The sequence below is a fragment of the Gottfriedia acidiceleris genome, assembly GCF_004138285.1.
In the GTDB taxonomy this organism is placed as follows: Bacteria; Bacillota; Bacilli; order Bacillales; family Bacillaceae_G; genus Gottfriedia; species Gottfriedia acidiceleris_A.
In genome coordinates, this window is the sequence record NZ_SCFN01000001.1 from 230,687 (window position 1) to 288,357 (window position 57,671).

At 33.9% G+C, this 57,671-nt stretch carries 50 protein-coding genes (2 of these 50 running past the window's edge); 33 read left to right on the forward strand and 17 right to left on the reverse strand.

The genetic code is table 11. The features are described from left to right. Window positions 1-1,268, forward strand: partial view of a DNA internalization-related competence protein ComEC/Rec2 gene (locus EP747_RS01125; protein WP_129688141.1) — the 3' portion only. Its footprint begins 1,072 nt before the window's first position; the window shows 1,268 of its 2,340 coding nt (coding positions 1,073-2,340); its start codon lies beyond the left edge, outside the window; its stop codon occupies window positions 1,266-1,268. 39 nt (window positions 1,269-1,307) lie between these two features. On the opposite strand, the gene EP747_RS01130 is transcribed toward EP747_RS01125, so the two are convergent. After that, window positions 1,308-1,442: a YqzM family protein gene (locus tag EP747_RS01130; RefSeq protein WP_088013707.1), complete on the reverse strand. Its 135-nt coding sequence runs from the start codon at window positions 1,440-1,442 to the stop codon at window positions 1,308-1,310. 209 nt (window positions 1,443-1,651) lie between these two features. Here EP747_RS01130 and holA point away from each other — a divergent pair, with 209 nt between their 5' ends. Next, window positions 1,652-2,656, forward strand: a complete 1,005-nt coding sequence (holA, locus tag EP747_RS01135; protein WP_165346764.1) for a DNA polymerase III subunit delta — start codon at window positions 1,652-1,654, stop codon at window positions 2,654-2,656. A 220-nt stretch (window positions 2,657-2,876) separates the two neighbouring features. On the opposite strand, the gene rpsT is transcribed toward holA, so the two are convergent. Next, window positions 2,877-3,143: a 30S ribosomal protein S20 gene (rpsT, locus tag EP747_RS01140; RefSeq protein WP_069035099.1), complete on the reverse strand. Its 267-nt coding sequence runs from the start codon at window positions 3,141-3,143 to the stop codon at window positions 2,877-2,879. Between the two features lie 219 nt (window positions 3,144-3,362). Between rpsT and gpr the strand changes: the two genes are divergently transcribed. The 11 genes from gpr to mtaB all read left to right on the forward strand — a co-directional run bounded on the left by gpr (window position 3,363) and on the right by mtaB (window position 16,730). Then, the gene (gene gpr, locus EP747_RS01145; protein WP_129688143.1) at window positions 3,363-4,463 is read left to right on the forward strand and encodes a GPR endopeptidase; all 1,101 of its coding nucleotides are present in this window, start codon (window positions 3,363-3,365) and stop codon (window positions 4,461-4,463) included. 24 nt (window positions 4,464-4,487) lie between these two features. Next, entirely contained in the window at window positions 4,488-4,838 is a 351-nt protein-coding gene (locus EP747_RS01150) for a hypothetical protein (protein ID WP_129688144.1), read from the forward strand. 109 nt (window positions 4,839-4,947) lie between these two features. Continuing rightward, entirely contained in the window at window positions 4,948-6,768 is a 1,821-nt protein-coding gene (lepA, locus tag EP747_RS01155) for a translation elongation factor 4 (protein ID WP_129688145.1), read from the forward strand. Between the two features lie 283 nt (window positions 6,769-7,051). After that, complete coding sequence (gene hemW / locus EP747_RS01160; protein ID WP_129688146.1) at window positions 7,052-8,188, forward strand: radical SAM family heme chaperone HemW; 1,137 nt, start codon at window positions 7,052-7,054, stop codon at window positions 8,186-8,188. 200 nt (window positions 8,189-8,388) lie between these two features. Next, complete coding sequence (gene hrcA, locus EP747_RS01165; protein WP_129688147.1) at window positions 8,389-9,417, forward strand: heat-inducible transcriptional repressor HrcA; 1,029 nt, start codon at window positions 8,389-8,391, stop codon at window positions 9,415-9,417. A 57-nt stretch (window positions 9,418-9,474) separates the two neighbouring features. Next, window positions 9,475-10,047 carry a nucleotide exchange factor GrpE gene (grpE, locus tag EP747_RS01170; RefSeq protein WP_056472839.1) on the forward strand — a complete coding sequence of 191 codons (573 nt, stop codon included), beginning with the start codon at window positions 9,475-9,477 and terminating at the stop codon, window positions 10,045-10,047. A gap of 94 nt (window positions 10,048-10,141) precedes the next feature. Then, the gene (gene dnaK / locus EP747_RS01175) at window positions 10,142-11,965 is read left to right on the forward strand and encodes a molecular chaperone DnaK (protein WP_129688148.1); all 1,824 of its coding nucleotides are present in this window, start codon (window positions 10,142-10,144) and stop codon (window positions 11,963-11,965) included. A gap of 442 nt (window positions 11,966-12,407) precedes the next feature. Further along, window positions 12,408-13,541, forward strand: coding sequence for a molecular chaperone DnaJ (gene dnaJ, locus EP747_RS01180; protein ID WP_129688149.1), 1,134 nt, complete (start codon window positions 12,408-12,410; stop codon window positions 13,539-13,541). Between the two features lie 145 nt (window positions 13,542-13,686). Continuing rightward, window positions 13,687-14,637, forward strand: a complete 951-nt coding sequence (gene prmA, locus EP747_RS01185; RefSeq protein WP_129688150.1) for a 50S ribosomal protein L11 methyltransferase — start codon at window positions 13,687-13,689, stop codon at window positions 14,635-14,637. 1 nt (window position 14,638) lies between these two features. Then, entirely contained in the window at window positions 14,639-15,391 is a 753-nt protein-coding gene (locus EP747_RS01190) for a 16S rRNA (uracil(1498)-N(3))-methyltransferase (protein WP_129688151.1), read from the forward strand. 4 nt (window positions 15,392-15,395) lie between these two features. Further along, window positions 15,396-16,730 carry a tRNA (N(6)-L-threonylcarbamoyladenosine(37)-C(2))-methylthiotransferase MtaB gene (gene mtaB, locus EP747_RS01195; RefSeq protein ID WP_129688152.1) on the forward strand — a complete coding sequence of 445 codons (1,335 nt, stop codon included), beginning with the start codon at window positions 15,396-15,398 and terminating at the stop codon, window positions 16,728-16,730. A gap of 73 nt (window positions 16,731-16,803) precedes the next feature. On the opposite strand, the gene EP747_RS01200 is transcribed toward mtaB, so the two are convergent. Further along, entirely contained in the window at window positions 16,804-18,282 is a 1,479-nt protein-coding gene (locus EP747_RS01200; protein WP_129688153.1) for a S8 family serine peptidase, read from the reverse strand. A 232-nt stretch (window positions 18,283-18,514) separates the two neighbouring features. Between EP747_RS01200 and EP747_RS01205 the strand changes: the two genes are divergently transcribed. Beyond that, complete coding sequence (locus tag EP747_RS01205; RefSeq protein WP_129688154.1) at window positions 18,515-18,715, forward strand: hypothetical protein; 201 nt, start codon at window positions 18,515-18,517, stop codon at window positions 18,713-18,715. 148 nt (window positions 18,716-18,863) lie between these two features. Here the strand turns inward: EP747_RS01205 and EP747_RS01210 are convergent, their stop codons facing one another. The 8 genes from EP747_RS01210 to nikC form a co-directional block, all read right to left on the reverse strand. After that, entirely contained in the window at window positions 18,864-19,544 is a 681-nt protein-coding gene (locus tag EP747_RS01210) for an epimerase (protein ID WP_129688155.1), read from the reverse strand. Window positions 19,545-19,735: 191 nt separating this feature from the next. Continuing rightward, complete coding sequence (locus EP747_RS01215; protein WP_129688156.1) at window positions 19,736-21,055, reverse strand: transporter; 1,320 nt, start codon at window positions 21,053-21,055, stop codon at window positions 19,736-19,738. Window positions 21,056-21,058: 3 nt separating this feature from the next. Further along, complete coding sequence (locus tag EP747_RS01220; RefSeq protein ID WP_129688157.1) at window positions 21,059-21,757, reverse strand: response regulator transcription factor; 699 nt, start codon at window positions 21,755-21,757, stop codon at window positions 21,059-21,061. Window positions 21,758-21,772: 15 nt separating this feature from the next. Next, a complete protein-coding gene (locus EP747_RS01225) occupies window positions 21,773-22,522 on the reverse strand; it encodes a sensor histidine kinase (protein ID WP_129688158.1) in 750 nt (249 codons plus the stop codon). Between the two features lie 332 nt (window positions 22,523-22,854). Continuing rightward, window positions 22,855-23,841, reverse strand: a complete 987-nt coding sequence (locus tag EP747_RS01230; RefSeq protein WP_129688159.1) for an ABC transporter ATP-binding protein — start codon at window positions 23,839-23,841, stop codon at window positions 22,855-22,857. After that, window positions 23,841-24,866, reverse strand: coding sequence for an ABC transporter ATP-binding protein (locus EP747_RS01235; protein ID WP_129688160.1), 1,026 nt, complete (start codon window positions 24,864-24,866; stop codon window positions 23,841-23,843). The genes EP747_RS01230 and EP747_RS01235 overlap by 1 nt, the downstream gene beginning before the upstream one ends. 12 nt (window positions 24,867-24,878) lie before the next feature. Continuing rightward, window positions 24,879-25,799, reverse strand: coding sequence for an ABC transporter permease (locus EP747_RS01240; protein ID WP_129688161.1), 921 nt, complete (start codon window positions 25,797-25,799; stop codon window positions 24,879-24,881). 12 nt (window positions 25,800-25,811) lie between these two features. Next, window positions 25,812-26,714, reverse strand: a complete 903-nt coding sequence (nikC, locus tag EP747_RS01245; RefSeq protein ID WP_129688162.1) for a nickel transporter permease — start codon at window positions 26,712-26,714, stop codon at window positions 25,812-25,814. A 213-nt stretch (window positions 26,715-26,927) separates the two neighbouring features. Here nikC and EP747_RS01250 point away from each other — a divergent pair, with 213 nt between their 5' ends. From EP747_RS01250 to EP747_RS01290, 9 genes are all read left to right on the forward strand, one after another. Next, a complete protein-coding gene (locus EP747_RS01250) occupies window positions 26,928-28,484 on the forward strand; it encodes a glutathione ABC transporter substrate-binding protein (RefSeq protein WP_129688163.1) in 1,557 nt (518 codons plus the stop codon). Between the two features lie 76 nt (window positions 28,485-28,560). Further along, window positions 28,561-30,039: an amidohydrolase family protein gene (locus tag EP747_RS01255; RefSeq protein ID WP_129688164.1), complete on the forward strand. Its 1,479-nt coding sequence runs from the start codon at window positions 28,561-28,563 to the stop codon at window positions 30,037-30,039. A 31-nt stretch (window positions 30,040-30,070) separates the two neighbouring features. After that, on the forward strand, window positions 30,071-31,567 hold the full coding sequence (locus tag EP747_RS01260) for an amidohydrolase family protein (protein WP_129688165.1): 1,497 nt from the start codon (window positions 30,071-30,073) through the stop codon (window positions 31,565-31,567). Window positions 31,568-31,683: 116 nt separating this feature from the next. After that, on the forward strand, window positions 31,684-33,249 hold the full coding sequence (locus EP747_RS01265) for a glutathione ABC transporter substrate-binding protein (RefSeq protein WP_129688166.1): 1,566 nt from the start codon (window positions 31,684-31,686) through the stop codon (window positions 33,247-33,249). 609 nt (window positions 33,250-33,858) lie between these two features. Beyond that, window positions 33,859-35,130, forward strand: coding sequence for an amidohydrolase family protein (locus EP747_RS01270; protein WP_419179230.1), 1,272 nt, complete (start codon window positions 33,859-33,861; stop codon window positions 35,128-35,130). A gap of 23 nt (window positions 35,131-35,153) precedes the next feature. After that, window positions 35,154-36,395 (forward strand): amidohydrolase, encoded by a 1,242-nt coding sequence (locus EP747_RS01275; protein WP_129688168.1) that lies wholly within the window; start codon window positions 35,154-35,156, stop codon window positions 36,393-36,395. A gap of 33 nt (window positions 36,396-36,428) precedes the next feature. Continuing rightward, the gene (locus EP747_RS01280) at window positions 36,429-37,673 is read left to right on the forward strand and encodes an amidohydrolase (RefSeq protein ID WP_129688169.1); all 1,245 of its coding nucleotides are present in this window, start codon (window positions 36,429-36,431) and stop codon (window positions 37,671-37,673) included. A gap of 392 nt (window positions 37,674-38,065) precedes the next feature. After that, window positions 38,066-38,971, forward strand: a complete 906-nt coding sequence (locus EP747_RS01285) for a DMT family transporter (protein ID WP_129688170.1) — start codon at window positions 38,066-38,068, stop codon at window positions 38,969-38,971. 19 nt (window positions 38,972-38,990) lie between these two features. Beyond that, a complete protein-coding gene (locus EP747_RS01290; protein ID WP_129688171.1) occupies window positions 38,991-40,286 on the forward strand; it encodes a uracil/xanthine transporter in 1,296 nt (431 codons plus the stop codon). Window positions 40,287-40,497: 211 nt separating this feature from the next. On the opposite strand, the gene EP747_RS01295 is transcribed toward EP747_RS01290, so the two are convergent. Beyond that, complete coding sequence (locus tag EP747_RS01295; RefSeq protein ID WP_129688172.1) at window positions 40,498-41,508, reverse strand: LacI family DNA-binding transcriptional regulator; 1,011 nt, start codon at window positions 41,506-41,508, stop codon at window positions 40,498-40,500. Between the two features lie 461 nt (window positions 41,509-41,969). On the opposite strand from EP747_RS01295, the gene EP747_RS01300 reads away from it, so the two are divergent. The 3 genes from EP747_RS01300 (at window position 41,970) to EP747_RS01310 (ending at window position 46,492) form a co-directional block, all read left to right on the forward strand. Continuing rightward, a complete protein-coding gene (locus tag EP747_RS01300) occupies window positions 41,970-43,391 on the forward strand; it encodes an aldehyde dehydrogenase family protein (protein ID WP_129688173.1) in 1,422 nt (473 codons plus the stop codon). A gap of 233 nt (window positions 43,392-43,624) precedes the next feature. After that, window positions 43,625-44,941, forward strand: a complete 1,317-nt coding sequence (gene gabT, locus EP747_RS01305; protein ID WP_129688174.1) for a 4-aminobutyrate--2-oxoglutarate transaminase — start codon at window positions 43,625-43,627, stop codon at window positions 44,939-44,941. 156 nt (window positions 44,942-45,097) lie between these two features. Next, a complete protein-coding gene (locus tag EP747_RS01310; RefSeq protein ID WP_129688175.1) occupies window positions 45,098-46,492 on the forward strand; it encodes an amino acid permease in 1,395 nt (464 codons plus the stop codon). 95 nt (window positions 46,493-46,587) lie between these two features. Here the strand turns inward: EP747_RS01310 and EP747_RS01315 are convergent, their stop codons facing one another. Next, window positions 46,588-47,667: a GIY-YIG nuclease family protein gene (locus tag EP747_RS01315; protein ID WP_165346854.1), complete on the reverse strand. Its 1,080-nt coding sequence runs from the start codon at window positions 47,665-47,667 to the stop codon at window positions 46,588-46,590. A 193-nt stretch (window positions 47,668-47,860) separates the two neighbouring features. Between EP747_RS01315 and EP747_RS01320 the strand changes: the two genes are divergently transcribed. Both EP747_RS01320 and EP747_RS01325 read left to right on the forward strand, forming a co-directional pair. Continuing rightward, window positions 47,861-48,199, forward strand: coding sequence for a hypothetical protein (locus tag EP747_RS01320; RefSeq protein WP_129688177.1), 339 nt, complete (start codon window positions 47,861-47,863; stop codon window positions 48,197-48,199). Window positions 48,200-48,541: 342 nt separating this feature from the next. Further along, the gene (locus EP747_RS01325; RefSeq protein ID WP_129688178.1) at window positions 48,542-49,276 is read left to right on the forward strand and encodes an AAA family ATPase; all 735 of its coding nucleotides are present in this window, start codon (window positions 48,542-48,544) and stop codon (window positions 49,274-49,276) included. 42 nt (window positions 49,277-49,318) lie between these two features. Here EP747_RS01325 and EP747_RS01330 read toward each other — a convergent pair whose 3' ends face one another. Then, window positions 49,319-49,666 carry a DUF952 domain-containing protein gene (locus EP747_RS01330; protein WP_129688179.1) on the reverse strand — a complete coding sequence of 116 codons (348 nt, stop codon included), beginning with the start codon at window positions 49,664-49,666 and terminating at the stop codon, window positions 49,319-49,321. Between the two features lie 27 nt (window positions 49,667-49,693). Then, the gene (locus EP747_RS01335; RefSeq protein WP_129688180.1) at window positions 49,694-50,437 is read right to left on the reverse strand and encodes a hypothetical protein; all 744 of its coding nucleotides are present in this window, start codon (window positions 50,435-50,437) and stop codon (window positions 49,694-49,696) included. A 161-nt stretch (window positions 50,438-50,598) separates the two neighbouring features. On the opposite strand from EP747_RS01335, the gene EP747_RS01340 reads away from it, so the two are divergent. The 3 genes from EP747_RS01340 to EP747_RS01350 are packed head-to-tail and all read left to right on the forward strand — an operon-like array spanning window position 50,599 to window position 54,289. After that, a complete protein-coding gene (locus EP747_RS01340; protein ID WP_129688181.1) occupies window positions 50,599-52,053 on the forward strand; it encodes a spore germination protein in 1,455 nt (484 codons plus the stop codon). Between the two features lie 20 nt (window positions 52,054-52,073). After that, complete coding sequence (locus tag EP747_RS01345) at window positions 52,074-53,171, forward strand: GerAB/ArcD/ProY family transporter (protein WP_165346766.1); 1,098 nt, start codon at window positions 52,074-52,076, stop codon at window positions 53,169-53,171. Continuing rightward, the gene (locus EP747_RS01350; protein WP_129688183.1) at window positions 53,168-54,289 is read left to right on the forward strand and encodes a Ger(x)C family spore germination protein; all 1,122 of its coding nucleotides are present in this window, start codon (window positions 53,168-53,170) and stop codon (window positions 54,287-54,289) included. Before EP747_RS01345 ends, EP747_RS01350 begins: the two co-directional genes overlap by 4 nt. A gap of 49 nt (window positions 54,290-54,338) precedes the next feature. Here the strand turns inward: EP747_RS01350 and EP747_RS01355 are convergent, their stop codons facing one another. Both EP747_RS01355 and EP747_RS01360 read right to left on the reverse strand, forming a co-directional pair. Then, complete coding sequence (locus tag EP747_RS01355; RefSeq protein WP_129688184.1) at window positions 54,339-55,523, reverse strand: MFS transporter; 1,185 nt, start codon at window positions 55,521-55,523, stop codon at window positions 54,339-54,341. 2 nt (window positions 55,524-55,525) lie between these two features. Next, window positions 55,526-55,969 (reverse strand): MarR family winged helix-turn-helix transcriptional regulator, encoded by a 444-nt coding sequence (locus EP747_RS01360; RefSeq protein ID WP_129688185.1) that lies wholly within the window; start codon window positions 55,967-55,969, stop codon window positions 55,526-55,528. 175 nt (window positions 55,970-56,144) lie between these two features. On the opposite strand from EP747_RS01360, the gene EP747_RS01365 reads away from it, so the two are divergent. Beyond that, window positions 56,145-57,023: a YitT family protein gene (locus EP747_RS01365; RefSeq protein WP_129688186.1), complete on the forward strand. Its 879-nt coding sequence runs from the start codon at window positions 56,145-56,147 to the stop codon at window positions 57,021-57,023. A gap of 176 nt (window positions 57,024-57,199) precedes the next feature. Continuing rightward, a protein-coding gene (locus tag EP747_RS01370) for an FAD-binding dehydrogenase (protein WP_129688187.1) crosses the window boundary here: on the forward strand, window positions 57,200-57,671 show its 5' portion. 1,187 nt of this gene lie beyond the right edge of the window; 472 of the gene's 1,659 nt are visible here — the first part of the coding sequence; its start codon is at window positions 57,200-57,202; its stop codon lies off the right edge, out of view.

Here is a 57,671-nt window from a genome sequence, read left to right on the forward strand (position 1 = left end):
CATCGAGTATTACTCAATTAGCATCAATCCCTATATTACTTTTTAATTTTCATGAATTTTCACCATACAGTATAATGATTAACTTACTTTTCATTCCTTATATTAGTTTTATTATTATGCCACTATGTATGTTTTGTTTTAGTTTAAGTTTTATTAATTTAGAAATCAGCGAACAGTTCACATTACTATTAACATTCTTTATTAAAATATCAGATAAATTACTGAGTATATGCATGCAATTACCGTTTATTAAGGTGATTTTTATACATCCTTCAAAAGGAATTCTGTTTATATATATAGTGCTTATATTTTTAATTTTATACTTTATGGAAAGTGAGAAAGAGAAGAAATTATTTATTAATTGTCTGATTGGATTTTTTATTCTTATTAGCGGGCATTTATTTTATCCCTTTATGAACCCAGTTGGAAAGATTATGTTTATAGATGTAGGTCAAGGTGACTGTATACTTATAAAATTGCCTTTTAATAAAGGGAATTATGTAATTGATACGGGAGGTAGGTTAACTGGCAAAGAAGAAACTTGGATGAAGCGTAAAAAACCATTTTCAACCGGCAGTGATCTATTGATTCCTATATTAAAAGGAGAAGGAATTAGTAAAATAGATAAATTAATATTTACACATGGTGACATTGATCATATTGGTGGTGGAAAAGAAGTATTACAATCATATCACGTAAAACAATTAATCGTAGGTGACAAGGCGAAATTTACTTCAGCAGAAAAAGAAAGAATTAATATAGCCATAAAAAAAGGAGCCGAGATTAAAAAAATTAGCGAAGGTATGAGTTGGAAAATCGGACAGAATTATTTTCAAGTTATTTCCCCAATTAAAGACTATGTAGGTGAGGAAAACCAGGGGTCAATTGTTTTAACGGCATATATAGGTGGGAAGAATTGGTTATTTTCTGGTGATTTAGATGAAATTGGTGAAAATCGATTGATCACTAAATATCATGATTTAAAGGCAGATGTCTTGAAAATAGGACATCATGGTAGCAAAACATCTACTTCCGAAAAATTTATTAAAGTAATTATGCCTAAAATTGGCATTATTTCAGTTGGGGAAAAAAATCGATATGGTCATCCAACAAAAGAAGTACTTAATCGATTAAAAAAGTACAATGTTAAAATCTTACGTACCGATGAACTTGGTGCAATAACTTATGAATTTAAAAGAGGACAAGGTACCTTTTATACATTTAAAGCATATCGTAAAACAAATAAGAGAAACCAAGAAGGAAATTAAAAAGACTGCCGAGGCAGTCCCATCATTTGATTCTATGTATTATCGTGCAACATACTCCACAATTGTTGCGATGATAAATAGAGTTGCGAAGAAACCAAATGAAACAGCAAAGCCAACGCCAGAATCTGTTGAATCATTACGTTTGCTTTGAACATTTTTTTCAAAAGTATTCACAAATAACCCCTCCTAATTCAATTTTAGTATAAATCAATATAACTAAAAAATCCATAGTATGTTTGTTTTAGTTATACCGTTTTAAATGAAGAAACCGGGTCTTTATTTAAAACGTTAATATAAATTAGAGATTAGTATTTACTAATCTCTTCCTTCTCATGTAGGACATGTTATACTATACTAAGAAAATTAGTGTAGAGGTGCAAAACATGATTAATGATTTACATAAAAAATTGAAAAAGAATGTGTCGCCAATGTATTTATTGGTAGGTACTGAAGATTTTTTACTTCAAGAAGCGGAAAACTTAATCGTGAAAGCAGCTTTACAAGGAGAAATTGATGATTTTAACTATCAAACATATGATTTAAAAGAGTCTTATTTAAGTGAAGCTCTTGAGGATGCTCAAACACCGTCCTTTTTTGGCGGAAACAAAGTCATCATCATAAAATCATGTTTGTTTTTAACAGCTCAAAAAGAAAAAATTGTACAAGATATAGAACCACTATTTGATTATATTGAAAATCCTGCGCCTTTTACTACTGTTGTTTTTGTTGCTCCTTTTGAAAAATTGGACGAGCGGAAAAAAGTAACAAAAGCGTTAAAAAAACAAGTAGAGCTAGTTGAATGTCATCCTGTTGAAACGAGTAATTTAGACGGCTGGATTAAAGAGCGGTTTACTGGGAATGTAAAGATTACTAAAGAGGCAATTGAAAAATTAAAATTACTCGTTGGAAATAATTTATCAATATTAAAACTTGAATGTGAGAAGCTACAATTGTTTATTGGGAATGAAGGCGAAGTTGATGCAGATTTAGTAGAATTGATGGTAGCAAAAACCATTGAACAAAACGTTTTTTCTCTTATAGAAAAAACAGCAGTAAGACAGACAACTGAGGCACTTAAAATTCTTCATGAATTATTATTTATAGGTGAAGAACCGATAAAAATAGTTGCTTTGTTAGCTAGTCAGTTTAGATTATTGTACGGAATAAAACAATTATCAAGTAATGGATATTCAAATAATCAAATTGCCTCTTCAGTTGGTGTATCACCAGGAAGAGTGTTTTATGGACAAAAGCAAGCGAATAACTTTCAAGCAAGTGAATTGAAAGAAGCAATACGATTAATTGCTGAAGTTGATTATAAAATGAAGACTGGTCAAGGAGATAAAGTTATGATCCTTGAAATGTTAATTCTTCAATTAAATAAATAATTGTAAGAAAATCCGTCTTAAATGATGATTAGTTTAAAAAATCAAATTACAAATCACATGGCAGTCCAATGCGTTAAATTGGACTGCCATTTTTCTGAATAAAATGGCTACAATTTTCAGTCTATATGATTCGATTACAAATATGTTTAAAAAAAACGTCTAGTTGAATAATTTTATTGCACGAAAAAATGGTGTCTCAGATGAGACACCATTTAATTCATTACGCGTTCATAGCGTTAACTTTTTTAGCTAAACGAGACTTTTGACGTGAAGCAGCGTTTTTGTGGATTAGATTGCTGTTAACAGCTTTATCTAATTTTTTAGAAGCAGTTAATAAAGCTTCTTGCGCTTTTTCAGTTTCGTTATTAGTAACTAAAGCTTCAACATTTTTCACTGCAGTACGCATTTCTGATTTTAGAGATGCGTTGTGAGCACGATGAGCTTCAGCTGTTTTTACACGTTTAATAGCTGATTTAATATTTGGCATACCTTTCACCTCCCGAATGCAGTCGAGAAATTTGCCTCGAATACAAATAGAACAAAACTTATTTTATCAAAACAAGTCCCATTTGGCAATAGAATTCATAAAGCTATTTTCGCCTTTTCAAAAGAAAAATAAACAACTCGTTTAGAATTGGTAACATCTAGCTAAACTAGTTAAGAAGAGAATTGTTAAATTTCGATGAGTATTGTGGAGGCTAGATAAATGAGTGAGTTAGATTTAAGTCAATATAGTGTTCGAACAGATTTAGCAGTAGAGGCAAAAGAGATGCTCGAGGAGCGTGAACAGACAAAGGAAGAAATTACCGGCGTAATCGTTAAAGAGCGAGAAGCAGATGGTGTAAGTATTTCTCATGTTCATATTAAAGAATCCGCATCTGAAAGAATAGGTAAAAAGCCAGGGAATTATTTAACCCTTCAAGTTCAAGGTATTCGTGAACAAGACACTGAACTTCAAGAAAAGGTTGAAAAGGTTTTTGCTAACGAGTTTTCTGCTTTCTTAAAAAATTTAGGAATTACGGAAGATCAAACTTGTTTAGTTGTCGGATTAGGAAATTGGAATGTGACTCCTGATGCGCTTGGTCCAATGGTTGTTGAAAATTTAGTTGTTACGAAGCATCTTTTTGAATTACAGCCTGAAAGTGTACAAGATGGTTATCGTCCAGTTTGTGCTTTGTCCCCTGGTGTAATGGGGATAACTGGTATTGAAACTAGCGATATTATTTCAGGTGTCATTGATAAAGTAAAACCAGATTTTGTCATTGCGATCGATGCACTTGCAGCTAGGTCTATTGAGCGAGTTAATACAACAATCCAAATTACTGATAATGGCATTCATCCAGGTTCTGGAATAGGGAATAAACGTAAGGAATTAAGTAAAGAAACACTAGGTATTCCGGTAATTGCTATAGGAGTTCCAACTGTTGTTGATGCTGTTGCTATTACAAGTGATACAATTGACTTCATTTTAAAACATTTTGGACGAGAAATAAAAGAGGGAGACAAGCCTGCTAAAGCGCTAATCCCTTCTGGAATGGCATTTGGAGAAAAGAAAAAGTATACCGACGAAGATATGCCTAGTGAAAAGGAACGAATGGCATTTATGGGGATTGTTGGAACACTTGAAGAGAATGAAAAACGGAAACTGATTCATGAAGTACTGTCACCATTAGGTCATAACTTAATGGTTACACCAAAAGAAGTGGATACATTTATTGAAGATATGGCAAATATTATTGCTGGTGGTATGAACGCAGCTCTGCATTCTAAAATTAATCAAGACAATATTGGCTCATATACTCATTAATATTTCGTAAGTGAGGAGAAACAAATGAAATATATGGTTCGGTACTTTACGCTAATCATCATTTTTTCGATAACAATCATTACTTGTATGCAAGTTGCGAAAGACGGAATAAGTAAAGTTACTTCGACTGATTACTATCATGTAGAAGATGTAGTAAAAATCTCAAAAGAAGATGGGAAAGCTGGTCCAGTACTTTTTGGAAAAGATTATACGAAAGAAGGACTAGCAATTAGAGAAGATCATCTAGAAAGATTAGGGGCATTTAATTATTTTACAGTTGTTGGTAAAGGACTATCCCGTTTTGTTACGTATGTAACTGAAAAAGGAGTTAAGATTGTTGAAAAAATTCCTTCTATTATTGATAGCTTTAATTAGACCTTCTAAACTTCATTCGACATATACTGCTAATAGAGATTGAATATTGCCCTGTTTTTTTGATATAATCAAAACTATCTATGCTGTCGAGAAATTTAGGAGTGATGAAATGAATAAAGAGTCAAGATCAGAAAGACAAAAGAGAATTAGAAACTTTTCAATCATCGCACACATTGACCATGGAAAATCTACATTAGCAGATAGAATTCTTGAGAAAACAAATGCATTAACTCAGCGTGAGATGAAGTCTCAGCTATTAGACTCAATGGATTTAGAGCGTGAACGTGGAATTACCATTAAATTAAATGCTGTGCAGTTACAATATAAGGCTAAAAATGGAGAAGAATATATTCTTCATTTAATTGATACACCTGGACATGTCGACTTCACTTATGAAGTTTCACGTAGTTTAGCAGCTTGTGAAGGCGCAATTCTTGTAGTTGATGCTGCACAAGGTATCGAAGCACAAACATTGGCGAACGTATATTTAGCTTTAGACAATGATTTAGAAATCTTACCAGTTATTAATAAGATTGACTTACCGAGTGCAGAGCCTGAACGTGTAAGACAAGAAGTTGAAGATGTAATTGGACTAGATGCTTCTGAAGCGGTATTAGCATCTGCTAAAGCAGGAATCGGAATAGAAGAAATTCTAGAACAAATCGTAGAAAAAGTACCAGCTCCAACAGGTGATCCAGATGCGCCTTTAAAAGCACTTATTTTTGATTCATTATTCGATCCATATCGTGGTGTTGTAGCTTATATTCGTATCGTAGATGGTACTGTAAAAGTAGGGCAAAAAATTAGAATGATGGCTACTGGTAAAGAATTCGAAGTAGTTGAAGCTGGAGTATTCACTCCTCGCACTACACAACGAGACGAATTAACTGTAGGTGACGTAGGTTTCTTAACAGCTTCTATTAAGAATGTTGGAGATACTCGCGTTGGGGATACAATTACCCTTGCTGAGAATCCAGCAACTGAGCCGCTACCAGGTTATCGTAAATTAAATCCTATGGTATTCTGTGGATTATATCCAATTGATACTTCTAAATATAATGATTTACGTGATGCACTTGAAAAGCTTCAATTAAATGATGCAGCTTTACAATTCGAAGCAGAAACATCTCAAGCTTTAGGATTTGGTTTCCGTTGTGGATTTTTAGGATTATTACACATGGAAATCATTCAAGAGCGTATTGAACGTGAATTCAAAATTGATTTAATTACAACAGCACCAAGTGTTATTTATAGTGTTTACACAACAAAAGGTGAAATGATTACAGTTGATAATCCAGCCCATATGCCTGACCCTCAATCAATTGATCGAGTAGAAGAGCCTTATGTAAAAGCAAAAATTATGGTTCCAAATGATTTTGTAGGAGCCATCATGGAGCTTTGTCAAAAGAAACGCGGTAACTTTATCGATATGCAATATTTAGATGCAAACCGCGTGACGTTAACTTACGAAATTCCATTATCTGAAATTGTTTATGATTTCTTTGACCAATTAAAATCAAGTACAAAAGGCTATGCTTCATTTGACTATGAGTTAATTGGCTACAAAGCATCTAAACTTGTGAAAATGGATATTTTATTAAATGGTGAACAAGTAGATGCTCTATCATTTATCGTTCATAGAGACGCAGCTTATGATCGTGGAAAAATTATCGTTGAAAAATTAAAAGAACTTATTCCAAGACAACAGTTCGAAGTACCAGTTCAAGCGGCAATCGGACAAAAAATCGTTGCTCGTTCAACAATTAAGTCAATGGGTAAAAACGTATTAGCTAAATGTTACGGTGGGGATATCTCTCGTAAACGTAAGCTATTAGATAAGCAAAAAGAAGGTAAAAAGCGAATGAAAGCTGTTGGATCTGTAGAGGTTCCACAAGAGGCGTTCATGGCTGTTTTACGTATGGATGATTAATAATTAATAAGAATTCATCGATTATAGAATTGATGATTATCTAAAAATGCCACCGTAATTTATTTGCGGTGGCATTTTTAATTTTTGTTACATTAATTTTTTACTCAAATTGTTATTAATAAAAAGTAAGATGTAAATAATGATTAATAATAGAAAAGCGATTAATTAGACAAATATCATAAGAAAATATACAATCATAAAGTTGAAATCAACAAAAGTCCCTGAATCTGCACCTTAGATGGTATTGGATCAGGGGCTTTTCACATAGAAAAGAGGAGAAGGTATGGCATCTTCCGTTTATATTCATATACCATTTTGTCAGCAGATTTGTTACTACTGCGATTTTAATAAATTTATGATGGACCGTCAGCCGGTTGATCAATATTTAGAATATCTAGAGAAAGAAATTGTTGAAAGTTTAAAAAGAAATCCGATTATAGATTTGAAGACAGTTTTTGTAGGCGGAGGAACTCCAACTGCATTAACATTACCTCAAACAGAGCGGTTAATAGAAATAATTAATAAACATATTATTAAAGGGAAAAAAGAAATCGAAATGACTTTTGAAAGTAATCCAAATGAAATTTCAAAAGAGAAGCTACAGATTTTAAAAGATGGTGGTGTGAATCGAATTAGTTTTGGAGCGCAAACATTTGATGAAGGTTTACTTAAAAAGATTGGAAGAACACATTCACCAAATGAAATAGAAGAAGCAATTCAAACCGCCAAAGAAGTTGGAATTGATAATATTAATCTTGATTTAATGTATGCATTACCTGGTCAAACAATGGAACAATTCGTTGATTCTTTAGATAAAGCAATGAAGTTACCAATTCAGCATATCTCAGCATATTCATTAATTATTGAACCAAAAACGGTTTTTTACATAGAAATGAATAGGGGCAAGCTTAAACCAGCCCCAGAAGAAGATGAAGCGGCTATGTATGACTTTTTAATGAACTATTTAGAGAAAAAGGGTTTTCATCAATATGAAATCAGCAATTTTGAAAAAAATGGCTTAGAAAGTAAGCATAATCTTGTTTATTGGAATAATGAAGAGTATTTTGGATTTGGTGCAGGTGCTCATGGCTATATTAATGGAATTCGATATTCAAATGCTGGACCGTTAAAGAAATATTTTCAGTTGATTGATGATACTGGTGTCCCAATTGTTCATGAGCATACGGTAACGAAGCAAGAAAAAATGGAAGAAGAAATGTTTTTAGGGCTACGTAAAATGCAGGGAGTTTCGGAAAGAAAGTTCCAAGAAAAATTTGGTTCAAACTTTAATGAAGTATTTCCGAACGTAATTGAAAAACTAATGAAAGATGGATTAGTCGAGATGAATGGGGTATTTCTTCGATTAACCCACAAAGGGAAGTTACTAGGAAACGAAGTATTTCAAGCATTTTTACTTTAAAATCTGTAAGGGTGAAGAGCAAGAAAAGCGGATGAGATAAGGGACAATAGAATAGATATGATGTATTTAAAATTTCCTAATCCATTAATCATGCACTTCTTTATTCCTGCCTTTAACTTCTTGACATCGTATAAAGGATTTGTTAAGTTAATAATATATTTAGCACTCGCTAGATAAGAGTGCTAATAGAGGTGATAAACATGTTGACTGAAAGACAGTTATTGATACTACAAATTATTATCGATGACTTTATTCGCATGGCACAACCTGTTGGTTCAAGGAGTTTATCTAAAAAGGAAGGTATTTCATTTAGTTCAGCAACGATACGAAATGAGATGGCTGATTTAGAAGAACTTGGTTATATTGAAAAGCCTCATAGCTCTGCAGGTCGAATCCCTTCTGAAAAAGGGTATCGTTTTTATGTAGACCATCTGTTATCACCACAAATTGTTAATGACGATGATGTTCGTTCGATAAAAGGTATTTTTGCCGAGCGTATTTTTGAAATAGAAAAGCTTGTGAAAAATTCAGCTGATATACTATCTGATTTAACAAATTACACAACAATTGCACTAGGACCAAAAGTTTCTGAAAATAAGCTTAAAAATATTCAGCTTATTCCAATAGGATCTAATACAGCAGTATCAATTATTGTGACTGACACAGGTATTGTTAAAAATCGAACAGTAACTATACCACCTGGCGTGTCTATGAGTGATATTGAGAAAATGGTAAATATATTAAATGAGCGACTAGTAAATGTACCGATTCATCAAATAAATGACAAGCTTTATAAAGAAATTGCAATGATTTTACGTACGCATATTTCGAATTATGAAAGTGTTATTAAGATGATTGGTGGCACTATTGACGTACCGATTGAACAAAAACTGATTTTAAGTGGAAAAACGAATATTTTAGCTCAACCAGAATTTCATAACGTTGAAACAATGAAGGTATTGTTAAACATGATTGAAAAGCAAGATGAACTAAAAAGTATTATTCCTTTTGAACAGATGGGTTTAAGTGTCAAAATTGGTAAGGAAAATGAAAAGTCTGGATTAGAAAATGTAAGTATCATTAGCGCAACCTATTCATTGGGTGAAGATCAAATTGGTACAATCGCAGTATTAGGACCAACTCGAATGGAATATTCCCGAGTAATCTCATTAATGCATTTAATTACAGGACAATTGAATTTATTATTTTCATCTAAGGATGTTGAATAAATCCATTGTGAAAAGAAACAATGGATTACATATAAAAAAATAGGAGGTGAAGGTGACATGACAGAACGTCAGGAAGAACTTTTAAATGAAGAAGTAGTGAATGAAGAAACTACTGTTGAAGAGCCTTCAATCTTTACAGAAGAAAATACAGAAGAGAAAACTGACAATGTAAATTCTTCTGAAGAAGAGCTTCAAAAACTTCGCGCTGAAGTAGATGAGAAGGAAAATAAGTACTTACGTCTACATGCTGATTTCGAAAATTATAAACGTCGTGCACTTTTAGACCAACAATCTTTAATGACTTATCGTGCTCAAAGCTTAGTAACTGATTTATTACCAGTACTAGATAATTTCGAACGCGCACTACAAGTTGAAGCAACAGATGAGCAAACTGCTTCTTTAAAACAAGGTATGGAAATGGTTTACCGTTTGCTTGTTGAAGCTGTAAAAAAAGAAGGAGTAGAAGAAATCCCAGCACTTGGTGAACAATTCGATCCGAATGTCCATCAAGCTGTAATGCAAGAAAGTGATGATTCTAAACCATCTAATGAAGTTCTACAAGAATTTCAAAAAGGCTATAAACTAAAGGACAGAGTAATTCGTCCATCAATGGTTAAAGTTAACGAGTAATTAGTTAAGCGTCTATTTTAATCGCTAACATAAATATAAAATTTTTATTAAAAAACTAAAATATAACTTATGTAGATTTTAGGAGGAACATGCAATGAGTAAAATTATTGGTATTGACTTAGGTACAACTAACTCTTGTGTCGCAGTATTAGAAGGTGGAGAGCCAAAAGTAATTCCGAACCCAGAGGGTGGACGTACAACTCCGTCAGTTGTTGCGTTCAAAAATGGTGAGCGTCAAGTTGGGGAAGTAGCAAAGCGTCAAGCAATTACAAACCCTAACACAATCATGTCAATTAAACGTCATATGGGTACTACACACAAAGAAAACATTGAAGGTAAAGATTTTTCTCCACAAGAGATTTCTGCAATTATTCTTCAAAACTTAAAGGCATCTGCTGAAGCTTATTTAGGTGAAACTGTAACGAAAGCAGTTATTACAGTACCTGCATACTTCAATGATGCTGAGCGTCAAGCAACTAAAGATGCTGGTAAAATCGCAGGTTTAGAAGTAGAACGTATCATCAATGAGCCAACTGCGGCTGCACTAGCATACGGTTTAGATAAAATGGATGAAGACCAAACAATCTTAGTTTATGACTTAGGTGGCGGTACATTCGACGTTTCAATCCTTGAATTAGGAGATGGAATTTTTGAAGTTAAAGCTACAGCTGGTGACAACCGTTTAGGTGGAGACGACTTCGACCAAGTTATCATTGATTACTTAGTAGCTGAATTCAAAAAAGAAAACGGTGTTGATTTAAGCCAAGATAAAATGGCATTACAACGTTTAAAAGATGCTGCTGAAAAAGCGAAAAAAGATTTATCAGGTATTACTTCAACTCAAATTTCATTACCATTCATTAGCATGGGTGCAGCTGGTCCATTACACTTAGAGTTAAACTTAACTCGTGCAAAATTCGAAGAGCTTTCTCACAACTTAGTAGAAAGAACTTTAGGCCCAACTCGTCAAGCGATGAAGGATTCTGGCTTAACTGCTAGTCAAATTGATAAAGTAATTTTAGTAGGTGGTTCAACTCGTATTCCTGCTGTTCAAGAAGCAATCAAAAAAGAAACAGGAAAAGAACCACATAAAGGTGTAAACCCTGATGAAGTAGTAGCATTAGGTGCTGCAATTCAAGGTGGAGTATTAACTGGTGATGTAAAAGATGTAGTATTACTAGACGTAACACCATTATCATTAGGTATTGAAACAATGGGTGGAGTATTTACAAAGTTAATCGAGCGTAATACAACAATCCCAACAAGTAAATCACAAGTTTTCTCAACAGCTGCTGACAATCAACCTGCTGTAGACATTCACGTACTACAAGGTGAGCGTCCAATGGCTAATGACAATAAAACATTAGGTCGCTTCCAATTATCGGATATCCCACCAGCACCACGTGGAATTCCTCAAATTGAAGTATCGTTTGATATCGACAAAAATGGTATCGTAACAGTACGTGCAAAAGACCTAGGTACTCAAAAAGAACAAAACATCGTAATTCAATCTTCTTCAGGTTTAAGTGATGAAGAAGTAGAACGCATGGTAAAAGAAGCAGAATTAAATGCTGATGCAGATGCAAAACGTAAAGAAGAAGTAGATCTTAAAAACGAAGCGGATCAATTAGTATTCCAAGTAGAGAAAACTTTAAAAGATCTTGAAGGAAAAGTTGAAGAAGCAGAGGTTACGAAAGCTAACGAAGCTAAAGACGCATTAAAAGCTGCATTAGAAGCTGGTAACTTAGATGACATCCGTACGAAGAAAGATGCTCTTTCTGAAATCGTTCAAGCTTTATCAATGAAGCTTTATGAGCAAGCTGCTGCTGCTCAGCAAGCTGCAGGTGGAGCTGAAGGCGGAGCGAAACAAGACGATGTAGTAGACGCTGAGTTTACTGAAGTTAAAGAAGATAAATAATAACGAAAAGTGGAAGGCGTTTGGTCAGTAACGCCTGGAACTAGACAATAACGAAAAGTGGAAGGCGTTTGTTCAGCCCCGACAAGCATAAGAACGAGTATGGAAAAAGTTTGGTTTTTAACTTTTACCATACTTGGGCTTATGACCTCGAGGGGCTAACGCCTGGAACTAGACAATATATATATCTAAAACATTAAGGGAAGTCAAAGTCAGGGAAGCCTTGGCTTTGACTTTTTCTTTTTCTCACTTTAAGCAAGGATAAATTGGCAGCGATGATGAGTACTTGACGTAGTTCCCAATTTTAGGAATAAAGTATAAGTGCAACTACGCCTCTGACTTCGCCTAAAAGGCTCGTCAGTCGACGAGTTTACTTTATTTTCTTTTAGAAAAGCAAAGGATATGTTAAAATATTCTTTATGTGAAAGGAGCGGATTGTAACACTATGAGTAAACGTGATTACTATGATGTGCTTGGTGTGAGTAAAAGTGCATCACAAGATGAAATAAAAAAATCGTTTCGTAAATTAGCAAAAACATATCATCCGGACGTTAATAAAGATCCTGATGCAGCTGAAAAGTTTAAAGAGGTGCAAGAAGCATACGAAAATTTATCAGATGATCAGAAACGAGCTCATTATGATCAATTTGGTCATACAGATCCAAACCAAGGATTCGGCGGTGGCGGATTCGGAGGCGGCGGATTCGGTGGATTTGAAGATATTTTCAGTCAGTTTTTTGGCGGGGGCGGTGGACGTCGTCGTGACCCGAACGCACCAAGAGCTGGAGCTGATTTACAATATACAATGACGATCCAGTTTGAAGAAGCAGCATTTGGAATGGAAAGAGAAATTGAAATTCCAACAGAAGAAACATGTAATACATGTAGTGGTTCAGGTGCAAAACCTGGTACATCAAAAGAAACATGTAATCATTGTCATGGCTCAGGACAAATGAGTGTTGAACAAAATACCCCATTTGGACGTATTGTAAACCGTACGACATGTTCACACTGTCAAGGTACTGGTCAGATTATTAAAGATAAATGTAATACATGTCATGGTGCTGGCCGAGTGAAAACTCGTAAGAAAATCATGGTTAAAGTACCAGCTGGTATTGATGATGGACAACAAATTCGACTTTCAGGCCAAGGAGAACCAGGTAAAAATGGTGGTCCTGCTGGAGATTTATATATTGCATTCCATGTTCGTGAGCATGAATTCTTTGAACGTGACGGAAATGACGTTTACTGCGAACTTCCATTAACATTTGCACAAGCTGCATTAGGTGATGAAGTTGAAGTTCCTACTTTACATGGTAAAGTAAAAACGAAAATTCCTGCTGGAACGCAAACTGGCACTAGAATGCGTTTAAAAGGTAAAGGAATTAAAGATGTACGTGGATATGGTCAAGGTGATCAGCACGTAATCGTAAAAGTTATCACACCAACAAAACTAACAAGCCGTCAAAAAGAATTGCTTGAAGAGTTTTACAATATTGGCAAAGGTCAAAAAGACGATAAACACGATTCTTTCTTTACAAAGTTAAAGCGTGCAGTTAAGAATTTTGGCGAACAATAAGGAAGTTATTAATTCAGTACGTTAGTTAAGGTAAAAAGTGGAAACACTAAATAGAAGAAGTAATGTAAATGGCACCCTCTAAATCTGACTATGATTAGAGGGTATTGCCAAGTAAAGAAGAGAGTATGAATGGAGTTGGTAGTTTATGAAATGGTCAGAATTAAGTATTCACACTACACAGGATGCGGTTGAACCGATTTCTAACATTTTACACGAAGCTGGTGCAAGTGGTGTTGTCATAGAGGATGTGTTTGATTTGACGAAGGAGCGAGCACAGGTTTACGGTGAAATCTACCAACTTAACCCAAAAGATTATCCAGAGGAAGGTGTAATCGTTAAAGCATACCTTCCTGTGAATAGTTTTTTAAACGATACGATCGACGGAATAAAAGAAGCAATAAATAATTTAATTTCTTATGATATTGATTTAGGTAAAAATACATTTGCTGTGCATGAAGTAAACGAAGAAGATTGGGCTACTGCATGGAAAAAATATTATCATCCAATTTCAATCTCAGATCGATTTACAATTGTACCTTCTTGGGAAGAGTATGAAGTCAAATCATCAGACGAATTAATTATCGAATTAGATCCAGGAATGGCGTTTGGTACTGGTACTCATCCTACAACTGTTATGTGTATTCGAGCACTTGAGAAAGTTGTAAAACCAACTGACCGTGTAATCGATGTAGGTACTGGTTCAGGAGTATTAAGTATTGCAGCTGCTAAACTTGGTTCTACAAATATAGAAGCTTATGACTTAGACGATGTAGCAGTTCGAAGTGCAAGAGAAAACGTTGTATTAAACAAAGTTGACGATGTTATAAAAGTTGGACAAGGTAACTTACTACAAGGAATTGAAGGTCCGTTCCAAGTAGTTGTTGCGAACTTACTTGCTGAAATTATTCTTCGTTTCGTAGATGATGTTTTTAATGTTTTAGAACCAGGTGGAACATTTATTTCTTCAGGAATTATTGGTGCTAAACAAGAAGACATCGAAAGTGAGCTTAAACGAGTTGGCTTTGTAGTGAAAGAAGTATTACATTTAGAGGACTGGGTTGCAATTATTGCAAAAAAGCCAGAACAAGGAATGTAATATGCAAAGATATTTTATAGAAGAAACGCAGCTTCAAAATGATCTTGTTACAATAATTGGTGATGATGCTCATCATATCGCAAATGTTATGCGAATGAAGCTAGATCAAGAAATCATTTGTACAGTTCCAGGTTCATCAACTGTTCGTTGTACACTTACAAATATTTCTAGTGAACAAATAACTGCAGCTGTTGTAGAATATGTTGAGAATACAAATGAACTGCCAATATCAATTACAATTGCTAGTGGACTACCAAAAGGTGATAAATTAGAGTTAATCATACAAAAAGGTACGGAGCTTGGAGCTTTTGGTTTTTTACCTTTTGCTGCAGCTAGATCAATTGTTAAACTAGATGATAAAAAAGCTGGTAAAAAGGTTGATAGATGGCAAAAAATTGCAAAAGAAGCGGCTGAACAATCATATCGATTTATTGTACCAACTGTGGAACAGCCAGCATCTTTTCAACAATTACTTAACTCAATACAGTATTATGATGCGTGTATTGTTGCATATGAAGAAAGTGCAAAAACAGGAGAATCAGCAGGACTTGTTCAGACATTCCAGTCATTAAAGGAAGGCTCACGATTATTAGTAGTTTTCGGACCAGAAGGTGGTTTGTCAGATAAAGAAGTTGATCAGCTAGAAGAAAAAGGTGCTAAGCTATGTGGACTTGGACCAAGAATTTTGCGAACAGAAACAGCACCATTTTATGTTTTAGCTGCTGCCTCCTTTCATTTTGAATTAATGGGGTGAAGAAATGCCACAAGTAGCTTTTCATACATTAGGTTGTAAAGTTAACCATTACGAAACAGAAGCAATTTGGCAACTGTTTAAAGCAGCAGGCTATGAACGTACAGAATACGAGACGAAAGCTGATGTTTATGTAATTAATACTTGTACAGTTACAAATACAGGTGACAAAAAAAGTAGACAAGTAATCCGTCGTGCCGTGCGTAAAAATCCAGATGCAGTAATTTGCGTAACTGGATGTTATGCACAAACATCTCCAGCCGAAATCATGGCAATTCCTGGGGTGGATATCGTTGTTGGTACACAGGACCGTACTAAAATGCTTGATTATATCGAGCAATTTCGTGTAGAACGTCAACCAATAAATGGCGTAGGAAATATTATGAAAGCACGAGTTTATGAAGAGCTAGACGTACCTGCTTTTACTGACCGTACACGTGCTTCATTAAAAATTCAAGAAGGTTGTAATAACTTCTGTACGTTTTGTATTATTCCATGGGCACGTGGTTTAATGCGTTCTCGTGATCCAAAAGAAGTTGTAAAACAAGCTACACAATTAGTTGAATCAGGCTATAAGGAAATTGTTTTAACTGGTATTCACACAGGTGGATACGGTCAAGACATGAAAGATTACAACTTAGCAATGTTATTAAAAGATTTAGAAACAGTTGAAGGATTAAAACGTGTTCGTATTTCTTCAATTGAAGCTAGTCAAATTACAGATGAAGTAATTGAAGTTCTTCGTCATTCAAATATTGTAGTTCGTCACTTACACGTACCATTACAATCGGGATCAGATACTGTCCTAAAACGTATGCGTCGTAAATATACAATGGCTGAATTTGCTGAAAGAATTGAGAAATTACGCGAAGTATTACCAAACTGTTCAATTACATCTGATGTAATCGTAGGTTTTCCAGGTGAATCTGAAGAAGAGTTTATGGAAACGTACAATTTCATTCGAGATAATAAATTCTCTGAATTACACGTATTCCCATACTCTAAACGTACAGGTACACCAGCTGCACGTATGGAAGATCAAGTTGACGAAGAAATTAAAAATGAACGTGTACACCGTTTAATTGAATTATCAAATCAGCTTGCAAAAGAATACGCATCAATGTTTGATGGTGATGTTTTAGAAGTTATTCCGGAAGAAAAGTATACTGAAGATGGCGCAGAAGGGCTATTAATAGGTTACACAGACAATTATCTAAAAGTCGTGTTCGAAGGAACTGAAGACATGATCGGTAAAATTGTAAAAGTTAAAATTGCTGAAGCTGGTTATCCAGTAAATAAAGGTGAATTTGTCCGAGTATTAGAAGATGTAGCTGTTAACTAAGGATAATATAAATAAAAGGATAGATAATCTTGAGTTCATCTAGATTATCTATCCTTTTTTGTTCTATTTGCTGTTATTTGTCATTTGATAAGAAATTATAAATGTTTGCTTCTCCAGAACCATAAAGCGGATCTGATCCTTTTTTGCCATAATCAAACGCACTTTGTCTGATCGCTGCTGCTACCTGAGCAGGAGAATATTCTGGATGAGCAGCTTTAATTACGCCTGCAATACCTGCAACTTTTGGTGCTGCCATTGATGTTCCATGAAGATATGAATAACCATGCCATTTTCCGTCACTAAACTGAGTTGTTGCATTTGTACCATTTGGATTTGCAGCGTTTACACCTACTGGATATGTAGGATAAGTAGACAAAGTACGATACGTATAATCACGTTTATTTAAATAATTACCTGTTGGATTTTGACGATATAAACCATCGTATACAGGTCCATTATCTCCACCTGGTGCAGCTACGTCGATTACACTTCCATAATTTGAGTAGAAAGCAATACTATCGTTCGACCACTGATTAGATGAAGAAACGGTAATGACACCAGGGATTTGCGCAGGCGCAACACGTGAAGGACCTTTAATATCTAATCCGTAAGTAGTTTTCCAATAATCTTGCATATCGTGTATATTGTTTAAATCTTTTGAGTCATTACCCGCAGATACTACAACAGTTACACCTTTTTTAATCGCATATTGAATCGCTCGGTGATATGCCACCATTGAAGCTGATTCACCTTTTTCGTCTAAGTTATGTGCCATCCAGCGCCAACCACCGATTGACATATTGATTACTTCAACTCCATCGTTTGCAGCTGAAACAATCGCATCTGTTATCCATGATTGTTCAGCTCCGCCAGTTGCACCAAAAACGCGATAAGCACGAACTGTTAATTCTGGTCCAACACCCTTAACTTTTCCATTTGCAGCAATTGAACCAGCAACGTGTGTTCCATGACCATTTTTATCCCAAGCATCAGTTGTTCCAGGTACAAATGTTTTTGATCCAGCAAGATCAGCGTTAGCCTTTAAATCTGGATGACTAAAGTCAATTCCAGTATCGATAACTGCTACGACCGTTTTATGGTTTCCTTTATTTATATTATAAGAATCTCCATTATGAGTTAAATGCTGCATGTCCCATTGTTTATCCCAATAAGAGCTAGCATTTGTATCAAGATTTACCTTTTGACCATTTGGAGTTCCAGGAGTAAACTCAATCTTATCATCTGGGTCAGCTTCCAAGTATGCTTGAAGTTCTTTACCAGCTGATTGAATGCTTGTATCATTTTTAATATTAGTTAGAAATTCAGCATTAGATGATGAAACCTCAACAATTCCTATTTCTGAAATAACTCGTTCAACAGAACCTCCAGCTTTTGAAATTGTATCTGAGAAATTACTTGGTAAATTCCCTTTATAGGCTAAAACATAATGAAGCTCCTCAGGGGCAGCTTTCACTTGTTTAGTTTGTGTACCAATAAGTAATGAAAATGAAAGAACAGAACAAATCGAAAGCGCAGCAATTTTTTTCTTCATAAAATCTCTCCAATATGTAATATTTACGTAAAATACGTATCTAATCAAATTTTAATAAAACTGACTAATTAAGTTTGTCGAAATTTGAGGTGTAAAATACTGAATATTTCGACAACTAAAAACATAGACAATTTGCGTAAATTACATTTTATATTTACCCAAAAATTCCCTCAAACTACCTGTTATTTTATCTTTCACATACATACACACTATGATTATGGGGGTGATTGGATTGGCGGAAAAAGGTCATAGGCTACCTAAGGGAACTGATAACAATCATATACATGTTGCAACTAATTCTTATTTAGATACAAGTAAAGACCATTCTAACAAAGTTAATTTTGACCAAGGTGGTAGTCCTTATTTAGATACGAGTGAGGACCCTACATTACAAACAAATTATAATGCTGGTAGTCCATATTTAAATAGGTAAGGCATTAAACTAAAGAGAAGAAGGTAAGAAGGTAAGAAGGTAAAAGTAAGTAATAAAGCAGGGAATAGGAAGAGTTTTTCCTAACCCTGCCCTAAAATTGCAGGTTGAAAAAGGGAAAAGAATAAATAAGAAATGTTTTTTCAAATCCTTACCATTTCAAATCCCGTGATCCTGCTCTATTAATATCTTTACTCTCGATAATTGGTGATGAATAACCATTTCTTGCTATATTAATCATTGCTCGACCGAGTTGCTCTGATGAAGTAATTGAGTTCGGAAAGGCCTTTTTTAGGATTGGAAATAATGGTTTTGTTATGTCATAACCCAATTGATATAGTTTAGTTTTTGATTTTATATCTTTATGTGGAATAATTGCACCTGGTCGAAACATGTATGCAGCTTTAAACGGTAACTTTAACAAGTCATTTTCTGTTTTTCCCTTCACTCTAGCCCACATTGTACGACCTTTCTCAGTACTATCGGTACCTGATCCAGTGACATAAATGAAAGTCATTTGAGGATTCAATATTGATAATGTACGTGCGATGGATAATGTAAGGTCATATGTAATCTTACGATAATCTTCCTCTGTCATTCTAAATGATGAAACACCTAAACAAAAAAAACATGCATCAAATCCAGATAATTGACTTTCAATTGTAGATAAATCAAGCAGATTAGAATGCTGAATTTCATAGGATTTTTCATGTTGGATCCCTGTAATACTGCGACCAATTGAGTAAATCGAGCTAACAGAAGGATCTTGTAAGCATTCTCTTAATACACTTTGACCAACCATTCCAGTTGCTCCAAAAAGTAAAACCTTCATTGACTAACCTCCAAACTAATTAAATGATTTTATAGTAAACGTTTATTTATAAAACAAATAAGGCTAATAGCATCTTGTAGTGGAAACCAACCTCAACCTACTTAATTAATAATTATAAATATTGTTAGCTAATTGACAAACATTTTTTTTAACAACAAGATGAGCTAATCAAGTCGTTGATTAGCTCATCTTTATGACATATTTACAGACTCTTTCTTACTAAAAAACTGGATTGTAAAACAAAAAATAATAATTACAATAGAAAATAATAAACTCAACCAAATGCTTTGAAATTCACCTACATACGGCTGAACAATATAAGAAAGTATAATACTAATTACAATACTAATTGGAATGTAATTACCGACTTTACCCTTACTAAAGACAATAACCAAAATTGGAAATAGCAATGCGGAATATACATTTCCTGAGTAAAATAATAGTTCAATAATTTTTTTTGATTGAATAATTGTTGCAAAAAAGATGATTGCTCCAATAATCACAGATAGAAGATAAGCAAGTTTTATTTTTTTTTGATCATTTTTTATCTTGTGAAATGATTCTATTATATTGATAATGATTAAGCTAGCAAGGGAATGTAGAACCGCACCAAATGTAGATGTAATCGCATTAAAAGCACATAAAACAAAAAGTATGAAAAAAAATGGTGTTGTAATTTTATTTGCTAAACCAATTAATATTGATTGAATATCTGTAAATCCACCTGTGAATATAACGATAATAAAAAGACATGAAAATGAAAGTGGGAAAATACCCCATATTAACCCGGATATTGAGAATGTTAAAGGAAGCTTTTTCGATTCGATCATAAATAATCGGTGCCATGAAGTAATGTCAAAGAAAAACTGACCAAAACCAACTAATAAGCCTGAAAATAAAAAACCCCATAAATCGTAATGATCAATGACTAGCATGTAAGGATGGTACAATTTAATCCCATCATATACTGGTTGAACGCCCTCTTTTACGAAAAAATACAACGGAATTAAAATTGCCGCTGCAAACATTGTAATGACTTGGAATCCTGCTAATCCATGTATCATCTTTAATCCACCAAAACCTGCAAAAAGTACACAAAAGCATATAAAAATGATTATTTCTATGTACAACGGTAAATTAAAAAGAAAATGAAATAACGTAGATGCAGTCATCGACTGTATATATAATATGTGTAAACTAGTTAATATTAAAATACAAATCATAATCCAATAACCAAGTGGATGTAGTTTCTTCTTCAAATAATCTCCAATTGTTAAACCATCAGGGTACTCCTGTCGAACCTTTTTTCCAATAAAACTAAATACAAATAAAGCAATAGCACCTAAAAATGCATATCCGATTCCACCAAATACCCCATATTTAATCATTGATTCTGGCGAAGATAATATTGTAGTTCCTGTTACCCAACGTGCCAAGAGAGAAATAATTCCCATTCCCATTCCAATTTGAATAGGACCTTGTACGTATTCTCTAAATGAACGTGAATTCACTGTTTATTTTCCTTTCTCACGATACTCTTTTGGAGTAATGCCCTCAACTTTGCGGAATAAAGTACTAAAGTAATGCTGACTATTAAAGCCTGAGTTTTCTGCTACATCGGATATGTTCCAATTTGGATTATTTGTTAAATATCGCTTAGCTGCTTGTATTCTATAGTCTATTAAATATTCTGAAAACGATACACCGACTTCTTCGTGAAATTTTCTACTTAAATAAGTATGATTCGTGTGAACTTCTCGAGCTACGTCAGAAAGAGAAAGTTTTTCAGCGAAATGATCATGAATATATAGAAGAGTTTGATGTATTAAACTAGAATATTGGTTTGACGTATCGGTATCACTATATTTAGATAAAACTTTATATAACTCACTTTCTATGATTGGTTTTGTTAAATAATCTAGAACGCCAATTCGGATTGATTGTTGAGCATAATCAAAACTTTGATATGCTGTAACCATAATAATATCTACTTCTTTATTTTGTGCTTTAAGCTCTTCGCCAAACTCTAGTCCAGAACGTCCAGGTAGATTAATATCTAGAAATGCAATGTTAATTTTATGATTTTGATTAATTGTTATAGCTTGGCATGCATCAGCTGCTTTATAAAACTTCCATAATGGAAACATATTTTTTATTAAATATTCCATTTGTTCAAGCTCTAATGGTTCATCATCTACTAATAATACATTCACTTCATTTTCCCTCCTTTACTCTAAAGAGTCATATATAAGTGGCCAAACGACCTTAACATTTGTTCCTGATTCATTTGAAGTAATCAGTACATGTCCACTGTTTCCAAAATATAGTTGTAATCTCTTTTTTATATTGTCTAATCCATGGCCTTCTTGATTAGAAAAAGAATTAGTCATTCCCATTAAACCATTATCAATTACCTCTAAACAGACTAGCTCGGAATCTTGATAAAATCGAATGTGTAGTAAGGCCTCTCCAATCTTTTTTTCTAAACCGTGTTTAAATGAATTTTCTACTAAGGTTTGCAAAATAAAAGGGGGGACAAGCGCTTTATATAAATCTTTTGGACAATCTAACTGAGTTTTAAGCCGCTCTCCAAACCGTAGAGTTTGAATGTCTAAATAATATTGAGTATATTGTATTTCTTGATCTAACGGAATTAATGGCTCTGATGATTTATATTTAAATTTTAAAAATTGAGAGAAAGTTTCTAGAGCTCGGATTAATTCCGAGGTTCGATTTAAACGCGCTAAGCTTAATATGACATTAAGTGTATTAAATAAAAAGTGCGGTTGAATTTGCTGGTTTAATTTATTGTATTGAGCTTCTTGTAATGCATGCTCTAACCGAATTTCTCTATTTTTATTTTCAAGTAAGTCTATTCTTTTTTCAAAGATAAACAAAAATAATAAAGCAATAGCTCCCATAATAGGAGCTAAAATAAATAGCATAATTAGTAAAGTAAATCCCTCGTAACTAAGCATGAAGAACCTCAAATAGTTTTTTTAATAATATTTTTAATTTTTTCGAAAACTTTGTTTATAAAGAGCTGAATGAAGAAGAATGTTGATTTCAACTACAGTTGCTGGCATGCTATGGAACGAGAGCTGAGCTTCCCAATTTCGCTTTTAGAGGAGTCTCTAGCCTACTCGCATTTTCCATAAGAGCCTTAGAACATGTTGTGCCAATCAACATTCGATTTATTATCCAATTTTATAAGCATTTAATATTTTTAATAGAAGTAGAAGATAGGAATTTCCACATTGCAGGATCAATTCTCTTCATTTCCTTCACTTCACGCCTATAAGAATACTATTTAATTTATTATGTGACAAGCAACTTGATGATTTTGCTCAGATAATTTTAATTCAGGTACTTTTGTTTTGCAAATATCGATCGCGAAAGGGCATCTTGTGTGGAAACGACAGCCGCTTGGAGGATCGATTGGAGAAGGTACATCTCCTGTTAAGATGATTCGTTCTCTTTGATGCACTGGATTTGGCACTGGAATCGCAGATAATAGAGCACGTGTATAAGGATGCTGCGGATTTTCGAATATAGATTTTTTATCGGCAATCTCAACAATTTTTCCTAAATACATGACCATTACTCGGTCAGAAATATGTCTTACTACACCTAAATCATGTGAGATAAAAAGAAATGTAAGTGAGAATTTTTTCTGTAACGATTTTAATAAGTTTAATACTTGAGCTTGGATTGAAACATCTAGAGCAGATACTGCTTCATCACAAATGATTAGTTTTGGATCAACTGCAAGTGCACGTGCAATTCCGACACGCTGACGTTGACCACCACTAAATTCATGAGGATAACGCTCCATTGCTTCTGGTCTTAACCCAACATGCCCTAATAATTCTTCAATTCTAACTTTACGTTCTTCTTTTGGAACGACATTTTGAATTGCTAATGCTTCACCTAAAATTTGTCCAATTGTTTGTCTAGGATTAAGTGAGGCAAACGGATCTTGGAAGATTACTTGTAGATCCTTTCTTATTTTACGCATTTCTTTTTTTCCTAAGCTTAATAAATCTTTTTCCTTAAAATGAATGCTTCCACTTGTAGGCTCGTCTAATCTTAGAATGGCTCTACCAGTAGTAGACTTACCACAACCGGATTCTCCAACAATACTTAAAGTTTCTCCCTCATAAATGTGGAAGCTAATATCGTCTACTGCTTTTACGTGATTAACCGTTCTTCCTAATATGCCACCTTTAATTGGAAAGTATTGTTTTAAATGATCTACATTAAGTAGTATTTTTTTATCCACTAGTTGTAATGCCATTATTCAATCCCTACTTTCTCTTTGATGGTATGCTCTGTTTCCCATTGTGAAGTGTACATCCAACAGCTGACTTCAGTATTTTTATCAATTGTTTGTAAATCCGGCACTGATTGATGACAAATTGCCTTTGCATGTGCGCAGCGGAGTGCAAAACTACAGCCTTTAGGCATATTGAATGGACTTGGTACAGTACCAGGAATTGTTGTTAATTCATCTTGATCCATATCGAGACGTGGAAGAGAGTTTAACAACCCGATTGTGTATGGATGTTTAGGGCTATTAAAAAGTTCTTTTGCTGAAGTATATTCAACGATTCTTCCAGCGTACATGACAGCCACTCGATCGCAAGTCTCATAAACTACGCCTAAATCATGTGTAATTAATATAACTGCTGTACCGAGTTCCTTTTGAAGTGATTTAATTAATTCTAGAATTTGAGCTTGAATTGTCACATCAAGAGCGGTAGTCGGTTCATCTGCGATTAGCACTTCTGGATGACAGGCAAGTGCCATTGCGATCATAACTCTTTGTCTCATTCCACCACTAAGCTCATGTGGTTCTTGCTTTGCACGTTTTTCAGGAGAAGGGATCCCTACAAGTCGCAGCATTTCTACTGCTTTATCCCAGGCTTCCTTTTTACTTAATTTTTGGTGAAGACGAATCGCTTCTGCAATTTGTTCGCCAGCTGAATAAACAGGGTTTAAAGATGTCATTGGCTCTTGAAAGATCATTGAAATTTCATTTCCTCGAATGGAACGCATCTGTTTTTCAGTTTTTGCTAGTAAGTCTTCACCTTTAAAAAGAATACTACCACCAGTTATTTTACCTGGAGGAGAGGGGATTAATCGTAAAAGGGATAATGATGTAATACTTTTCCCACTTCCAGATTCACCTACTATTCCAAGTGTTTCACCTTTTTTTAATTTAAAGCTAATTCCATTAACTGCTTTGCTAATTCCATCTTCTGTATAAAAGTAGGTCTGCAGATTATTAACCTCAAGAATTGTTTCATCAATTTTTTTCATGATTGTACCTCCCTAATTCAAGTCAACTCGTTTATTAAAGTATCGGTATAGAATATCAACAGCTAGATTCATAAATACAAAGATGACTGAAGCGATTAATACGCCACCTTGAACCATAGGTAAATCTCTTGTTCTAATTGCATCAACTATTAATCTACCAAGTCCATTAATTGCAAAAACTGACTCTGTTAAAACGGTTCCACCTAGTAATGCACCAAACTGTAGACCGACAACTGTAATAACAGGGATTAGTGCATTTTTAAGACCATGTTTGTAAATAATGATATGTTCCTTTAAACCTTTTGCTCTTGCTGTACGCATATAGTCTTGACGAACAACTTCTAACATACTTGATCTAGTCATTCTAGCTACAATTGCAGCGCCACCTGCACCTAATGTTAATGCTGGTAGTACCATATGTTTAAACGTTCCCCAACCAGCAACTGGAAATATATGAAGATTAACTGAAAAGAAGTAGATCAGCATTAAACCAAACCAGAAACTTGGTAAAGAGATTCCTAGTAAAGCGACAATCATAATTGTAATATCAGCTGCGGAGTACTGTTTCGTCGCTGATATAATACCTGCTAGCATACCAAGTACGACTGTAATGAAGATACTAGCCAGTGCAAGTTCAATTGTAATTGGCAAACGAATCATAATCTCATCTAATACTGGACGATTATTTCGAAGCGATTCGCCAAAATCACCTTGAAGTACATGGTATACATAATCGAAATACTGAATAACGACAGGACGATCAAGTCCAAGTTGATGACGAATCATTTCGATTGTTTGTTTCGTAGCACCTTCACCAGCAAGTAGAGTTGCTGGATCTCCAGGAACCATCTGCATGATAAGGAAAACGACTAAGCTTACACCAAGTAAAACTGGAATAGTTTGTATAATTCTTCTGACAATAAATAGAAACATTTACTTTCCTCCTTATTTTTTCATCCTTGGATCAAGAGCATCTCTTAGTCCATCCCCGAAAATATTAAATCCTAAAACTAATGTTGAAATGGCAATACCCGGAAATAAGGCAATGTGGGGTGCAGTGAATAAATAATCACGTCCACTACTTAGCATTGCTCCCCATTCTGGAGATGGAGGCTGGGCACCTAATCCGAGGTATGATAAGCCAGCTGCTGATAAAATCGCTGTTGCAAGTTTTAACGTAGCTTGGACAATTATTGGTGAAAGAATATTCGGAAAAATATGTTTGAAAATGATTGTTGCATCAGTTGCACCTAATGAACGAATTGCATCTATATACTCAAGCTTTCTAACGGATAATGTAGATCCTCTAACGATTCGTGCAAACGTTGGTATTGAAAAGATTCCAACAGCAACCATTACATTAATAAGACTAGGACCAAGTGCACTAATAATCGCAAGTGCTAATAAAATTCCAGGGAACGCTAGTAAAACATCAACAACCCTCATAATAATTGTGTCGACCCATTTTCCGTAATAACCTGCTAATAACCCGAGAGTGATTCCGAAAATTGCTCCAAATAAGACAGATATGAAGCCGACAGAAATTGATAGACGACTTCCATAAATGATTCTGCTTAAAATATCTCTTCCTTTATCATCTGTTCCCATCCAATGTTCTAGTGAAGGAGTTTGCAGCTTGTTCATTAAATCAATTGCAAAAGGATCCTTCGGCGAAATGAGTGGTGCAAAAATAGCTACTAAAATATAAAAAAGTACTATATATCCTCCAACAAGTGCCAATTTATTTTTTTTAAACTTCTTATAAAATACTTTCCATCTTTTTAGTTTTTGAGATTCTTTTTTTTCTAATTTGATGTCATTGTTATTCAATACAACCTCTGGTTTCATTAATTTTCCCCCTTTTCTTTGTTTAAATTTATTCAAAATTGGAATTGAAGTAAATATAATGCGGAAAAGCAGTAAAGATAATTAAAAAACGAGTAAAGATTCTGAAAATATAAAATTTTATTTTTTTTTATAATTTGAATAAGCCTAACGTACTCAAAAAAAATGGTGAATAAGAGAATCATAGGGCAAGTATAAAGAGGAGGAAGAAAAACAATGAAGAAAAAGACAGCTGGAGTATTATTTGCATCATTATTAACAATTTCTACTGCGCTTGCAGGTTGTACATCTGACCAAACAAGCAGTAGTACAACAGGTACAAAAGCAAAAGCAGGGGGAACTTTAGTCGTAGCTAGACTATCTGATGCGACTACACTAGATCCACATTTTATTACTGATATACCATCAGCAAACGTTGTTTATGAAAAAGTATATGAAACATTAGTTGAACCAGATAAAAATATGGAGCCACAACCTCTTTTAGCAACAGAATGGAAGCAAGTAGATAACGTGACTTGGGAGTTCAAATTACGACAAGGCGTTAAGTTCCAGGATGGATCACCATTTAATGCAGATGCAGTTAAAACAAATTTTGATCGAGTACTTGACCCAAAAACTGCATCACCTCAGGCTGGTAAATTTGAAATGATAAAAGAAGTTAAAGTGGTAGACGATTCAACTGTTCAATTTATTTTGAAATACCCATATGCTCCACTTTTATCAATTTTAATGAGTAATGAAGGAAGTATTATTAGTCCAAAATCAATTAAAGAAAACAGTGATAAAATTGGACAAAATCCAGTTGGAACTGGTCCATATGTATTTAAATCTTGGAAATCAGGTGAAGAAATTAAAATTGAAAAAAATAAAGATTACTGGGGAAATAAACCTAAAATTGATGGTGTAGTCTTTAAAGTAGTTCCTGAAGATGCTACAAGACTAGCGATGATTGAAACTGGTGAAGCGCATGTAACTGACCAAGTGCCTGTAACAGAAATCGATCGTATTGAAGCTTCTGACACAATGGATTTATACCGTACAGATGGACTAGCTGTCGAGTATTTAAGCTTCAATACAAAGAAAAAACCATTTGATGATGTTCGTGTTCGTAAAGCAATTGCACATGCAATTGAAGTAGATTCAATTATTAAAGGCGTATATAACGATGTAGGAACAAAAGCGAATTCAACAATGAGTCCAAAAGTATTTGGATATGATCCGAATATTAAAGGTTATGATTACGATATTAATGAATCTAAGAAGCTATTAAAAGAAGCAGGAATTAAAGATGGCCTAACATTTACACTTACCACTAGTGACCGTAAAGAAAGAATAAATATGGCTGAAGTAATTCAATCACAATTAAAAGGTATTGGTATTAATGTAAAAATCCAAGTTCTTGAATACGGAGCTTATATTGATACAATCGCGAAAGGTGAACATCAAGTTGCGATTGGTGGATGGGGAAATGCTACTGGTGATGGGGACTATAACCAATTTAACTTATTTGATAGTAAATCCCAAGGCGCAGCAGGAAATAGTTCATTCTATAGTAACCCAGAAGTTGATAAATTAATTGAATCAGCTCGTCAAGAAGCGGATTCTGAAAAACGTAAAGAACTTTATGCTCAGGCACAGGAAATGGAAAACAAAGATGTACCATATGTACCTATTCGCAACTATGAGCATTTAGCAGTTACTGGCTCATCAGTTAAAGGACTTTGGTTAAACCCAGCAAGTTATTTAATGCTTGATGATGTAACAGTGAAATAAGTAATTCAATGAAACAGCATAATTAAATTATGCTGTTTCAGCTTTTAAGGAGAAGTTTGCAATAGGAGGAAAAAAAATGATTGATTTGTTATTAGTAAATGGAACCGTTATCACAATGGACACAGAAAGAAGAATTATCGAAAATGGCTCCGTTGCAATTCATAATGGGAGAATTGTAGATGTTGATTTGACTGAAAACTTGAAAACTAAGTATGAGGCTAAAAAAGTAATTGATTGTAGTCATCAATGTATTTTACCTGGATTAATAGATGTTCATGGTCATGGTGGTCATTCGATGTTTAAAACAATTGCGATGGAGAATATCGATTTTTGGATGCCGATTATGACAAACACATATAAGCATTATGTGACGGATGATTTTTGGTATTACGAAGGAAAGCTATCTGCACTTGAAAGATTAAAAGCGGGAATTACAACAGGAGTTAGTGTGTTAGGATCAGTGCCAAGATCTGATGATCCAATATTTGCTATAAACCATGCGAGAGCTTACAACGAAGTAGGAGTTCGTGAAGTAGTTTGTACAGGTCCGTGTAACCCACCTTGGCCACATTCATTTAGTAGATGGGTTGATGGGAAAAGAATTGAAAAAGAAGTTACTTATGAAGAAGTGTTAAAAGGAGCAGAAGCGGTTATTGAAGCTTTGAATCATGCGAATGAAGACAGAACGAGAGCCTTTATTACGCCATTTGTTATCGTCACGTCTGTTGACCCATCAAATCCAACATCTCCAGATCGACTATACGGTTTAACAAAACATGATCTTTATCAAGCTAAAAAAATAAGAGAGATTGCTAGGAAATATAATACAAGAATTCACTCAGATGCATTTGGTGGAATGATTCATTTAGCAATTCAAGATAAAGAAAATGCGCTATTAGGTCCTGATGTCCATCTTCAGCATTGTCGAGGAATTTCATTCGACGAAGCCAAAATATTAGCTGAAACTGGTACAAATATTAGTGCTTCTCCAGGTTTTGGACAAGTTAATGCACGTACACCAATCACGGAATTAATTGAAATGGGAGCAACTGTTGCGATTTCTACGGATGGTACCTCACCATCTACGAGCTTTGATTTATTCCAAGCAATGAGGAAAACACAGTTTGTACATCAAGCAGCGCTCAGAGACTATTACTATTTACCACCTGGCAAACTTTTAGAAATGATCACGATTGATGCAGCAAAATGTATTGGCTGGGATGATGAAATTGGTTCACTTGAGATTGGAAAAAAAGCAGATGTTATCACAGTTAATCTTCATCAACCACATTTGACTCCAGAGTATATGCATGTTCATCGTTTAGTATTTCAAGCAGTGGCAAATGATGTAGACCACGTGATTGTTGATGGAAAACTTATTATGGAAGGCAGAAATGTACATACCGTTCATGAAAGCACTGTATTAAATGAAGCAAATGAAGAAGCTTTTGCAACGATTAAACGAGCTGGATTAGAAAAATATATGCAACCTACAAAGTATTTCTGGGGTCATGCCCGTGCCTACGTTGACGAGATGAGATATGTTGAAAACTAAAATAAATTTTTCAAAATCGAAGGGAGAAAAAATGAAAACGAAGCTAAAGGGAAGATATGTAATTGGTTTTGACGGAAGAGAACATGTCATATTGGAAAATGCAGAGATTGTATATGAAAAAGATACAATTTTGTTTGTTGGAAAAAACTATACGGAAGTAGTAGAACAAGTAATTGACGTTGGAAATGCGATCCTTAGTCCTGGTTTTATTGATTTAAATGCGCTAGGTGACATTGACCATGATATTTTGCATTTAGAAGCTAATTCAAATAGACAAAAAAACCTCCTTTGGTCTGAGGAGTTTGTAAAGAGTGGGCATCATGAGCTAATGAGTGAGGAGGAAGAAGCATTTAAATCTTTATATGCATATTCTCAACTTATTTTAAATGGAATTACTACTGCTATGCCGATTACATCCGTTTTTTACAAAAATTGGGCTGAAACTTTTGAAGAGTTAGAAGCTGCAGCGAATCATGCGGGAAAACTAGGGTTGAGAATTTACCTTGGACCAAGCTATCAAGCTGGAATCAGAGTAGTCGAACCAGATGGAAAGGTTAAAATTCATTGGGATGAAAAAGCTGGCGAGGAAGGATTAGAAAGAGCAATAAAGTTTATTAAAACCTTCGATGGTGCATTTGATGGATTAGTCAGAGGGATGTTAGCTCCAGAAAGAATAGAATCACAGACTGAAGAAATTTTGATAAAAACAAAATATTACAGTGACAAATTGAACGTTCCAATCAAGCTCCATGCTGCGCAAGGAAGTTTTGAATTTAATACAATCTTAAAAGAACACGGAGTTACACCAATTAAATATTTATATAATCTTGGATTCTTAGGTCCAAATACAGGAATACCACACGCTCATTTTGTATCAGGTTATAGTGGAGCGAATTACAATATTGATAATGACATTTCACTCCTGAAAGAAACAAATACTACTGTTATCCATTGTCCACTTATTATAGGAAGACACGGAGAAGGTCTTGAATCGTATGCAAAATATAGGAAGGAGGGAATCAATATTGCATTAGGTACCGATACTTTCCCTCCAGATATTTTTCAAAATGTACGTACTGGTAGTATGCTTTCAAGATTTGTAGAAAAAGAAGTTGAAGGTTCTACATACGCTGATTTCTTCAATTCTATCACTCTAGGAGCAGCGGCATTTCTTAATCGTGAAGATATAGGTCGAATTGCTATAGGAGCAAAGGCGGATATCATTGCGATTGATTTAGATGGATTCCATATGGGCGTTATTGATGATCCAATTCGCACAATGTTTGTAAGTGGTTCAGGTAGAGATGTAAAACTATCAATTATAAATGGAAGAATTGTGATGCAAGATCAAGTAATTCCTAATCTTGATATGGAGGTATTAAAACAAAAAGGCCAAGTGTATTTTAATAAGATGAGAAGAGGGTATATGGAAAGAGATTACGAACAACTTCCTGAAAATGATCTATTTCCACCATCTTTTAAAAGGCTTGAATCAATTAAAGAACTAGAAGCAAAGTCAAATAATTGAAAAATAAGTAAAGAAACTGAAAAAACAGGTAAAGATATTCAAAAATAATTATCAGAATATTTTATATAATTAGATAAATATTTGTAAGACAAACTTTAAACAGGGAGGCAGTGCCATTGAAACTAAAATCGGGAATAGGTAAATTTTTTCTAGTACTATTTTCTGCGGTCACAATTACAGGATGTTCATCTAATCAAGACGTAGGTACGAAAGCAAATGGACAAGCAAATGATTCAAAAGGAGGAAGCACGCTAGTAATTGCTCGGTTATCAGATGCCGAAAATTTAGATCAGCAATTTATGTCTACAATAAATGCAGCAAGCGTTACCCATCATAAAATTTATGAAGGTCTAGTCCAGCGAGATAGTAATAACGAAATTCAACCAATGCTAGCAGAGTCATGGAATCAAATCAATGATACAAATTGGGAATTTAAACTACGACATGATGTGAAGTTTCACGATGGTACACCATTTAATGCAGAGGCTGTAAAGAAAACATTTGATCGTTTATTAGATCCTAAAGTTGCTTCACCAAGAGCTGTTGTATTTAAAATGGTCAAAGAAGTAAAAGTAGTAGATGAATATACAGTTCAATTTATTTTAAGTGAGCCTTTCGCGCCTCTACTTTCAATTTTAGCAAACCATGAAGGTGGAATTATTAGCCCTAAAACAATCGATAAATATGGTAAGAATATTATTCAAGAACCAAATGGAACAGGTCCTTTTAAATTTAAATCATGGTCCCCAGGTCAGGAAATTACATTAGTTAAAAATGAAGATTACTGGGGGAAAAAACCAAAGATTGACAAGGTTGAGTTCAAGGTTGTTCCAGAAGACTTAACAAGAATTTCAATGATTGAAACAGGAGAAGCTCAAATTGCAGAACCACTCCCAATAGCAGTTATGAATCAAGTTGAATCATCCTCGGCTATGGAAGTGTACCGAAGTGAAGGCTACGGAACAGAGTATATTGGATTCAATGTAACAAAAAAGCCGTTTAATGACGTACGTGTACGTAAAGCAATCGCTCATGCAGTTGAAATGGATTCGATTATTAAAGGTGTATTTAACAATGTCGGTAAAAAAGCGAATTCAGCAATGGGCTCAAAAGTATTCGGATACGATGAGCAATTAAAAGCATACAATTACAATTTAAAAGAAGCTAAGAAACTATTAACAGAAGCTGGTTATCCTGATGGATTTGATGCAACGATCCTAACGATGGATAGTAAAGAACGAGTAAATTTAGCAGAAGTTATTCAATCACAATTAAAAGGAATTGGCATTAATTTAAAAGTACAAGTGATGGAATACGGTTCGTTCGTTGAAAAAGTTAATAACGGTCAATCAGAAATGTTTATTATTAGCTGGAGAAACGCAACAGGAGATGCTGATTACAATCAGTACAACCTATTCCACTCAGACTCACGCGGCGCTGCCGGAAACACATTCTTCTATAGCAATCCAAAAGTTGATGAATTAATTAACTCTGGAAGAAAAGAAAAAGACGAAGCAAAACGTAAAGAAATTTACGCAAAAGCACAAGAAATTGAAATGGATGATTCACCTTATATTCCTGTAAGAGTAATTGAAAATGTCGCTGCAATCTCGAAAAATGTAAAAGGCTTCTCAATCAGCCCTTCAGGCTATTTAGAGATTAATGATGTGACAATTAAATAATCTGATTTTTCTGCAAGTGAAAGTTCATCCTTATTTAGGGGTGAACTTTCTTGCATGTAGAAATTTATCTTTTGATATAGAGTTTATTTTGGTTAATGTAGCGGTTAAAAATTTTTTGATAAAAAGTTTAGACTATTCTTAAACACGATTATAGAATTTTAATTTTTGTTTTTAGATTTTTAAAATAATTTAATCTATTTTTTTGATCTTTTACTATATTTTTTCTGATTCATGACATAATTGCAGCTTTCTTGATTTGTATTGAAGATGGGCTTTTTTACTAGAACTTCCTTTGAAAGCTTATACTAAAGTACTTTAAAGATTAACTGTTTTTTTTATGAATAAGTTGATTGGAACGGAAGGATGCTCGACTCCTATGGGATATGCGGGAGGCCTGAGACCCCACAGGCGCGCGCCGAGGAGTCTCAGGTCTCGCCCCATGGAAAGCGAGCATCCTGTAGTGGAAATCAACCAACGCAAACTTATTTAAAAAAGGTTTACTTTACATTGATTGACTTAGACAATTAGTAAAAATAACTTAAAAATATGTAAACATACTAAAATCAAAATATTTCAAACAGACTTATAATTAAATAGAATCAAAATTTAATGTGGGATGGAAGGGTGAGTATATTGTCAAAATCGTATTGGTTAACAAATGTGAGTCTGGAAAATGGTTTTACTTATAATGACAATGAAGTTATCAACGGAACTGCAACTGGAAAGTACAATGTTAAAATTGAAAATGGAAAAATTGCTTCTATTCAATTAGTTAGTGATTTAATTACAGATCAATTGCCTCAATATGATGTGCAAGGCCTTCTAATGGTTCCTTCATTTAAAGAAATGCATATTCATATTGATAAAACTTATTATGGTGGACCATGGAAGGCGTGTATGCCAGCAACAAATGGTGTAAAAACACGTATTGAAGAAGAACAAATTTTATTACCAAAATTATTACCAACGGCTAAAGAAAGAGCAGAAAAGATGCTAGATCTATTATTAAGTTACGGTACTACTCACATTCGTACACATTGTAATATTGATCCAGTTATCGGATTAAAAAACTTAGAAGCAACTTTACAAGCTTTAGAAGGATATAAAGATAAATTAACACATGAAATTGTTGCATTTCCACAACATGGACTTTTAAGAAGTCATTCTGTCGAACTAGTAAGAGAAGCAATGAAATATGGAGCAAATCTAGTAGGTGGAGTTGATCCAGCTTCAATCGATGAAAACATCGAACGTTCACTTGAGACGATTATGGAGATAGCAGTTGAATCAAATTCTGATATCGATGTTCATTTACATGACCCAGATCATCTTGGATTATTTACAATGCAAAGATTAGCAACATTAACTGAAAAAGCAGGATGGCAAGGAAGAGTTACAGTAAGTCATGCAAGTGGTTTAGCAGATCTTTCTGTTCCAGATGCGACTGCAATTGCTGAGAGATTTGCTGATTTAGGAATTTCGATTACTTCTACGGTTCCAATTTTTAGAACAATTCCAATTCCTTTACTAAGTGAAAAAGGCGTAAAAGTCGAACTAGGCAATGACAGCATTACAGATCATTGGACTCCATTTGGAATTGGCGATAATCTTGAAAAAGTTGGACGACTTGCTGAAAGATTTAGATATATTGAAGAAAAAACACTTGCTAATAGTCTTGGATTTATTACAGGCGGAGTAACTCCTTTAAATAATGAGGGTGAAAGAGCATGGCCAAATGTAGGCGATGAAGCAAATATCGTACTTGTAGAAGCTACTTGCACAGCTGAAGCAGTTGCGAGACGAGCAAAACGAGCTGCAGTTATTTTTAAAGGTAATGTTGTAAGTGGTTCAATTTCTAATCTTGAATCAACAACAGTTTAAGTTTTATTAAAGAGAGTGATGAGATGAATCAATCATATTGGCTTAAGAATGTAAAACTTGATAGCGGATTTGTATTTGAAAATGGAAAAATTGATCGTACTGAGACTACTCTTTACAATTTACTAATTAATGATGGGAAAATTGAACAATTACAATTGGCTAATTTTCCATTACAAACAGATTTACCAGTCCAGGACGCAAAAAATTTACTTGCTTTACCTACTTTTAAAGAAATGCATAATCATTTAGATAAGACTTATCTTGGACTTCCATGGAAGGCTTGTATTCCTGCTGCAAATTTAGTAGAGAGATTAAATTTAGAAGCGGCCGAACTTGTTGAACTAGCTGAAACAGGTCAACATCGTGCTGAACAAATGCTACATCTATTATTAAAAGGTGGCGCAACCCATGTTCGAACACATGTTAATATTGATCCGTATATTGGCTTGAAAAATTTAGAAGAAATTCAAAAAGCACTTTATACGTATAAAGATAAAATGACCCACGAAATTGTTGCTTTTCCTCAGCATGGATTACTTCGAACAAATAGCAAATCATTTATGAAAACAGCGATGAGAGAGGGAGCAACGATTGTCGGAGGATTAGATCCTGGTGGTATTGATCAAAATATTGAACTTTCATTATTTGAAATGGTTGATCTAGCAGTACAATTTGATGCTGATATAGATATTCATATTCATGACCCGGGCCATCTTGGTTTTTATACAATACAAAAACTAGTTTCATTTATTGAACAAGCTGGTTGGTATAATCGCGTAGCAATAAGTCATGCATTTGCGCTAGGTGACGTACCGAAAAATGAATCAGTTGAAATGGCTAGTAAACTAGCAAGCTTAAACGTATCGATTATGTCGACTGTTCCGATTAACAGAGTAATGCCTCCTGTTGATTTACTACATTCAAAAGGTGTACAAGTTGCTTTAGGTTGTGATGGTTTCTATGATTCTTGGTCTCCACATGGAACAGGAGATATGTTAGAAAAAGCTGGAAGATTAGCTGAGAGATACAATTGGAAAGATGAATACGGGCTATCTCAAACGTTGCAATTTATAACTGGTGGTATAAAGACTCTTGATGAAAAAGGTAACCAGTTATGGCCAAAGGTTGGAGATGAAGCAAGCGTGGTTTTAGTAGATGCATCATGTTCTGCTGAGGCTGTAGCAAGACGAGCAAAACGTGCTGCTGTAATTGCTAATGGAAATATTGTTTATGGTGGACTGGATTACGAAGCAGCTTTGAAATAAAGTAACAATAGATTACAAGAAGAGGTGAAATTCATGAAATCTAGCTATTGGTTAAAAAATGCTCGATTAGAAATTGGGTTTGAAAAAGAAGACGGAAAAGTGATTGGTACTGCTACTGAATTATTTCATCTATTAATTGAAAATGGAAAAATCACTCGAATAACAAAAGATGAAACAGCTATTACTAGTGAATTTACAGTTCAAGATGCAGACGGATTACTCGTTTTACCTTCTTTTATTGAAAAGCATGTACATCTTGATAAAACGTTAATGGGAGATGTTTGGAGAGCTTGTACTCCAACTTCTAGTGTGATTGATCGATTTGAAAATGAAAAAATGGTTTTACCGACAATTGCTTCAAGTACGAAGGAGCGTGCAGAAGCTTTACTTGAAATCCTTTTAGCTTCAGGCTCTACACATGTGAGAACACATGTTGATATTTACCCAGAGGTTGGAATAAGAAATTTAGAGCAAGTCGAACAAGCATTAACTAATTATTCGAACCAACTTAGTTCCGAAGTTGTTGCATTTGCTCAGCATGGATTATTAAGGTCAAATGCTTTCAATTATGTGAGAGAAGCTTTAAGAAATGGAGCAGGAATTGTTGGCTCAGTTGATCCTGCTATTGTAGACCAAAATATTGAAGAATCACTATATCAACTTTATAATTTAGCAGTTGAAGCTGATGCAGATATTGATATTCATTTACATGATCCAGGTCATCTCGGCACTTTTACGATGAAACGCATAGTAGAATTTACTAAGCAAGCAGGCTGGGAAGGAAGAGTAGCAATCAGTCATGCATTTGGTATAGGAGATGTCCCAAGGGAAGAGGCATTTGACCTGGCAAATAGCTTTAGAGATGCAGGAATTTCGATTGTCACAAGTGTACCTATTAATAGACAAATGCCTCCAGTGGATTTACTAAATGAACGCGGAGTAGAGGTAGCTGTAGGTAATGATAATATTTTTGATGTTTGGTCTCCACTCGGAACAGGCGATATTCTTGAAAGAGCGGGAAGACTAGCTGAACGCTTTAGATGGATTGATGAAGTATCTTTAGCGCAAACATTAAAATATATTACAGGTGGAAAAACTCCATTAGATATTAATGGAAACCAAGTATGGCCAAAAATAGGAGATTTGGCAAATCTAGTATTGGTAGATGCAAGCTGTTCAGCCGAGGCTGTTGCTAGGCGCGCAAATCGTAAAGCAGTAATTTATAACGGGAAGGTCGTTAGTGGTTCCTTAAGTGAAGAAAGATTGATTCGTAAATAATAGAACAATTAGAAAGAATGGGATAGGGAAAAGTTAAGTGGGCTTTTAGCTAAGCCCACTTAGCTTAGATTAAAAATGGATGCCAAAAGCCTCCCCAAGGAAAATAAACATCCAAACAATGGACTTTAAACTACCTATCCTGTCCGGAAAAATAGGAACAAAGCTTTGTAAAAAGCCTAAATAATAGAAGAAAAAGGATCTCTAGAATTTTCTAGATTTCCTTTTTCATTTATTCACTTTAAAGAAAGGATAAATTGGGAATTAGGAAGATTATTCGACGTCGTAGCCAATTTTAGGAATTAAGTATAAATGCAACTACGCCTCTGTCTTCGCCTAAAGGCTCGTCAGTCGACGAGTTTTCTTTAAAATAATTCGAGAAAGCAGGCTGTAAAATGGTTCGTTCTTATCTATTATTACTTTTTTGTGTAATCTGTTGGGGAAGTAATTTTATTTTTGGTTCAATCCTAGTAAAAGAATTTCCACCAGTTTTTTTGTCAGCGTTAAGATTGTGCTTTATATTACTATTTATGGCTTTCTATGGATTAATGAAGAAAAAGTGGAAAAAGATTAAAACAAAAGATTGGTTTATGATTATTTTACTAGGGTTAATTGGTACTTGTATTAATCAATGGTCATTTTATTCCGCTTTAGAAACAACCCATCCTACAACTTCTGCATTAATACTTGCGCTTGCTCCTCTTACTACATCTTTTTTAGCTTCAATATTTTTAAAAGAAAGACTAACAAAAGGTTTTGTATTAGGTTCAATTATAGCTTTTATAGGTGTCTTTTTTGTAATTACAAACGGACAAAAACTTCAAATTACAATTGGCTTGATTTGGATTTTTCTAACAATGCTCACGTTTTCAATCTCAATTATTATGATTAAAAAGCTAACGGAAAGCTATGAATCCACCACAATTACGCTTTACTCGAATTTTATTGGTTTTGGAGGTTTATTACCGATTGTGCTTTTTTCAGAAACAACTAGGGCATTGAGTAAGGATGTGATGCCTTGGATACTATTAATTGTAACAGCGATTGTTATGCATGGGATTTGTACTTTAATTTGGAATCATCAAATTCAAATTGTCGGAGCATCAAAAGCGGCTATGTTTCTTAACTTAGAACCCTTTGTTGCAATGCTAGTTGGATTGATTGTTTTAAAAAATCATATTACTTCATCTCAGTTTTTAGGTGGAGCACTCATTATTATTGGTGTTTTTCTTTCAACTTCATTAAAATGGAAAAAGGCGATTAAAGACCAAGTCTATATAGAAGACACAAAGAATTTTTAAGTAAGAGGAGGAGGAAACTATGAAAAACGTGAGAGTTTCTACTACTCTTTTTTCATCGGTTCAATGGCTATTTTTTATTTTTGCGAATACGATTGTAGTCCCCATATCAATAGGAGCTGCATTTCATTTGCCTTCAGATGTTATTGAAAGTACCATCAGAAGTTCACTGATCTTCACTGGTATTGCATCCGTTTTACAAGGATGGATTGGTCATAAATATCCTGTCATGGAGGGTCATTCTGGTTTATTATGGGGAGTTATGCTGAATCTAGGGTTATCAGCCTCTGCTTTTGGGTTAAGTTATACAGAAATTGGAGGAGGAATGGCAACAGGATTTATTGCAGCAGGTATTGTCACATTACTTTTATCTGCATTTAATATGATTTCATTTCTTCAAAAAATCTTTACCCCAATGGTTATGACAGTTTATTTATTTTTACTTTCATTTCAGCTTATATTTGTATTCTTTAAAGGAATGCTTGGAATTACGAGTAAAGGTGAAATCAGTATATCAACCAGTATACTTTCTTTATGCATCGTATTATTTGTTAGTATTTTAAAATTAAAAGGTTCTCGTATTATTAGCAATTTTTCAATATTAATTGGCATTATCGTAGGGTGGTTATTCTACTCGATTTTATTTGGATCAGATGCAAAAGAAGTAGGGGCAGCAAGTGCTCAATTTTCTTTATTCCCTTTAGGAGCACCTAATTTAGAAATAGGTATAATCGCGATCTCATTTTTTGCAGGAATTATGAATTTAAGTAATACATTTGCATCAATTAAAGCTGCGTCTGATTTATTAAAAGAAGAAGCAAATACAAAACAATATCGTTTTTCACTATTTTTCACAGGTAGCTTCACAATTATTGCTGCATTATTTGGAATTGTTCCATACACTCCATTTACATCATCACTTGGATTTTTGCAAAGTACACAAATATATGAAAGAAAACCATTTATATATGGGGGAGCACTGCTAGCAATAATTGGCGTACTTCCACCATTAATTTCATTTTTAGCAACTATGCCTGTGACAGTTGGAAATGCAGTATTATTTGTTGCATATCTTCAATTGTTTGGAACAGCATTTAGTAGTACAAATGGAAAAGTATTTACATCAGATACAATTTTTAGACTGGCAGCTCCTGTTTTAGTTGGGGTAAGCTTAATGAATATTGCTCCTGGAACATTTGGAAATCTACCAATGATTGTTCAACCATTTTTAACAAATGGACTAATTATGGGTGTAATTCTTTCAATTTTATTAGAGAAATCGATTAACTGGAATCAGTTTGAGAAGGTAAAAGGATAAAAAATGGCTCGGGGAAAATATACCCGAGCCTATTTAAATGCGGTTCTTACTTCTAATCGCAATTAGATTAAACTTTTAAAATATATACCCTTATGCAACTAACCCATTTGATAGTTGAACAAATGATAGGCTGATTTTAAATGGATAGAAAATCGAAGACGTTAGTTATTCACGTCCCTATTTCTTGTTAAAATAGTTTCACTTCTAGAATCTATTTTATTCTAGGTTTTCCAGTTGAACGTCTAACAATTAAATGAGGTTTGATTGTAGTTGATACAGAATTAATTTGTTTCTCTTTATTTTCAATCAAATTAATTAGATGTTCCATAGCCAGATTACCTAGAGATTGACTTAAATGAGTTCCCACTGTTGTTAATTGAATAGATGCATGGGCAGAAAACTCGATATTGTCAATTGCACCAATGCTGATATCTTCCGGTATTTTAAATCCTTTACTAAGTAGGAAATCCATACATGTTAAAGCGATAGCATCTGTGGCAGCGACAATGGCTGTTGGATATTCTATATCTGAAAATAACTCTTTGCAGGCTTGTACGATGGATTCTACACTTGTATCGGTTGTTTTTATCCAGTCTTCACGAACCGCTAATTTATGTCTACTAGTCTCCATTTTAAATCCTTCTAAGCGACCGTAAAAAGTAGAAGCTTGTAGTGGCCCACCTATATAGGCTAGATTCTTATGTCCTAATTCTATCATATGATCTGTAATTAATTCTCCAGCTTTTACGTTATCAATCTCAAAATAGTTTGTCCCACACGAATGCTTCCGATTGAACGTCACATACGGTTTGCCTTCCAAACTTTCTAAAATGGGAAAAATAGAATCATTCAATAAAATAGAGGACATTATAATTCCATCAACAGGGGCACTTAAAACTTGGTTATAAAGCATTTTATCGTTATCCATTTTATGGAAATAAACGAGCACGTTATATCCGTTTTTTGCTGCAATAGATACAATTCCGCGAGTAGATTCTTCATAAAATGGATCGTGAATATGTCCTGTGATTAACGCAATCATGTTGGTTTTTTTTTTCACGAGATTTCTAGCAATCATATTAGGATGGTAGTTTAATTCCTTAATTGCTCTCTCTACTTTCGCTACTGTAGATTGTTTGATATTTTTAGATCCATTTAATACGCGAGAAACAGTAGATTGAGAGACTCCAGCTAACCTCGCAACATCGTGGGACGAAACCAAATAAATCACTCCAAGCTCATAGAATAAAAATTGAAATAATAGTAAATTAATTTGAAAAAGGCAATGAATACATCTGATATACGAATTCCTTTTACTGCCAAAACCAACATAAACTGTGTAAGTTTTCAGAGACTATTCCTCATTATAGCAAATAAAATAGAATTTGATTAGGACTTTTATGGAAATAAACGAGATTTTTGAATACGTATTCATGAAGTAAGGATGAATACGGAATTATTATTTAGATTAAATCGCCAAATATATTGATAAAAAAGGATTGGATCAAAGGTGTTCATACCGAAATCATCATAATTTGTAATCATACTTTGATAATCAGGGAAATTGGTTATATTTTTTGTCGAAAAATAAATATTTAAAAAATGCTAAATAGTAAAAATTGTTTGACACTTATTTATCATGAAGTTTATTATTAATACGTATTCATAAATTAGGAGGGAAACATGAAACAGAATCTTTGGATTAACGGACTACATATGGAAACAGAACATTATTCAGAATTACTTTCTCCCTATTCAAGTGAAAAGATTTCAGACATTTCAATAGCGAATAAAGAGCAAACTCAAAAAGCAATACAAGCAGCTTATGATGCTAAAGAAGTAATGGCTAAAATGGCTTCTAATCAACGAGCAGCCATTTTAGAGAAGGTTTCGCAACTTCTTGAAGAAAATTTAGAAGAAGCGGCGAAAGTAATTGCTCTCGAATCAGCTAAACCGCTTATCTTCGCTAAAGCAGAAGTAATAAGAACCATTGAAACTTATAAATTTGCATCAGAAGAAGCTAAACGAATTCATGGAGAAACAATCCCCTTTGATGCGGCAGTAAGTGGTGTCGGAAAAATAGGATACACCGTTCGAAATCCAATTGGTGTTATTGGAGCGATTACTCCATTTAATTTTCCTATGAATCTAGTTGCACATAAAGTGGGACCTGCTATAGCTTCAGGGAATACCGTAGTATTAAAGCCAGCTTCACAAACGCCACTCTCTGCATTTTATATAGCTGACTTGTTCAAAAAGGCAGGTCTCCCGGACGGTGCGTTAAATATTGTTACGGGACCAGGCAAAGTGGTAGGTGACGTAATTGTAGAAAGTGATCTGGTTAGTATGGTGACTTTTACAGGAAGCTCTTCAGTTGGAATTGCACTTCGGGCGAAGGCAGGGCTTAAGAAAACAACTCTTGAACTAGGTTCAAATGCAGCATTAATCATTGATGAGGGCATTGATGTAAAAAAGACAATTGATCGTTGCTTAATGGGTGCATTTTCGAACCAAGGGCAAGTATGCATCTCTTTACAGCGTATATACGTACACGAAAAAATCTATGATGAGTTTGTTTCGCAGTTTGCAGAAGCGGCTAGCAAACTTAAACTAGGAGACCCTCTAGATCCTGAAACATATGTTTCATCTCTTATTTCATCGAATGATTTGGATCGTGCTTTAAGCTGGATCGAAGAAGCAAAAGCACAGGGTGCGACTATTGCTTCAGGTGGTAAAGCGCAAGGTAATATCCTTGAACCAACAGTTATTTTAGATGTAACGAGTAACATGAAGGTATCATGTAATGAAGTTTTTGCTCCAATTGTTTCAATTTGTAAAGTATCATCAGTTAACGAAGCAATAGATGCTGTGAATGATTCCCGATATGGGCTGCAAGCTGGAATATACACAAATAATGTTTCCAATGCACTGAAAGCAGCAGATGAATTGCACGTTGGTGGAGTAGTTATTAATGATGTCCCAACGTTCCGTGTTGATCAAATGCCTTATGGCGGCGTAAAAGAAAGTGGAACAGGACGTGAAGGATTGAAATATGCAATTGAAGAGATGACTGAAATGAAACTGGTTATTTGGCATAAGGGATAAATTACTTGCAACGACTAAAATGATTTTAATTTTCAAGTGTATCGTCTAGCTTTATTGTTTTTTTAGACGGTACACGTTTTTGGATTTATTTATCGGCTCTCAAACTAAAATTTGAAATGAAGGTATGGGGAGTTATAAATAATAGTCATGCTTAAGCCCTATTTAAAAAAGACTTAGTATTTGAAATGCAACTATCAAAGAAAAAATTATTATAAAAATGGAGGAATCAAAAGATGGGTAAGCAATTAACCTCAAAAGAATGGCAAGAAAAACGTGATAAATATGTAGTAAAAGGAGTTAGTAATGGAAATCGAGCAATCGCTGTAAAAGGCAAAGGAGCGACACTATACGATTTGGAAGGAAAGAAGTTTATTGACTTCGGTGCGGCGATAGGAACAATTAACGTGGGACATTCACATCCAAAAGTAGTAGCAGCTATAAAAGAACAAGCAGAAAAGGTCATTCATCCTGGTTTCAATGTCATTATGTACCCGTCATACATTGAAGTTTGTGAAAAATTGTGTGAAGTATCACCAGGAAATTTTGCGAAAAAAGCAATTTTACTAAACAGTGGTGCTGAAGCAGTTGAGAACGCTGTGAAAATCGCAAGAAAATATACAAAACGCCAAGCAGTTGTCACATTTACTCGCGGATTCCACGGCCGTACATTAATGACGATGACAATGACGAGTAAAGTAAAACCATATAAACTTGGTTTTGGTCCATTTGCACCAGAAGTATATCAAGCACCATATCCATATATGTATCGTAAGCCAGAGGGCATGACTGATGAACAATACGAAGCAGATATGATTGCACAGTTTGATCAATTTTTTGTGGCAACAGTTGCACCAGAGACTGTGGCGTGTATTGTCATGGAGCCGATTCAAGGAGAAGGTGGATTTGTTATACCGCCAAAATCATTTGTAAAACATGTGCGTGAATTTTGTTCAAAACATGGTATTTTGATGGTTGCAGATGAAATTCAAACAGGTTTCGCAAGAACTGGAAAATTGTTTGCGATGGAGCATTTTGAAATTGCAGCTGATCTTATGACTGCTTCTAAATCTATCGCAGGCGGTATGCCACTAAGTGCTGTTATCGGTAAGGCAGAAATAATGGATATGGCAGATCCAGGTGAATTAGGTGGAACATACTGTGGAAATCCACTTGCTTGTGAAGCAGCATTAGCAGTATTAGAAGTTATTGAAGAAGAACAATTATGTGAAAAAGCACAATGGATTGGAGAAGTACTTGAGAACCAAGTGAAAAAATGGCAAGAAAAGTACAACTTCATTGGAGAATTTCGCGGTCTTGGAGCCATGTGTGCAGTAGAGATTATAACAGATCAAAAATCAAAAACACCGAATAAAGAACTTACTACAAAAATTGCAAAAGCAGCAAATGAAGCTGGACTTCTATTACTTACTGCAGGTCTAGATGGAAATATCATTCGTTTTTTAAGCCCATTAGTGATAACAGAAGAGGAGCTTAGCGAAGGTCTTGCCATATTAGAAAACGTTTTAGAAAACGTATTAGTTTATTGTTAAAATTTTGTTGAATCTTAAACGTTCAATTATTTTCATATGTTCAAACTTTTTAAGAGTAACTTCCGAATGTGGAGTTGAATAGGACATGCTCGAGTCTTTTAAAGAAAGGTTTTTATAAAGAGTTTTATATTAACACAAAAAAAGGATAGGGTGAATATGGAGAAACAAAACAAAGGTTTACAACAAAATTTAAAGAACCGCCATATTCAGATGATTTCAATTGGGGGAATCATTGGGGCTGGTTTATTCGTAGGTAGCGGGAATGTTATTCATAGTGCAGGTCCATCAGCAATTGTTGCATATGTAATAGCGGGAGTATTAGTTGCACTTCTTATGAGAATGTTAGGAGAAATGGCTGCAGAGAACCCAGATAGTGGATCATTTTCAACGTATGCAAAAGAGTCGATTGGCCCTTGGGCAGGTTACACGATTGGCTGGTTGTATTGGTTTTTCTGGTTGATTACAATCGCAATCGAGGCGATTGCAGGTGCAAATATTATGAATTCATGGTTCCCGAGTATTCCATTATGGGGATGGGCTTTAATTCTTACATTTGTTCTTACACTCACTAATATTTTATCAGTGAAAACATTTGGAGAGTTTGAATATTGGTTTGCTATTACAAAGGTAGTGGCGATTTCAGCATTTATGTTATTAGGTCTAGCGATTTTATTTAAATTTATCCCTACAATTCAATCTCCGGGATTATCAAATTTGACACAACATGGCGGATTTTTCCCTAAAGGTGTGAGTGCAATATTAGGTGGGTTTATGACGGTTATGTTTGCATTTTTTGGATCTGAAATTGCTGCAATTGCTGCTGGTGAATCAAAAGACCCTCAAAAGTCTGTTGTTACTGCTATTAATTCTGTTGTTTGGCGTGTAGCATTGTTCTACATCGGATCAGTTACTATTTTAGTATTATTAATGCCATGGAATGACGCGAAATCGTTAAGTAGCCCATATGTAACGTTGCTTACAAATTTAGGGATACCTGGGGCTGCAACAATCATGAAGATCGTTGTACTATTTTCAGTACTTTCTTGTTTGAATTCAGCACTTTACACGAATTCTCGCATGCTATATTCCTTAGCGAAGCAAGGAAATGCTCCGAGAATTTTTACAAAAGTAAACAAAGGTGGATCACCATATTGGGCGGTCTGGGCAAGTTCAGCTTTCGCCTTCCTAGCTGCAATTTTTAACTTTATTTCACCAGATAAACTTTTTTCATTTCTCCTGAATGCATCAGGTTCAATTGCTCTTCTAGTGTATATTGTAATTGCAGTATCGCATGTAATAAAGAGAAGAGAAGCTGAGAAAAAAGGTACAGTGTTACGATTAAAAATGTGGGGTTTCCCATATATAACTTATATTTCCATCATCGCGATGGTCGTAATTTATTTCTCGATGTTCTTTATGAGTGGACTTCGCTCACAGTTCTATTTAACATCTTTAATTACAGTTTTAGTAATTTCTTCATTCTTCATTTTTAAAATTGGAAAGAAAGAGAAAGTTGAATCAAAACATGAAGAATTGATTATAAATAATTAATGCATGTGCTAGTTTAATAAGAATGTAAAATGGCTGTCAATATTGACAGCCATATTTTACATTCAAAATATTAACATATTATTTTTATAGAGCCTTTATACAAAGAAATTAACTAATTTTTGAAGTTCTTTTGTTAATTTAGTACTTGGATGACTAAGCCATCTTCTTGGAACAATTAGATGCTTGCAATTATTACTATTTAAGTAACTATAAATAATTTGAGCTTCATCGATTTCATCTCGGATTACATCTTTAGAAGATTGATCATTATTATTTTTGAAGTAATCAAGTGAATTTGAATATATTTGTTCAATCAACTGATTAAATGAATCGTCTTCTATATTTATCAATTCACAATGCAATATTTGTGTCCGATGGATAAGAAAATACTTAAATCTGTTGTTTTCTAATTGTTCAATTGTAATAATATTATGATTTTGTTCAGTAAATTCGATTAGTTTTTCTTTATTAGTTAAAGACTTAACCATTTCAATCCAATCTCTGTATTTAGCTGCAGCTTCAAAATCAAATTGTTCAGAAGCTGTTAACATAAGCTTTTCCATTTCTTCAAGCAGACTCATGTCAGTACGATTAAGAAATCGAATAACTTTATCAATGATTATATTGTACTCTTCAAGCGCTGATCCACCTAGACAAACTCCATTACATGTCCCTAACGAATAATTTAAACATGCGCTATTTTTAACTGCTAGATGGCCACAATTTATTTTAAAGCATTCCTTAATGCCAGTAACTGCTCTTTCAACAGTACTTCTACTTGTAAAAGGACCAAATATTAATACATTTTCGCTTTCAATTGGCTCATAGCTGATTTCAAATGAAGGAACTTTTTTATTTAAGTTGATGACTAAGTAAATAAATGATTGCGGACTTTTCATCATACGATTATACATTGGTTTAATTTCTTTAATTAAATGACACTCAAGCATGAAAGCATCGAATTCAGTATCAGTCAATAAATAATCAAAATCCTTTAAATGAGTTACCAGTTTTTTCACTTTTGGTGAATGTCCTTTTGAGTTTTGAAAATAAGATTGAACTCGTTTTTTTAAGCTTTTTGCTTTTCCTACATAAAGGATTTGACCTTTTGAATCCTTCATTAAATAAACGCCAGGGGATAACGGCAGATTTTTTACTTTTTCTTGTAGATTAATAGTAGTTCATCCCTTTTCTTGTAAGTATAATCTCATTTTAACATGAGAAAGGAATTAAAAGTCAGAACAATTATGTGGAATAGCTTTAACAAAACTTTATATAAAAAACATAATTTAAAGTCTTTAATACACGCATAAAATATCGACTAAACGCGTAAAAATTGACTACAGAAGATTTAAAGGAGAAGTGATTTTGATGAAAACGATCTATACGACATCCTCTTTCTCCAATTGGATTCTAGCTTGTATTGTTAATGTATTAATAATTTGGTTATGTAGTTTATTTGCTGATTTAGTTAACTGGAAGTATGCTGACATGGGATTCTTTCTATACTTTGTCATTCTAGTTTTCTATATTATTTGTTTAAAACTGAATGAAGGATTCCCAGCACTTTTTCGGAAATTTGTACTCCGCAAAAAATTCGATTTAGTTAATGTATCTGCTTATGAAGTAACTATTATTCTAGTAGCTATTTTTCATGTAGTAAGAGCGATTGTGATTTATAAAGATGCTCTTGGTAGCGTATTTTGATTCAATTTTAATGACATCCATAAAAAAATGAGGGAATCCTAACAGTCAAACTACTTAGGAGAACCCTCTTTTTTTATATTAAACGTATAAAAGATTTTGAATAAAAAATTCATAAAATCCGCTAATTATGGATCGATTATACCAACTACAATAAAAAAACGCGCCTGAAATATGCCAACTACTGTTCATGACAGGAATTCATCCCATTTTTAAAGATCTATAAACGTACTTCCAAAAATTACCCATATTTCAACGAAGTCCACAAACTTATCAATAATGTACATAATATGTTGTACTTAGATAAGGAGCATAGTTACTGTATAATCTTCATAGGTGATGAAAATGTTTTTAAAAAAAATTACACTTTTGCGTGATGATATTAATTCCTTTAGCCAATATCCGTTTTCAATTCCTTCGATTAAATCTTTAGATGAATTGAACCTAAGAAGTAATGTAACCTTTTTTGTAGGTGAAAATGGTTCTGGAAAGTCTACTTTATTGGAAGCAATTGCTGATAAATGTGATTTTAATACAGCAGGTGGGGGACGTAATAATAATTATGAAGTTTTTGCATCGGAGTCACAGCTTGGAAATTACATAAGACTTTCTTGGTTGCCGAAAATTTCGAATGGATTTTTCTTGCGAGCGGAATCATTTTACAATTTTGCTACTTACTTAGATGAATTAGAGGATCCAGGAAATGAAAAATATGACAGCTATGGCGGACAGTCTCTCCATAATCAATCACATGGGGAATCATTTTTGTCCCTGTTTTTAAATCGATTTAATGAAACGGCAATCTATTTGTTAGATGAGCCTGAAGCAGCGTTGTCTCCAGCTAGGCAATTATCATTTTTAAAAATAATTCATGATTTAGTTGAAAATGAAAATTCGCAGTTCATTATTGCTACGCATTCTCCAATTCTCCTTGGTTATCCAAATGCAGATATTTTAAGCTTTGATCATGGTGAAATTTCTAGAATTGATTATGAAAATACGGATCACTATCAAATTACTAAATATTTTTTACAAAACAGAGAAAAGTTTTTAAGTGATTTGTTACGTGATGATGAGTGAAGCAAAAAAACTCAGTTCAACTAAGTGAAACTGAGTTTTTTGTTATTCTTGCTCTACTAATTCATCAGGTAATATAAATTGCCCATTTTCGTCAGAGTTAAGATCAACAACTTTAAAAACGGCATCTAAATTTAATGGGCCATATATATGAGGAAATAATTGTCCGAAGTTTTCAGTATCTTCATAGACGATTTTTGATTTTGTTATTTCTTCATTGATACACAGTATTTTTAAATCAGTTGCACCTTTAAAGAATAGGTTTGCGATTTCAACAGTTTGTTTGAGGGTTGAACAATGGATAAAGCCCTCGTTGTTTAAACTATCAGGTGAATATTCACCTGAATTATTTGCATTTTGCCAGTCTTTGTTTCCAATAATATGTAAAATCATTTTGGTTCTCCTTTAATAATTAAATAATTACTCAAAGTATAATTTAATTTTTCTTTTCATGTCTTCTTTATTTTCCGCAAATTGTTTGTGTCGATGCCCATTCCCGCCAGATGTATGGGGAAAACCGTATAAAATTGAGTCCGAGTTTAAATAATCATTTGTTGTTAGATAGGTTAAAACTTTTGAAACATTAACTCCTAACGGGATAATGAGGGGATGTTCTAGTCTTATGATTTCTTCCGCAAAGGTATTAACAATATACTTTTTAAGTAGGTCGGTTCTTAAAATATTCGGAATTGAACCATTATAGTTTTTTCCTTTATAAAAAACAGGGTATTTAATAACGGATGTAGTTTGGACTAAATGACTTGCTGTACTAAAAAGTTCGCTAGTTGAATTTAATCCAAGATAATGATGTAATTCTAATTCATCTAACATAGCAATTAAATTTTTTCGCATCGGTCCTTCAAAGCTAGAATTCTTTTTAACTTCAAGTAAAATTTCTTCGTCATTCATCTCTGTATCCTTAAGCCTGATCACAGTAGAATAAGATTGCTTCATTTGATGTAAGCCGGGTGTAATCCCTACTATGATGACTTTAGCTCGCTCATTAATGTACTCAAAAGGAGCATAATAAATTTCTAAATTTTTCTTTTCATCTTTATCTACTAGAAATTTTTCACTTTTTAATGTATTAGTTTCAAGTGAAGGAGATAAAGAAGATATTAACTTTTTATACTTGGTAAATTTTGAATTGGCTAAAATCGCCATATTTTTTCCTCCATCACAACTATTTATTGTTCATTGTAACGAATGTTTGCCATTAAATCCAACGATCCAGGAACTTGCTTTTTAAGTATAAAATAAGTCATTTATGATAAAACTGGATAGCTGATAGTAAGCAGGAAATTTATGAAAGGCTGGAAGATTAAGTGGATTATTCTAATGAACAAAAGAAGCGTTTAAGAAAATTTAATTTACGTTCTTCCGTTCTTCATACTGAAGGAAATTTAATAGAAAACCTTAACATTATTAAAAGAATCTTTCCTACCTCTGATTTAGTAACAAAAGACTTGATAATTCTAGATAAGCAAGCTGTGCTTTGCTATTTGTCTAGTATAGTCGATGAACAAAAAATATCTCAATTTATTAATACAATAAGTTCGAATACAGAAGAAATAGAATTATTCATAACGAATAATACGGTTCGTACTAATCAAATCTTAGAAATTGAAACAGCAATATTGGATGGTAAAAGTATTCTACTAGTAGAAGGCGATCCAGTCGCATTTGTTTATTCAACTGGAAAATTGCCACAAAGAGCATATACACCTCCAAGTATTGATAATTCTTTAAGAGGTTCAAAAATATCCTTTGTTGAAACTGATCAAGCTAATATTGCTTTACTTCGCAGATTTATTAAAAGTCGAGATTTTCAAATTAAGCAAGTTGAAATCGGGAATGAGAATAAAAGTACAGTATCAATTGCGTATATCGATGGATTAGTAGATGAAGATTTACTATCTGGTGTAGAACAAAATATTTCAAAGATAAAACTTGATTCTGTTTTAAATGCAAACCATTTAGGGCAATTAATGGAAAGGAACCCATTTTCGCCTTTTCCTCAATATTTTACAACTGAAAGACCGGATGTTGCAGCTACGACATTACTTGAAGGAAAAGTAGTTTTAATCGTAGACCGATCCTCTGAAGTTATTATATTACCGATTAATTTTGCAATATTTTTTAAAACGATTGATGATTATGCAGCAAGATCGATGGTGGCTTCATTTAACCGTATACTTAGAGTAGTTGCATTTTTTTTAACAATCTTTTTGCCAGGAATCTATATTGCAATTATTTCATTTAATTATGAGATCGTTCCTTTAAAATTACTTCTATCCATCGGGGAATCTAGGGCAAAGGTTCCATTTGACCCGTTATTTGAAGCCATTGTTATGGAGATAACTTTAGAAATGTTAAGAGAAGCAGCTATTAGACTTCCAGCTCCTATTAGTACAACAGTTGGCATTGTAGGTGGGATTGTAATCGGTCAAGCAGCCGTACAAGCAGGAATCGTTAGTAATATTATGGTAATCGTTGTAGCTCTAACTGCTATTTCATCATTTATTATTCCAAACTATGAAATGGCATCTAGTTTACGAGTCATTCGATTTCCAATTATGATTATGGCTTCATTATTTGGTTTAATCGGTTTGATTGTAAGTACAATGATTCTCATGATTCATGGTTTGAGCTTATCTAGCTATAACAAACCCTATACTTTACCATTTTCCCCAATCAATCGTGATGCATTTAAAGATACATTCATAAGAGTACCTTTAAACTATCTTTGGAAAAAACAAAATAAACGTAATGAAGAATGAATGTTAGAAGGGATTCTTCCATGGTTATTACGAAGTCAAAAATTACACAATTTCAATTTATTTTAATGATTTTTGGTATTCAAGTAGGGATTGGAATGTTGTCACTTCCTAGAGAACTAGCTCTAAAAGGAGGTACAAGTAGTTGGATTGCAATTCTTTTTGGGGGGATAATTTCTACTTTTATTAGCATTTTATTTGTTAAATTAAGAGAGAAGGCTCCTAATTTAAATTACATAAGTTTTTTTACTTTTTATCTAGGAAAAATAATTGGATCAATTGTAGTCCTTTTACAAGCTATCTATTTCCTTTATGCTGGGTATCTCGTATTAAGTAGAGCCATCTTATATATTCAATCCTACATTCTTCAAGAAACAAAAGTGTATGTTTTATTAGTGTTATTTCTTTTTCCAACTTACCAGCTGTTAAGAGGTGGAATTCATTTAATTGCGAAATATATAGAAGCAATTTTTCCAATTGCTTTTTTTACTTTATTCATGCTACTTTTCACACTTAAAGATGCTGATCTAAATTTTATTTTACCAATTATTAAGAATGGCTGGATACCGATTTTTAAGACAATTCCATTAACGACAACTTCATTTCTAGGCATTGAGTTAATTCTAGTTTTTTATCCTTATTTAAAGTCGAAGGAAAAGGCAATAAAAGGCGTTATTATTGGAAATGCATTAACAACTTTTACATATATTTTTGTAACAATCATTTGTTTTGTCATTTATAGTCCTTATGAAATCAAAAAGACGTTTGAGCCTGTAATCGATATTTTAAGTATAATGGAATTCCAATATGTTGAGAGATTAGATTTCATTTTATTCTCATTATTTTTAATGATTATATCGAAAACATGGGTTACGTATATTTGGGCCGGCATGAATGGATTATCAGAGGTATTTAAATTTAAACTAAAACCTCTTATCCTTATAATTCTTTTTATCGTAATTCTCATACTTACGTTTATTCAAGTACCCACGTTTACAAATACCTCTATTCATTTACATTATATAATGGTTTCTGGAACATGCATAATAATCGGTATTCCAATCCTCTTATTGGTGGGCGGTTTAATAAAAAATAGATTAAGTAAGGTGAAAATCAATTGAAATATTTTCAAGTATGTTTGCTTAGTATTTTTTTAGTAATCGGCGTTTCAGGTTGCAGAGGGAAAATTAATATAGAAGATGTCACATTATCGATGATTTTAGGAATCGATGTAAATGATGAAAATAAAGTAGAAGTATATATGGCAAGCCCAGTCTTTAGTGAACAAACAAAAGAGAAAACTGAACATTTTAGTGTACAAACCCTTTCAATTAAGGAATCAAGAAATTATTTTGATACTCGAGCTAATGGTGTTACTGGTGGTGGTAAAATTCAAGCAATCGTAATAGGATCAAAGGTTCTTGAACATAAAAATTGGTTTTCAATAATGGATATGTTTTATCGAGATCCAAAGTTTCGATTAAATGCCGATCTTATTTTTGTAGATGGTCCACTTTCAGATGTTTTTAATTTAAAACCAAAGGATAAGCCAGAGTTGCCAATCTATATTCCTCAATTATTACAAACTGCTGATTTTCGAAATGTTGCTTTCAGAACGACTTTACGAATGTTTCATCAAATGTATTATGAGAAGGGAATTACACCTTTTGCACCTGAACTAACAGTACAAGGTGATCATTTAGTAGTTAATGGAACGACATTATTAACAAAAAATAATATGTATAATCGAACCCTATCAATGAATGAAACACAAATGTTTAAAATTTTAAAAGATCATTTAGAAGGGCAATTAGTTATTGCATTGGATCTTAAAAAATTTAAAAGAGATCAAGATGATGTTTTTACTCAAGAAGAAACTAGTTTTTACATTAAAGATGTAAAGCGTAAAATCGATAAAATATATTCAAATGGTCGCTATACCTTTAATGTAAATTTGACAATGCCGATTATGATAACAGAATCCCCAATAGGATTGACGAATGCAACAGAAAAAGTATTAAAAAATGCAATACAAAAAAAGTTACAAAAAGATTTAAATGTTTTAGTCCAATCTTTTCAAAAAGATAAAGTTGATCCAATTGGATTTGGCATACTTGCTCATTCATTTCAATATTCTGATTGGGAAAAAAATGAGAATCATTGGCTTGATACATATCAAAAATCAAATATAAAGGTAAAAGTTAAAATTATTATTATAGATAAAGGAATCACGATGTAAAGATGTAAAATAGAAAACCCACCAAATTTTTATTGGTGGGTTTTCTATTTTAAGCGGCAGCATTTTCAAAATCTATAGCTTTTCTTTGTTTACGGTCATGCAATAAATAGTAAATGACAGTCGTTGACAATACAGCAATTGCAGTTATTACGTACATAATATGGAAAGATGTTTTCGCAGATACAATTCCAAGAATGTAAGAGCCAATCCCCATACCGACATCAAAAAACATAAAAAATGTCGCTGTCGCCATTCCCTTTTTAGCAGGAGCAGCAGTGTTAATCGCTAATGTTTGAAAACTAGGTACGATTGAGCCATAGCCTAGACCGATTAATGCAGCGGAAAATAAAAAGATTGTTGGTACAGTTGAAAAACTCAATACAACTAGACCAATCGTAAATAAAATGATCCCAGGGTAAACGATTATGTTTGCTCCTTTACGATCAAATAGTTTACCAGTGAAAGGTCTTGATCCTAAAATGAAAACTGCATAAACAATAAAAAAGAAACTAGCAACATCTACAAAACCTAAATTCTTTGCGTATAATGTGATAAATGAAATGATACCACTGTAACCAAAAGAGATAATTGCTGAAGTAATTGAGATTGGTAATGCTGAACGCTCAATTAATTGTGATGGTTTAATTCGAGTTTTTGCTTTTAATGTTTGTTTAGGAATCGCAATGAATAGACCGAAAATAAGTGATAGAATTGCGAAGAAACCACAAACAAAAAACAAAATATGGAAGGTGAAATGATTCATTAAATTAATACCAAGATAAGGACCAAAAACCATTGCAAGGATCATGGATGAACTATAATAACTCATACCTTCGCCCCTACGTGTTACAGGAACTATTTCAGCAACTATAGTACCGGTTGCAGTTGTTCCTAGACCGAAAACAATCCCTTGTGCAAAACGCAATAATAGTAATAATGCAAAATTATTTATAAAAGGATATAAAAATGTTGTTAATGTAAAGAAAACTAATGAAATGATTAGTATTTTTCTGCGACCAATTGTATCAAGCCAGATGCCTGCAAAAGGACGAATTGCAACTGAGGCGATTAGAAACGATGTTACTACAAGACCAACTTTACTATCCTCTTGGCCTAAATTATCAATCACAAAAATCGGCAATGTCGCCATCAACGTATAAAATACTAAAAACACAAAAAATCCACTTAAGCTTACACTTAGAAAATCCTTTGTCCATAAACGCTCGTTTTTCAAACTTATTCCCCCTGTTTAGTAACCTCCGACGCTTTCATATTGTTCATCATTTTTTGAAAAACTTGAAGTGCAATATCAAGCTCTTCATCGGGTATATCTTTAATAACATCATTCTCAAATGAGATGATTTGCTCTTTCCAACTATCAAATTGATTTATAGCTTTATCAGTTAGATGAATCATTTTTTCTCTTTTGTCCGTTCCTTCTTTACGAACAATTAAGTCTAAAGTTTCCATTCTACGTAGTGTACGTGTCAGTGTAGGTGGCTCAATATTCAAATTTGAACAAATTGTTCGTTGAGTACACGGTCCATGTAAATGGATATAATGAATCACGGACCATTGTGCCAAGTACAATCCAGTAGGAACGAGATGCTCATTAAATGATTTCGAAAACTGACGTGTAGTTTGATTTAATAAAAAAAAGAAAGGCTGCTTTTTGCGCATAAAAAAAGTCTCCTCAAAAAATTAGTTAGCTAGCTAATTAAAATAGTTGTCTAGCTAATTATATTTGAACAAATTGTGAATGTCCAGTGAATGAACTTAATTTAGTATAAATTGAGCATAAGAGCAAATATTAAATATAGAAAAATTTTACAAAACAGTTAGGACGGTATTTGAGATGGCAGAAGCAATACATTCAACAAATGTAAAATCTCATAAAATGAAGATTTTACAAAGAACAATCGCTATGCTAGTAGGTTCCTTACTTGTAGCGACAGGTCTTGAAATATTTTTAGTTCCAAATGATGTTATCGATGGCGGAATAACAGGTATTTCGATTATGGTTTCCCATCTTACAGGGCTTCCTCTTGGCGTATTTCTTTTTATATTAAACCTACCATTTTTTTATTTAGGCTATAAGCAAATAGGGAAAACTTTCGCCATTTCGACGATACTTGGTATCACTGTTCTTTCCTATTTAACAAGTATGTTTCATCATATCCCTGCTTTTACAGAAGATATATTACTTGCAACGATATTTGGAGGAATGGTTTTAGGGGTCGGAGTAGGATTAGCCATTCGATTTGGTGGAGCACTAGACGGGATTGAAATTCTAGCTATCATTATTAATAGTAAGATTCCTTTTTCCGTTGGTGAAATCATTATGGTTTTCAACTTATTTATTTTAGGAGCTGCTGGATTCATTTTTTCTTGGGATCGTGCAATGTACTCAATTATTGCATATTTAGTCGCATTTAAAACAATTGATATCGTAGTTGAAGGATTAGAACAATCAAAATCAGCATGGATCATTAGTGACAAAAGTGATGATATTGGGGAAGCAATTCTTTTTAGAATGGGTCGTGGTGTTACATATATAAATGGTACTGGAGCATACTCAGGTGAAACTACAAAAGTTATCTATTGTGTTATCACTCGATTAGAAGAAGCAGAATTAAAAACAATTGTTGATGACATTGACCCAACTGCCTTTTTAGCAATTTCAGATATTGCAGAAGTACGTGGTGGAAGATTTAAAAAGAAAAATGTACATTAGGATTATGGTCAACAAAAGCATTGAAATATGGAGGAAGGTTCAGGAATGTTGGACCTTCTTTCCTTTTATTCTCTTGCTATTTGCTGTATTATTTAATTGATAACTGAAAATTTAGAAAACTATTTTTTTGTAGATAATTTGATAGATTAGAAGTCTTAAAAGGAGGGAGAAGTTAGATGGAGAAGTTCGATGTGATTGTTGTTGGAGCAGGATTGGCTGGTTTAGTTGCAACTGCTGAGATGGCTGATGCTGGGAAAAGTGTATTGTTATTAGACCAGGAACCAAAAGCATCAATAGGTGGTCAGGCTTGGTGGTCATTTGGTGGGTTATTTTTAGTAGATTCTCCTGAGCAACGTAGGTTAGGAATTAAGGATTCGAGGGAATTAGCTTGGCAGGATTGGCTTGGAACAGCAGGATTTGATCGAGAAGATGATGAGGATTATTGGGGAAAGAAATGGGCAGAAGCATATGTCGAGTTTGCATCAGGCGAGAAGAGGCAATGGCTTTATGACATGGGGGTGAGATTTTTTCCAATCGTCGGTTGGGCTGAACGTGGAGGTTATCTTGCCGAAGGACATGGGAATTCAGTGCCTCGATTTCACGTAGTATGGGGTACAGGTCCTGGAATTGTTGCTCCTTTCGAGCGGA

Coding starts and splice junctions, on each gene's coding strand:
- EP747_RS01255 (WP_129688164.1), top strand. CDS start 28,561: ATGATTGATTTGTTATTAGTAAATGGAACCGTTATCACAATGGACACA.
- EP747_RS01210 (WP_129688155.1), bottom strand. CDS start 19,544: ATGAAGGTTTTACTTTTTGGAGCAACTGGAATGGTTGGTCAAAGTGTA.
- EP747_RS01360 (WP_129688185.1), bottom strand. CDS start 55,969: ATGCGCAAAAAGCAGCCTTTCTTTTTTTTATTAAATCAAACTACACGT.
- EP747_RS01285 (WP_129688170.1), top strand. CDS start 38,066: ATGGTTCGTTCTTATCTATTATTACTTTTTTGTGTAATCTGTTGGGGA.
- rpsT (WP_069035099.1), bottom strand. CDS start 3,143: ATGCCAAATATTAAATCAGCTATTAAACGTGTAAAAACAGCTGAAGCT.
- hemW (WP_129688146.1), top strand. CDS start 7,052: ATGGCATCTTCCGTTTATATTCATATACCATTTTGTCAGCAGATTTGT.
- EP747_RS01345 (WP_165346766.1), top strand. CDS start 52,074: ATGGTTATTACGAAGTCAAAAATTACACAATTTCAATTTATTTTAATG.
- grpE (WP_056472839.1), top strand. CDS start 9,475: ATGACAGAACGTCAGGAAGAACTTTTAAATGAAGAAGTAGTGAATGAA.
- EP747_RS01290 (WP_129688171.1), top strand. CDS start 38,991: ATGAAAAACGTGAGAGTTTCTACTACTCTTTTTTCATCGGTTCAATGG.
- dnaK (WP_129688148.1), top strand. CDS start 10,142: ATGAGTAAAATTATTGGTATTGACTTAGGTACAACTAACTCTTGTGTC.
- prmA (WP_129688150.1), top strand. CDS start 13,687: ATGAAATGGTCAGAATTAAGTATTCACACTACACAGGATGCGGTTGAA.
- EP747_RS01200 (WP_129688153.1), bottom strand. CDS start 18,282: ATGAAGAAAAAAATTGCTGCGCTTTCGATTTGTTCTGTTCTTTCATTT.
- EP747_RS01330 (WP_129688179.1), bottom strand. CDS start 49,666: ATGATTTTACATATTATTGGAAACAAAGACTGGCAAAATGCAAATAAT.
- EP747_RS01150 (WP_129688144.1), top strand. CDS start 4,488: ATGAAATATATGGTTCGGTACTTTACGCTAATCATCATTTTTTCGATA.
- EP747_RS01230 (WP_129688159.1), bottom strand. CDS start 23,841: ATGGCATTACAACTAGTGGATAAAAAAATACTACTTAATGTAGATCAT.
- holA (WP_165346764.1), top strand. CDS start 1,652: ATGATTAATGATTTACATAAAAAATTGAAAAAGAATGTGTCGCCAATG.
- EP747_RS01270 (WP_419179230.1), top strand. CDS start 33,859: ATGTGGGATGGAAGGGTGAGTATATTGTCAAAATCGTATTGGTTAACA.
- gpr (WP_129688143.1), top strand. CDS start 3,363: ATGAGTGAGTTAGATTTAAGTCAATATAGTGTTCGAACAGATTTAGCA.
- mtaB (WP_129688152.1), top strand. CDS start 15,396: ATGCCACAAGTAGCTTTTCATACATTAGGTTGTAAAGTTAACCATTAC.
- EP747_RS01260 (WP_129688165.1), top strand. CDS start 30,071: ATGAAAACGAAGCTAAAGGGAAGATATGTAATTGGTTTTGACGGAAGA.
- EP747_RS01335 (WP_129688180.1), bottom strand. CDS start 50,437: ATGGCGATTTTAGCCAATTCAAAATTTACCAAGTATAAAAAGTTAATA.
- EP747_RS01275 (WP_129688168.1), top strand. CDS start 35,154: ATGAATCAATCATATTGGCTTAAGAATGTAAAACTTGATAGCGGATTT.
- EP747_RS01280 (WP_129688169.1), top strand. CDS start 36,429: ATGAAATCTAGCTATTGGTTAAAAAATGCTCGATTAGAAATTGGGTTT.
- nikC (WP_129688162.1), bottom strand. CDS start 26,714: ATGAAACCAGAGGTTGTATTGAATAACAATGACATCAAATTAGAAAAA.
- EP747_RS01235 (WP_129688160.1), bottom strand. CDS start 24,866: ATGAAAAAAATTGATGAAACAATTCTTGAGGTTAATAATCTGCAGACC.
- EP747_RS01240 (WP_129688161.1), bottom strand. CDS start 25,799: ATGTTTCTATTTATTGTCAGAAGAATTATACAAACTATTCCAGTTTTA.
- EP747_RS01365 (WP_129688186.1), top strand. CDS start 56,145: ATGGCAGAAGCAATACATTCAACAAATGTAAAATCTCATAAAATGAAG.
- lepA (WP_129688145.1), top strand. CDS start 4,948: ATGAATAAAGAGTCAAGATCAGAAAGACAAAAGAGAATTAGAAACTTT.
- EP747_RS01325 (WP_129688178.1), top strand. CDS start 48,542: ATGTTTTTAAAAAAAATTACACTTTTGCGTGATGATATTAATTCCTTT.
- dnaJ (WP_129688149.1), top strand. CDS start 12,408: ATGAGTAAACGTGATTACTATGATGTGCTTGGTGTGAGTAAAAGTGCA.
- EP747_RS01250 (WP_129688163.1), top strand. CDS start 26,928: ATGAAGAAAAAGACAGCTGGAGTATTATTTGCATCATTATTAACAATT.
- gabT (WP_129688174.1), top strand. CDS start 43,625: ATGGGTAAGCAATTAACCTCAAAAGAATGGCAAGAAAAACGTGATAAA.
- EP747_RS01310 (WP_129688175.1), top strand. CDS start 45,098: ATGGAGAAACAAAACAAAGGTTTACAACAAAATTTAAAGAACCGCCAT.
- EP747_RS01225 (WP_129688158.1), bottom strand. CDS start 22,522: ATGCTTAGTTACGAGGGATTTACTTTACTAATTATGCTATTTATTTTA.
- EP747_RS01300 (WP_129688173.1), top strand. CDS start 41,970: ATGAAACAGAATCTTTGGATTAACGGACTACATATGGAAACAGAACAT.
- hrcA (WP_129688147.1), top strand. CDS start 8,389: ATGTTGACTGAAAGACAGTTATTGATACTACAAATTATTATCGATGAC.
- EP747_RS01190 (WP_129688151.1), top strand. CDS start 14,639: ATGCAAAGATATTTTATAGAAGAAACGCAGCTTCAAAATGATCTTGTT.